General features: G+C 72.2%; 52 protein-coding genes and 3 pseudogenes (2 of these 55 running past the window's edge). 19 read left to right on the forward strand and 36 right to left on the reverse strand.

All coding sequences use genetic code 11. The annotated features are described in order from the left end of the window. A protein-coding gene (locus tag OHS71_RS19465) for an NAD-binding protein (protein WP_328484569.1) crosses the window boundary here: on the forward strand, window positions 1–275 show its 3' end. The gene continues 1,636 nt to the left of window position 1, outside the view; the window shows 275 of its 1,911 coding nt (coding positions 1,637–1,911); its start codon lies off the left edge, out of view; it ends in the stop codon at window positions 273–275. An 82-nt stretch (window positions 276–357) separates the two neighbouring features. Here OHS71_RS19465 and OHS71_RS19470 read toward each other — a convergent pair whose 3' ends face one another. Next, entirely contained in the window at window positions 358–2,172 is a 1,815-nt protein-coding gene (locus OHS71_RS19470) for a S9 family peptidase (protein WP_328480648.1), read from the reverse strand. Window positions 2,173–2,329: 157 nt separating this feature from the next. Here OHS71_RS19470 and OHS71_RS19475 point away from each other — a divergent pair, with 157 nt between their 5' ends. Continuing rightward, the gene (locus tag OHS71_RS19475; protein ID WP_328480649.1) at window positions 2,330–3,181 is read left to right on the forward strand and encodes an SURF1 family protein; all 852 of its coding nucleotides are present in this window, start codon (window positions 2,330–2,332) and stop codon (window positions 3,179–3,181) included. Here OHS71_RS19475 and OHS71_RS19480 read toward each other — a convergent pair. From OHS71_RS19480 to OHS71_RS19495, 4 genes are all read right to left on the reverse strand, one after another. Beyond that, window positions 3,151–4,182: a hypothetical protein gene (locus OHS71_RS19480; protein WP_328480650.1), complete on the reverse strand. Its 1,032-nt coding sequence runs from the start codon at window positions 4,180–4,182 to the stop codon at window positions 3,151–3,153. The two genes, OHS71_RS19475 and OHS71_RS19480, sit on opposite strands and share 31 nt — an antisense overlap. Window positions 4,183–4,352: 170 nt before the next feature. Beyond that, complete coding sequence (locus OHS71_RS19485) at window positions 4,353–5,063, reverse strand: SigE family RNA polymerase sigma factor (RefSeq protein ID WP_328480651.1); 711 nt, start codon at window positions 5,061–5,063, stop codon at window positions 4,353–4,355. Window positions 5,064–5,435: 372 nt separating this feature from the next. Continuing rightward, window positions 5,436–6,539: an aspartate-semialdehyde dehydrogenase gene (locus tag OHS71_RS19490; protein ID WP_328480652.1), complete on the reverse strand. Its 1,104-nt coding sequence runs from the start codon at window positions 6,537–6,539 to the stop codon at window positions 5,436–5,438. Continuing rightward, complete coding sequence (locus OHS71_RS19495) at window positions 6,539–7,831, reverse strand: aspartate kinase (RefSeq protein WP_328480653.1); 1,293 nt, start codon at window positions 7,829–7,831, stop codon at window positions 6,539–6,541. The genes OHS71_RS19490 and OHS71_RS19495 overlap by 1 nt, the downstream gene beginning before the upstream one ends. 238 nt (window positions 7,832–8,069) lie before the next feature. On the opposite strand from OHS71_RS19495, the gene OHS71_RS19500 reads away from it, so the two are divergent. Both OHS71_RS19500 and OHS71_RS19505 read left to right on the forward strand, forming a co-directional pair. Then, complete coding sequence (locus OHS71_RS19500; protein WP_328480654.1) at window positions 8,070–8,795, forward strand: response regulator transcription factor; 726 nt, start codon at window positions 8,070–8,072, stop codon at window positions 8,793–8,795. Continuing rightward, a complete protein-coding gene (locus tag OHS71_RS19505; protein WP_328480655.1) occupies window positions 8,792–10,156 on the forward strand; it encodes a HAMP domain-containing sensor histidine kinase in 1,365 nt (454 codons plus the stop codon). The genes OHS71_RS19500 and OHS71_RS19505 overlap by 4 nt, the downstream gene beginning before the upstream one ends. Here OHS71_RS19505 and OHS71_RS19510 read toward each other — a convergent pair whose 3' ends face one another. Together OHS71_RS19510 and OHS71_RS19515 are read right to left on the reverse strand one after the other, a co-directional pair. Then, on the reverse strand, window positions 10,157–10,663 hold the full coding sequence (locus OHS71_RS19510) for an SgcJ/EcaC family oxidoreductase (protein WP_328480656.1): 507 nt from the start codon (window positions 10,661–10,663) through the stop codon (window positions 10,157–10,159). It abuts the gene before it with no gap. Window positions 10,664–10,788: 125 nt separating this feature from the next. After that, window positions 10,789–10,980 (reverse strand): hypothetical protein, encoded by a 192-nt coding sequence (locus tag OHS71_RS19515; protein WP_328480657.1) that lies wholly within the window; start codon window positions 10,978–10,980, stop codon window positions 10,789–10,791. 148 nt (window positions 10,981–11,128) lie between these two features. On the opposite strand from OHS71_RS19515, the gene OHS71_RS19520 reads away from it, so the two are divergent. Beyond that, window positions 11,129–11,965: a PhzF family phenazine biosynthesis protein gene (locus tag OHS71_RS19520; RefSeq protein ID WP_328480658.1), complete on the forward strand. Its 837-nt coding sequence runs from the start codon at window positions 11,129–11,131 to the stop codon at window positions 11,963–11,965. A gap of 99 nt (window positions 11,966–12,064) precedes the next feature. Here OHS71_RS19520 and OHS71_RS19525 read toward each other — a convergent pair whose 3' ends face one another. From OHS71_RS19525 to OHS71_RS19535, 3 genes are all read right to left on the reverse strand, one after another. Next, on the reverse strand, window positions 12,065–12,727 hold the full coding sequence (locus OHS71_RS19525) for a DUF5063 domain-containing protein (protein WP_328480659.1): 663 nt from the start codon (window positions 12,725–12,727) through the stop codon (window positions 12,065–12,067). Further along, the gene (gene recR / locus OHS71_RS19530; protein ID WP_189927037.1) at window positions 12,720–13,319 is read right to left on the reverse strand and encodes a recombination mediator RecR; all 600 of its coding nucleotides are present in this window, start codon (window positions 13,317–13,319) and stop codon (window positions 12,720–12,722) included. The genes OHS71_RS19525 and recR overlap by 8 nt, the downstream gene beginning before the upstream one ends. 78 nt (window positions 13,320–13,397) lie before the next feature. Continuing rightward, a complete protein-coding gene (locus OHS71_RS19535; RefSeq protein WP_328480660.1) occupies window positions 13,398–13,742 on the reverse strand; it encodes a YbaB/EbfC family nucleoid-associated protein in 345 nt (114 codons plus the stop codon). A gap of 315 nt (window positions 13,743–14,057) precedes the next feature. Here OHS71_RS19535 and OHS71_RS19540 point away from each other — a divergent pair, with 315 nt between their 5' ends. After that, entirely contained in the window at window positions 14,058–14,810 is a 753-nt protein-coding gene (locus OHS71_RS19540) for an SLATT domain-containing protein (protein WP_328480661.1), read from the forward strand. Between the two features lie 138 nt (window positions 14,811–14,948). Here OHS71_RS19540 and OHS71_RS19545 read toward each other — a convergent pair whose 3' ends face one another. Then, the gene (locus OHS71_RS19545) at window positions 14,949–16,862 is read right to left on the reverse strand and encodes a serine/threonine-protein kinase (RefSeq protein ID WP_328480662.1); all 1,914 of its coding nucleotides are present in this window, start codon (window positions 16,860–16,862) and stop codon (window positions 14,949–14,951) included. Between the two features lie 314 nt (window positions 16,863–17,176). Between OHS71_RS19545 and OHS71_RS19550 the strand changes: the two genes are divergently transcribed. From OHS71_RS19550 to OHS71_RS19565, 4 genes are all read left to right on the forward strand, one after another. Then, window positions 17,177–18,532 (forward strand): aspartate aminotransferase family protein, encoded by a 1,356-nt coding sequence (locus OHS71_RS19550; protein ID WP_328480663.1) that lies wholly within the window; start codon window positions 17,177–17,179, stop codon window positions 18,530–18,532. A 165-nt stretch (window positions 18,533–18,697) separates the two neighbouring features. After that, entirely contained in the window at window positions 18,698–19,399 is a 702-nt protein-coding gene (locus OHS71_RS19555) for a GntR family transcriptional regulator (protein ID WP_328480664.1), read from the forward strand. After that, the gene (locus OHS71_RS19560) at window positions 19,396–21,870 is read left to right on the forward strand and encodes a dolichyl-phosphate beta-glucosyltransferase (protein ID WP_328480665.1); all 2,475 of its coding nucleotides are present in this window, start codon (window positions 19,396–19,398) and stop codon (window positions 21,868–21,870) included. The genes OHS71_RS19555 and OHS71_RS19560 overlap by 4 nt, the downstream gene beginning before the upstream one ends. Before the next feature lie 59 nt (window positions 21,871–21,929). Continuing rightward, window positions 21,930–22,580: a hypothetical protein gene (locus tag OHS71_RS19565; protein ID WP_328480666.1), complete on the forward strand. Its 651-nt coding sequence runs from the start codon at window positions 21,930–21,932 to the stop codon at window positions 22,578–22,580. Window positions 22,581–22,637: 57 nt separating this feature from the next. Here OHS71_RS19565 and OHS71_RS19570 read toward each other — a convergent pair whose 3' ends face one another. The 3 genes from OHS71_RS19570 to OHS71_RS19580 all read right to left on the reverse strand — a co-directional run bounded on the left by OHS71_RS19570 (window position 22,638) and on the right by OHS71_RS19580 (window position 24,669). Next, window positions 22,638–22,931 (reverse strand): hypothetical protein, encoded by a 294-nt coding sequence (locus OHS71_RS19570; protein ID WP_328480667.1) that lies wholly within the window; start codon window positions 22,929–22,931, stop codon window positions 22,638–22,640. Between the two features lie 65 nt (window positions 22,932–22,996). Further along, window positions 22,997–23,227, reverse strand: coding sequence for a twin-arginine translocation signal domain-containing protein (locus tag OHS71_RS19575; RefSeq protein WP_328480668.1), 231 nt, complete (start codon window positions 23,225–23,227; stop codon window positions 22,997–22,999). A 158-nt stretch (window positions 23,228–23,385) separates the two neighbouring features. Further along, the gene (locus OHS71_RS19580) at window positions 23,386–24,669 is read right to left on the reverse strand and encodes an adenylosuccinate synthase (protein WP_328480669.1); all 1,284 of its coding nucleotides are present in this window, start codon (window positions 24,667–24,669) and stop codon (window positions 23,386–23,388) included. A 206-nt stretch (window positions 24,670–24,875) separates the two neighbouring features. On the opposite strand from OHS71_RS19580, the gene OHS71_RS19585 reads away from it, so the two are divergent. Further along, entirely contained in the window at window positions 24,876–25,745 is an 870-nt protein-coding gene (locus OHS71_RS19585) for a diacylglycerol kinase (RefSeq protein ID WP_328480670.1), read from the forward strand. 235 nt (window positions 25,746–25,980) lie between these two features. Here the strand turns inward: OHS71_RS19585 and eutC are convergent, their stop codons facing one another. Both eutC and OHS71_RS19595 read right to left on the reverse strand, forming a co-directional pair. Continuing rightward, entirely contained in the window at window positions 25,981–26,838 is an 858-nt protein-coding gene (gene eutC, locus OHS71_RS19590) for an ethanolamine ammonia-lyase subunit EutC (protein ID WP_328480671.1), read from the reverse strand. Further along, complete coding sequence (locus tag OHS71_RS19595; protein WP_328480672.1) at window positions 26,835–28,268, reverse strand: ethanolamine ammonia-lyase subunit EutB; 1,434 nt, start codon at window positions 28,266–28,268, stop codon at window positions 26,835–26,837. The genes eutC and OHS71_RS19595 overlap by 4 nt, the downstream gene beginning before the upstream one ends. A 149-nt stretch (window positions 28,269–28,417) precedes the next feature. On the opposite strand from OHS71_RS19595, the gene OHS71_RS19600 reads away from it, so the two are divergent. Next, window positions 28,418–29,938 carry an APC family permease gene (locus OHS71_RS19600; protein WP_328480673.1) on the forward strand — a complete coding sequence of 507 codons (1,521 nt, stop codon included), beginning with the start codon at window positions 28,418–28,420 and terminating at the stop codon, window positions 29,936–29,938. Between the two features lie 88 nt (window positions 29,939–30,026). Continuing rightward, window positions 30,027–30,251: a hypothetical protein gene (locus OHS71_RS19605; RefSeq protein ID WP_328480674.1), complete on the forward strand. Its 225-nt coding sequence runs from the start codon at window positions 30,027–30,029 to the stop codon at window positions 30,249–30,251. Here the strand turns inward: OHS71_RS19605 and OHS71_RS19610 are convergent. From OHS71_RS19610 to OHS71_RS19655, 10 genes are all read right to left on the reverse strand, one after another. Beyond that, window positions 30,235–31,452 carry a cytochrome P450 gene (locus OHS71_RS19610; protein ID WP_328480675.1) on the reverse strand — a complete coding sequence of 406 codons (1,218 nt, stop codon included), beginning with the start codon at window positions 31,450–31,452 and terminating at the stop codon, window positions 30,235–30,237. The two genes, OHS71_RS19605 and OHS71_RS19610, sit on opposite strands and share 17 nt — an antisense overlap. Before the next feature lie 487 nt (window positions 31,453–31,939). Further along, on the reverse strand, window positions 31,940–32,605 hold the full coding sequence (locus tag OHS71_RS19615; RefSeq protein ID WP_328480676.1) for a response regulator transcription factor: 666 nt from the start codon (window positions 32,603–32,605) through the stop codon (window positions 31,940–31,942). Then, window positions 32,602–33,972 (reverse strand): sensor histidine kinase, encoded by a 1,371-nt coding sequence (locus OHS71_RS19620; RefSeq protein WP_328480677.1) that lies wholly within the window; start codon window positions 33,970–33,972, stop codon window positions 32,602–32,604. Before OHS71_RS19620 ends, OHS71_RS19615 begins: the two co-directional genes overlap by 4 nt. A gap of 123 nt (window positions 33,973–34,095) precedes the next feature. Then, the gene (locus OHS71_RS19625; RefSeq protein ID WP_328480678.1) at window positions 34,096–34,773 is read right to left on the reverse strand and encodes a response regulator transcription factor; all 678 of its coding nucleotides are present in this window, start codon (window positions 34,771–34,773) and stop codon (window positions 34,096–34,098) included. Beyond that, window positions 34,770–36,215: a sensor histidine kinase gene (locus tag OHS71_RS19630; RefSeq protein ID WP_328480679.1), complete on the reverse strand. Its 1,446-nt coding sequence runs from the start codon at window positions 36,213–36,215 to the stop codon at window positions 34,770–34,772. The genes OHS71_RS19625 and OHS71_RS19630 overlap by 4 nt, the downstream gene beginning before the upstream one ends. Before the next feature lie 10 nt (window positions 36,216–36,225). Next, on the reverse strand, window positions 36,226–37,425 hold the full coding sequence (locus OHS71_RS19635) for an acyltransferase family protein (protein WP_328484570.1): 1,200 nt from the start codon (window positions 37,423–37,425) through the stop codon (window positions 36,226–36,228). A gap of 256 nt (window positions 37,426–37,681) precedes the next feature. Next, window positions 37,682–38,776, reverse strand: a complete 1,095-nt coding sequence (locus OHS71_RS19640) for an alpha/beta hydrolase (protein ID WP_328480680.1) — start codon at window positions 38,774–38,776, stop codon at window positions 37,682–37,684. A 230-nt stretch (window positions 38,777–39,006) separates the two neighbouring features. Beyond that, entirely contained in the window at window positions 39,007–39,891 is an 885-nt protein-coding gene (locus OHS71_RS19645) for an alpha/beta hydrolase (protein WP_328480681.1), read from the reverse strand. 281 nt (window positions 39,892–40,172) lie between these two features. Continuing rightward, complete coding sequence (kynU, locus tag OHS71_RS19650; RefSeq protein WP_328480682.1) at window positions 40,173–41,375, reverse strand: kynureninase; 1,203 nt, start codon at window positions 41,373–41,375, stop codon at window positions 40,173–40,175. Beyond that, a complete protein-coding gene (locus OHS71_RS19655) occupies window positions 41,368–42,213 on the reverse strand; it encodes a tryptophan 2,3-dioxygenase family protein (RefSeq protein WP_328480683.1) in 846 nt (281 codons plus the stop codon). Before OHS71_RS19655 ends, kynU begins: the two co-directional genes overlap by 8 nt. Window positions 42,214–42,698: 485 nt before the next feature. On the opposite strand from OHS71_RS19655, the gene OHS71_RS19660 reads away from it, so the two are divergent. Further along, on the forward strand, window positions 42,699–43,118 hold the full coding sequence (locus OHS71_RS19660) for a DUF3151 domain-containing protein (protein WP_328480684.1): 420 nt from the start codon (window positions 42,699–42,701) through the stop codon (window positions 43,116–43,118). Between the two features lie 90 nt (window positions 43,119–43,208). Here the strand turns inward: OHS71_RS19660 and OHS71_RS41355 are convergent. From OHS71_RS41355 to OHS71_RS19705, 9 genes and pseudogenes are all read right to left on the reverse strand, one after another. Continuing rightward, window positions 43,209–43,475, reverse strand: a pseudogene (locus tag OHS71_RS41355) (DUF3151 family protein); the annotation flags it as partial. After that, complete coding sequence (locus tag OHS71_RS19670) at window positions 43,391–44,968, reverse strand: MFS transporter (protein ID WP_328480685.1); 1,578 nt, start codon at window positions 44,966–44,968, stop codon at window positions 43,391–43,393. The gene OHS71_RS19670 and the pseudogene OHS71_RS41355, both read right to left, overlap by 85 nt. 96 nt (window positions 44,969–45,064) lie before the next feature. Continuing rightward, window positions 45,065–46,096: a class II fructose-bisphosphate aldolase gene (gene fbaA / locus OHS71_RS19675; protein ID WP_328480686.1), complete on the reverse strand. Its 1,032-nt coding sequence runs from the start codon at window positions 46,094–46,096 to the stop codon at window positions 45,065–45,067. A gap of 165 nt (window positions 46,097–46,261) precedes the next feature. Further along, a complete protein-coding gene (gene pyrE, locus OHS71_RS19680; protein ID WP_328480687.1) occupies window positions 46,262–46,816 on the reverse strand; it encodes an orotate phosphoribosyltransferase in 555 nt (184 codons plus the stop codon). 56 nt (window positions 46,817–46,872) lie between these two features. Further along, window positions 46,873–47,679 carry an aldose epimerase family protein gene (locus OHS71_RS19685; RefSeq protein WP_328480688.1) on the reverse strand — a complete coding sequence of 269 codons (807 nt, stop codon included), beginning with the start codon at window positions 47,677–47,679 and terminating at the stop codon, window positions 46,873–46,875. 386 nt (window positions 47,680–48,065) lie between these two features. After that, a complete protein-coding gene (locus OHS71_RS19690) occupies window positions 48,066–48,968 on the reverse strand; it encodes an SRPBCC domain-containing protein (RefSeq protein WP_328480689.1) in 903 nt (300 codons plus the stop codon). A gap of 88 nt (window positions 48,969–49,056) precedes the next feature. Then, complete coding sequence (locus OHS71_RS19695) at window positions 49,057–50,706, reverse strand: polyamine aminopropyltransferase (protein WP_328480690.1); 1,650 nt, start codon at window positions 50,704–50,706, stop codon at window positions 49,057–49,059. Window positions 50,707–50,801: 95 nt separating this feature from the next. Continuing rightward, a complete protein-coding gene (locus OHS71_RS19700) occupies window positions 50,802–51,356 on the reverse strand; it encodes a DUF2617 family protein (protein WP_328480691.1) in 555 nt (184 codons plus the stop codon). Window positions 51,357–51,812: 456 nt separating this feature from the next. Beyond that, window positions 51,813–52,103, reverse strand: a complete 291-nt coding sequence (locus OHS71_RS19705) for a hypothetical protein (RefSeq protein ID WP_328480692.1) — start codon at window positions 52,101–52,103, stop codon at window positions 51,813–51,815. 140 nt (window positions 52,104–52,243) lie between these two features. On the opposite strand from OHS71_RS19705, the gene OHS71_RS19710 reads away from it, so the two are divergent. From OHS71_RS19710 to OHS71_RS19725, 4 genes and pseudogenes are all read left to right on the forward strand, one after another. Beyond that, window positions 52,244–53,443 (forward strand): pyridoxal phosphate-dependent aminotransferase, encoded by a 1,200-nt coding sequence (locus OHS71_RS19710; RefSeq protein WP_328480693.1) that lies wholly within the window; start codon window positions 52,244–52,246, stop codon window positions 53,441–53,443. A gap of 148 nt (window positions 53,444–53,591) precedes the next feature. Then, complete coding sequence (locus OHS71_RS19715) at window positions 53,592–53,849, forward strand: type II toxin-antitoxin system Phd/YefM family antitoxin (protein WP_328480694.1); 258 nt, start codon at window positions 53,592–53,594, stop codon at window positions 53,847–53,849. A gap of 10 nt (window positions 53,850–53,859) precedes the next feature. Continuing rightward, on the forward strand, window positions 53,860–54,120 hold the full coding sequence (locus OHS71_RS19720; RefSeq protein WP_103544660.1) for a Txe/YoeB family addiction module toxin: 261 nt from the start codon (window positions 53,860–53,862) through the stop codon (window positions 54,118–54,120). Window positions 54,121–54,196: 76 nt separating this feature from the next. Continuing rightward, window positions 54,197–54,634 (forward strand): annotated as a pseudogene (locus OHS71_RS19725) (aminotransferase class I/II-fold pyridoxal phosphate-dependent enzyme); the annotation flags it as partial. Between the two features lie 174 nt (window positions 54,635–54,808). Here the strand turns inward: OHS71_RS19725 and OHS71_RS19730 are convergent. Next, window positions 54,809–55,363 (reverse strand): Uma2 family endonuclease, encoded by a 555-nt coding sequence (locus OHS71_RS19730; RefSeq protein ID WP_328480695.1) that lies wholly within the window; start codon window positions 55,361–55,363, stop codon window positions 54,809–54,811. Between the two features lie 172 nt (window positions 55,364–55,535). On the opposite strand from OHS71_RS19730, the pseudogene OHS71_RS19735 reads away from it, so the two are divergent. Further along, a pseudogene (locus OHS71_RS19735) lies at window positions 55,536–55,639 on the forward strand (aminotransferase class I/II-fold pyridoxal phosphate-dependent enzyme) (its annotated part continues 337 nt past the right edge of the window); the annotation flags it as partial.

Here is a 55,639-nt window from a genome sequence, read left to right on the forward strand (position 1 = left end):
TCCCGGTGGAACGGCGGGTGCTGCTCTTCGCCGCGCTGCGGGTCGGGGGACACGCCCAGCTGGAGGGCAGGACGGTCGGGGAGGCGTTCCGGGCCGGGTACTGGCGGGTGCTGGCGCTGGACACGGGGCGGGAGCGGCAAGGGGGTCCGGGGCTGGTCTGGGATCTTCCGGACACGTACGTCCTGCGGGCGTCCGACCGGGTGGTGCTGGCCGCGACCCGGCGGGGCCTGGCGGAGCTGCTGCGCCGCAGACGGCGAGGGGAGCCGGCGGCGTAGGGGCGGGCCGGAGGGGCGAGCGGGATGCGGTGGGGGCGAGGTTCTCCCCCGCCCCCACCCCCGCCGCCACCACCACCACGGCCTACCGGAGGTGCCGTTCCGCGAACTCCAGTTCCAGCCTCACCTGCTTGATGCGTTCGTCCACCACCAGGGAGCCGTGTCCCGCGTCGTAGCGGTACACCTCGTGGACCGCTTCCCCGGACTCCAGACGCCTGACGTAGTTGTCGATCTGACGGATGGGGCAGCGGGGGTCGTTCACACCGGCCGAGATGTAGACGGGGGCCCGCACCTTGTCGACGTACGTCAGCGGCGACGAGGCCTCGAAGCGCTCGGGTACCTCCTCGGGGGTGCCGCCGAGCAGCGTGCGGTCCATCGCCTTCAGCGCCTCCATCTCGTCGTGGTAGGCGGTGACGTAGTCGGCGACGGGGACGGCCGCGATGCCCACGGCCCACGCGTCGGGCTGGACGCCGAGGCCGAGGAGGGTGAGGTAGCCGCCCCAGGAGCCGCCGGTGAGGATCAGCCGGTCGGGGTCGGCGAGACCCGAGCTCACCGCCCATTCCCGCACCGCCGCGATGTCCTCCAGCTCGATCAGGCCGACCCGGTGCTTGAGGGCGTCCGTCCAGGCGCGGCCGTAGCCCGTGGAGCCGCGGTAGTTGATGCGCACCACCGCGTAGCCGTGGTCCACCCACGCGGCCGGGGCGGCCGCGAAGGAGTCGCTGTCGTGCCAGGTCGGGCCGCCGTGGATGTCGAAGACCGTGGGCAGCGGGCCGGTGGTGTCCGCGGGCTTCTGGACCAGCGCGTGGATGCGGCCGCCCGGCCCCTCCACCCACACGTCCTGCACCGGGACCGAACCCGGGGACTTCATGCCGGGAGGGTCAAGGACCACTTCGCCGGTCGTCGAGCGGACCGCCGGCGGCCGGGCCGCGGAGGACCACAGGTACTCGACGCTGCCGTCGGGACGGGCCGTGGCGGAGGAGACCGTGCCCGGCGGGGTGGCGATCCGCTCCAGAGCGGCGCTCGCCAGGTCGTAGCGGAACAGTTCGCTGCGCGCCTCGAAGCTGTGCACGATGAGCAGACCCGAGCCGTCCGGATACCACTCGGCGCTGACGTCGCCCGGCAGGTCGAGGGCCAGATCGGTCTCCACGCCCGTGACCACGTCCCAGACCAGGGGCTCCCAGCGGCCGCGGCGCTGGTGGCCGATCAGCAGCCGGGGGTCGCCGTCGACCGGGGCGAAGCCGAGCACCTCGAGGCCCAGTTCCTCGGCGCCGCCCTTGGTGTCGTCGAGTTCGGCGACCTTCGAGCCGTCGGGGCGGAGCACCCGCAGCGCGGAGTGCATCGCGTCGCCGTGCTCGGTGTGCTCGAGGGCGATGAGGGAGCCGTCGTGGGAGAGGTCGCCCACGCCCGCCGACTCGCGGTGGCGGTACAGCTCGAAGGGGGGCTCGCCGGTCCGTGCCACATGGATGGTGGTGCCCTCCTCGTCCGTGGAGCGGCCGACCACCGCCGTCCGGCCGTCGCGGCCGAGCGCCAGGCCCGCCGGGTAGGAGGCGGAAAGGCCGGGGGTGGCCGGCTCGTCGGCCCCGCCGTCGAAGGGCTGGCGCCGCCAGACGCCGAACTCGTCGCCGTCCTTGTCGTCGAACCACCAGATCCACGCGCCGTCCGGGGAGAGCACGCCGTCCGTCGTGCCGTTGGCCCGGTCGGTCACCTGGCGCTGCCGGCCCGTGGCCCGGTCCCAGGCGTACAGCTCGTACGTCCCTGTCGCATTGGAAACGAACAGGGCGCGGTCCGGGGCGTCCTGCGCCCAGTCGGGCAGCGACACCCGGGGCGCCCTGAAGCGCTTCTCCCAGTCCGGCATCTCCTCGTACTGCTCGGGCGCGGCGGACCCGTTGCTCTCAGTCATGACCCCATACTGCCCGCCCGCGAGGACGTGGAGACGCCCAGGTCCCCAGGCTGTGGACAACTTCGCACCGACTTCCCACCTCCCTCCCACCGATGAGTGCCGCCCGGGCCTCACCCCGCGGGCCGGCAGCCCGCGTCGGCCCCGTACCGTGGAGGGCGTGTACCGGTTCCTGCTGACGCCCCGCTGGTGGGGGATCAACGTCTTCGTGCTGCTGGCCATCCCCTTCTGCGTGTTCATGGGGTCCTGGCAGCTGAGCCGGTTCGAGGCGCGGGTGGACGAACACCGCAGCGCCGAGGCACACGCCGAGTCAGCCCGCACCGAGGCCGCGCGGCCGCTGGCAGAACTGCTGCCCGTGGACAAGGCGACCTCCGGGAGGCAGACCACCGCCACCGGGCGCTACGGCAAACAGCTGCTGGTGCCCGGCCGGCAGCTGGACGGCAGGGACGGGTACTACGTGCTGACCCTGCTGCGCACGGACGCCGGCAAGGCGCTGCCCGTGGTGCGCGGCTGGCTGCCCGGCAGCGCCGACTCCGCGCGCGCCCCGGCGCCGCCGTCCGGCCGGGTCACCGTCACCGGCGCGCTCCAGGCGTCGGAGACCCCCGGCGACAACGGCGTGAGCGCGCAGGGCGGCCTGCCGGCCGGGCAGACCGCGGCGATCAGCGCCGCCTCACTGGTCAACGTGGTGCCGTACGACCTCTACGACGCCTGGATCACGCTCGACACCGCCGACCCGGGGATGACGGCGGTACCCGCGGCCGCGGCGGCCGACACGGGGCTCGATCTGAAGGCGTTCCAGAACCTGGGCTACACCGGCGAGTGGTTCGTCTTCGCCGGGTTCGTGGTGTTCATGTGGTTCCGGCTGCTGCGCCGCGAGGTGGAGTTCGCGCGGGACGCGGAACTCGGCATCCTCCCGGAGGAACCCGCCACCGTCCTGCCCGAGCGGAACGCCGGCGGCCGGGGCGAGCCGGACGGGAACGTTCAGGAGGACGCCAGCACGCCCGTCCGGTAGATCGTCCCGGCGCACGCGTCCGGCACCGTGGCCACGCTCGTCGGGGAGCCGCCCTCGGCCGTGTAGGACACGCTCACGCTGCCGTCGGCCGTGCCGTCCTCGGTGAACAGCTGTGCCGCGGTGCCGGAGGTGGTCTCGCCGGTCGTGCTCGACTGGTCGGTCGAGGTCGGGGAGGGGGACGCCGAGCCGCCGCTGTCGCCGCCGCTGCCGCCGCCCGTGGTGGGGCAGGTCTCGGAGGGCACCCAGGCGAACTTCACCTCGTAGGCGGAGCCGGGGGCGAGTGCCAGCTGGGAGACGTAGAGCGAGGGGTCGGGCAGACGGGCCGCCACGTCGCCGGAGGCGTGTTCCGCGACGGTGATCTTCGTGGCGTCGGCGGCGCCCTGGACGCCGATCGTCACGCTGACGGCGCCACCGACGGTGCAGGCGGCGGTGGAGGTGTTCTGGACGCGGAAGGTGCCGTAGACGGTGCCGGCCGAGTCGGGGACCTCGACGGTGGGCGCTCCCGCGTCGAGCTGCTCCCCCGTGCACGGGGCGGCGCTCGCCGCGGACTCCACGGTGTGGCCGGCGCCGCTGGAGGCGGTGCCGCCCGCGGTCTCCTTGTCCTGGCCGGGGTCGGTGGCGCTGCCCTTGCCCTGCTCGCCGGTCCTGCCGGAGGAGCCGCCGACCTTGCCGGTGGAGCCGCCGTCAGGGTCCTTGCCCTGGTCCGTGCCTCCTTGCGCCTGTGAGGCCTGGCCGGCGAGCGAAGGGTTGGCGTCGGACCCACCGGCGTTCGACACGTGCAGCACGGCCGGGACGGCGGTGCCGAGGAAGAGGGCCGCGGCGGCCACGCCGACGGCGGCCTGCCGCTTACGGGCCCGCCGGACGGGCACGGCCCGCCGCAGGTGGTCCAGCGTGCCGTCGCGCGGCTCCATCTCCTGGACGGCGTCGTGCAGCATCCGGCGCAGTGCCAGCTCGTCCGAGTCGAGCCCGTCGGGGCTCTGGTCGTCGAGGTGGTGGTTCACGGTTGAGTTCCCAGCGTGCGATTGCTTCGGATCCGGTCTGCGCGGCGGCGACGTCGGCCCGTGCCACGCGAGGGGCTCGTGGCGCTCGGCGCTGCCGGCAGTGTCTTGGCTGTCCCGACTCTCATGGCTGTCACGGCTGTCGTCGGGGCCCCGTCCTTCGGCTTCCCCGCTCACGCCGATGCCTCCATGGCTATGCGCAGGGCGGCGATGCCGCGCGAACCGTAGGCCTTGACCGAGCCGAGGGAGACCCCGAGGGCCTCGGCGACCTGGGCCTCGGTCATGTCCGCGAAGTAGCGCAGCACGAGGACCTCGCGCTGACGGCGCTGGAGGCCCTTCATCGCCTTGATCAGCGAGTCGCGCTCCAGCTGGTCGTAGGCGCCCTCCTCCGCGCTGGCCATGTCCGGCATCGGCTTGGAGAGCAGCTTCAGACCGAGGATGCGGCGGCGCAGGGCGGAGCGGGAGAGGTTGACGACCGTCTGGCGCAGGTAGGCGAGGGTCTTCTCCGGGTCGCGGACGCGCTTGCGCGCGGAGTGGACGCGGATGAAGGCCTCCTGGACGACGTCCTCGCAGGAGGCGGTGTCGTCGAGGAGAAGGGCGGCGAGACCGAGCAGCGAGCGGTAGTGGGCCCGGTAGGTCTCGGTGAGGTGGTCGACGGTGGTGCCCGCCGCCACGGCGTCGTCGGCGGAGACGGTCGGTCCGGCGGTGTCGGCGGTATCGGCGCCGTCACGCTGACTGGGTATGCGGGCGGGCCGCGCTGCGGGCATGGGCGCGATCACCGGCATGCCGCCGGACGCGCCGGGCACACGGGGTCGGAGGACGGCTCGCGGCGGCCGCAGGGCCGCGCCACGGGGCGCCACTGGGAGTTCGAGTACCTCTGCCACGCCAGTTGGACACACTTCCCCCCGTGGGGGTTGTACGCGTCCGGTGTCACTTTTGCGTCGGCCAAGGCCCCGCGCACCCGTCTCATGTGTCCCGATCTTCCCCTGTATCCCATTTGTAGGGCGTCCCCACGCCCGGATCACCGCGTCCCCGAACGCTGTGATCGTTCACACGCCTGCGCCACCCCGAGGGGTGACCGCAAAGACGCTCCCCGCCCTGCGCACGGTTGCGGAGAGCGGGGAGGAAAATCTTCGGATGCCAAAGGTGTCCGATACAAGTGGTTCGGACCGTCGACCGGCTCACATTGCCCTGTGATCCTACAAAGCCGTCAAGCCGTCAAGCCGTGGCCAGCGCTTTTCCTTCCCGGAAGCGCTTCACCGTACGTCGCCGGACGGCCTTTTCCGGACGGGCCCGCGGCCTCCCGACAGCTCGGCCGCCACCAGCTCCGCGATCTGCGCGGTGTTCAGCGCGGCCCCCTTGCGCAGGTTGTCCCCGCAGACGAACAGTTCGAGCGCCGTCGGGTCGTCGAGGGCCCGCCGTACCCGGCCCACCCAGGTGGGATCCGTGCCGACCACGTCGGCGGGCGTGGGGAACTCCCCCGCCGCCGGGTTGTCGAAGAGGACGACACCGGGCGCCGTCGCGATGATCTCGCGGGCGCCGTCCACGGTGACCTCGTCCTGGAAGCGGGCGTGCACGGTGAGGGAGTGCGTGGTGACCACGGGGACGCGCACACAGGTCACGGCCACCGGCAGCTTCGGCAGCCCGAGGATCTTGCGGGACTCGTCCCGCACCTTCATCTCCTCCGACGACCAGCCGTCCGCGCGCAGCGACCCGGCCCAGGGCACGACGTTCAGCGCCACCGGCTCCGGGAAAGGACCGGTGTCGTCGCCGACGGCCCGCCGCAGATCGCCCGGGCCGGTCCCCAGCTCGGTGCCGGCGACCAGCGAGATCTGCCGCCGCAGCGTCTCCACCCCGGCCCGCCCGGCCCCGCTCACCGCCTGGTACGACGACACCACCAGCTCACGCAGCCCGTACTCGGCGTGCAGCGCGCCCAGGGCGACGATCATGGACAGCGTCGTGCAGTTGGGGTTGGCGACGATCCCGCGTGGCCGGTTGCGCACCGTGTGCCCGTTGACCTCGGGGACCACCAGTGGCACCTCGGGGTCCATCCGGAAGGCGCCGGAGTTGTCCACCACGACGACGCCCTTGGCGGCGGCGACCGGCGCCCAGTGCGCGGCGACGTCGTCGGGCACGTCGAACATGGCGACGTCGACCCCGTCGAAGGCCTCCTCCGACAGGGCCACCACCTCGACCTCCTCGCCGCGCACGGCCAGCTTGCGGCCGGCCGAGCGTGGGGAGGCGACGAGGCGGATCTCGCCCCAGATGTCGGCCCGCTGGGACAGGATCTTGAGCATGACCGTGCCGACGGCCCCGGTCGCTCCCACGACCGCGAGGGTCGGCCGCACCGTGTCGGCCATCAGCGGCCGGTGCCCCCGTAGACGACGGCCTCGTCGCTGTCCGAGTCCAGTCCGAAGGCGGTGTGCACGGCGCGCACGGCCTCGTTGACGTCGTCGGCGCGCGTCACGACCGAGATGCGGATCTCGGAGGTCGAGATGAGCTCGATGTTGACGCCCGCGTCGGCCAGGGCCTTGAAGAAGTCGGCCGTGACGCCAGGGTTGGTCTTCATCCCCGCGCCGACCAGGGAAATCTTGCCGATCTGGTCGTCGTAGCGCAGCGAGTCGAAGCCGATGCCGGCCCGGTTCTTCTCCAGGGCGTCGATGGCCTTGCGGCCCTCGGCCTTGGGGAGCGTGAAGGAGATGTCCGTCAGACCGGTGGCGGCCGCGGACACGTTCTGCACGATCATGTCGATGTTGATCTCGGCGTCCGAGATCGTACGGAAGATCGCGGCCGCCTCGCCCGGCTTGTCCGGCACACCGACGACCGTGACCTTGGCCTCGGAGGTGTCGTGCGCGACACCGGAGATGATGGCCTGCTCCACCGGCTTGTCCCCTTGCTGCTGTGTCCTGTGAACGAGTGGCTCGCTGCTGACCCACGTGCCCTGGAGTCCGCTGAAGGACGAGCGGACGTGGATCGGGATGTTGTAGCGGCGGGCGTACTCCACACAGCGGTGGAGCAGCACCTTGGAGCCGGAGGCCGCGAGCTCCAGCATGTCCTCGAAGGCGATCCAGTCGATCTTCTGCGCCTTCTTCACCACGCGCGGGTCGGCGGTGAACACGCCGTCCACGTCCGTGTAGATCTCGCAGACCTCGGCGTCGAGCGCGGCGGCGAGGGCGACGGCCGTGGTGTCGGACCCGCCACGTCCCAGCGTGGTGATGTCCTTCTTGTCCTGGCTGACGCCCTGGAACCCGGCGACGATAGCGATGTTGCCCTCGTCCAGCGCGGTCCGGATGCGGCCCGGCGTGACATCGATGATCCGGGCTTTGTTGTGGACCGAGTCGGTGATGACGCCTGCCTGGCTGCCGGTGAACGACTGGGCGCTGTGGCCCAGGTTCTTGATCGCCATCGCCAGCAGGGCCATGGAGATCCGCTCTCCGGCGGTCAGCAGCATGTCGAATTCCCGGCCGCTGGGCATCGGGGATACCTGCTCGGCGAGATCGATCAGCTCGTCCGTCGTGTCGCCCATCGCGGAAACGACGACGACCACCTGGTGGCCGTTCTTCTTCGCTTCCACGATCCGCTTGGCGACGCGCTTGATGCCCTCGGCATCGGCTACGGAGGAGCCTCCGTACTTCTGCACGACAAGGCCCACGTGCGCTCCTCGCTCAGTTTGTCTGTTTCCGCACATACGCCCTTGTACTGCGGGTCGGCTCAGTCTAACGAGCGCCCGAATCCCGCCTCCCGAGTACCGCATGGTGAGACTCGGCGGGGTTCGGCGAGACTCACGGAAGAGACCGGAAAGGGATACGGACGCCCGTCGTCGGGTCTTCCCTTCCCAAAGTCTCCGAAGTGATAGCTGTGAATTAAGTTTCAAGCACTATCGTGCCGCTGTGCACGTACTCCTGGTGGAAGACGACGAACCGGTGGCCGAGTCTCTGCGCCGCGGACTGAGGCGCTACGGCTTCGAGGTCGACTGGGTCACCACGGGCGCCGCCGCTCTCGCGCACACCGGCCCCTACGACGTCGTCCTGCTGGACCTGGGCCTGCCCGACACCGACGGCCTCGACGTCTGCAAGGCGCTGCGCGAGCGAGGCGACATCCCGATCATCGTGATCAGCGCCCGCAGCGACGAGACGGACCGGGTGGTCGGCCTGGAGCTGGGCGCCGACGACTACGTGTCCAAGCCCTTCGGGGTCCGGGAGGTCATCGCGCGGATACGGGCGGTGATGCGGCGGGTGCAGCGTACGGCGCACGAGAGCGGGACCGGCGGGGCGGACCGGTACGGGTCCCGGCTGACCGTCGACCGCAAGGCGGCCCGCGTCCATGTGGACGGCGAGGAGGTCGCGCTCGCGCCGAAGGAGTACGACCTGCTGTCCTTCCTCACCGAGGAGCCGGGCGCGCTGATGTCCCGCGAACAGATCATGGAAGCGGTCTGGGACGCGAACTGGTTCGGGCCGACGAAGACGCTGGACGTGCACGTGGCGGCACTGCGCCGGAAGTTCGCCGGGGTCGTCGCCATCGAGGCGGTGCGGGGCGTCGGCTTCCGGCTGGAGATCGTCGGCGGGAGCGCTCCCGGTCCTGGTCCCGGACCTGGCCCCGGTGGTCCGGCGTCATGATCAAGCAGCTCATCCGCAGCTATGTGCTGCTGGTGGCCGTCGCCATCCTCCTGTTCACCGTGCCGGTGGCCTTCACCCTCACCGCCCAGTTGCGCGGTGACACCGAGGTGTCCGTCGAGCGCGAGGCGACCACCATGGCGCTGCTGCTGGGCAGCGGCGACACCGCCTCCTGCCAGGCGCTGGAGAGGATGGCCGCGGCCTACGCCAGGGAGACCGGCGACCAGGTGCAGGCCACCACCGGTGCCCGGTGCACGGCGGCCCTGCCCCGCCCCGAACGGGACGCGGCGCTGACGAGGGCCCTGGCGCAGGGCCGGCCGACCACCGACTGGGGGTCGGACTTCATCTGGGGCCGCGAGCTGGTGATCACCGTCCCCGCGAAGGACGACGGCCAGGTGGCCGGCGCCGTACGGATCGTCTACGCGACCTCGGGACTCACCCACAGGCTGTGGACGATCTGGGGATTCCGGGCGGGCCTCGCCGTTGCGGTGCTCGGCGTGGCCGCCCTGATCGGCACGGTCGTCGCCCGCCGCATCACCCTGCCGCTGCGCCAGCTCAACGACATGGCGAGCAAGTTCAGCGACGGCGACCTGACGGCGCGCTCACCCGTGACCGGCCCCCAGGAGACCCGGACCCTGGCCCGCACGCTCAACCAGGCCGGGGAGCGCCTCGACACGCTGATCGTCTCGCAGCGCAACTTCGTGGCGGACGCCTCGCACCAGCTGCGGACCCCGCTGACGGCGCTGCGCCTTTCCCTGGACAACATCGCGGACGGTGTCGACGACGAGTTCGTACGGGAGGACGTGGAGCAGGCCACCGCCGAGGTGGTGCGGATGAGCCGGCTGGTCAACGGGCTGCTGGTGCTGGCCAGGGCCGAGGCCAAGGTGACGGCGGCGGAACCGCTGTCCCTCTCCGACATCGTGACCGAACGCCTGTCGGTGTGGAGGCCGGCCGCCGACGAGCGCGGAGTCACCATCGCGCTCAGGGGGAGTGGTGTCGACGACCGGCCGTCTGTGCTGGCCAGCCCCGGTCATCTGGACCAGGTGCTGGACAACGTGTTCTCGAACGCCCTGGAGGTCTCGCCCGACGGCGGGCGGATCACCGTCCGGGCGGAGTCGGAGGGCGACAGGGTGGTCCTGTCGGTCCTCGACGAGGGTCCGGGCATGTCGGACGCGGAGAAGTCCCGCGCTTTCGACCGCTTCTGGCGCGGCCAGGGCCTCACCGGGCGCTCCGGCTCCGGTCTCGGCCTCGCCGTCGTCCGGCAGCTGGTGACGGACGACGGCGGGACGGTGACCCTGACGGACGCTCCCGGGGGCGGCCTGTGCGTGCGGGTCACGCTCCGGGCCGGCCGGCGGACGGGCTGATCAGCCCTCGGGCATCGCGGACGAGTGGTGGTTGACGATCTTCCACTGGCCGCCGCGCTTCTCGTACTCGTAGGTGTAGCGGGCCTCGACGACGCGCTTCCGGCCGGTGCCGGGGTCGGTGAGGGTGAACTCGTAGACACCGGTGTCGATGGCGGAGTCGCTGTCCAGGACGTTGATGATCGTCCGGACCTTCTTGCCGACCGGCTTGTTCTGGAGGAAGTGCTCGAAGTAGTCGACGATGCCGGCGCGGTCGGTGCGGACCTTGTTGGAGACGGTGGGCAGCAGGACCGCGTCCTTGGCGTAGCGGTCGGCCACCGTGTCCGCGTCGCCGGTGTGCAGCGCGGCGTTCCAGCCGTCGAAGAGGGCGGCGATCTGCTTCACGGAGGGCTTCGAGGGCTTCGAGGGCTTCGCGGAGCCCGCCGCACTGACTCCGACCGACACCGTGGCGGCGGTGACGACGGCGGTGGCGGTGACGAGGGCGGCGCGTATGCGGGTCTTGCGGGTCATCGCAACTCCTGTGCGGCTTGCTGCTGTCGGGATGACCCAAGACTCGCGTCCGGCCGGTTAACGCCCGTGCAGCCGACGTGCAGCGGACGTACAGGAAATCGCCAATTCCCGGGCGCCGCACCGGCTCAGGAGGTGGCGGCCTTCGCGCCCCGGTCACGGACCAGGCCGACACCGGCTCCGAGCGACACGACACCCATCCCGACGGCCGTCATCACACCCTGCGTCCCGTCCACCACGAAGGGTGCGGCGGCGGCGACCACGAGGTTGAAGAGGAAGAGGAACCAGAGAACGGGGCGGGAGGAGAGCAGGGCCTTCATGACGGGACTTCCTTCGGGGAGCGGGGACCGCCGCCTGCGCGGTGCCACCTGCGCGGTTTCGCTTGCGAGAACAACGGTCCCGCCCCGGACCTGCGCAAACGAGGGAGCGAACTCCCGAAGGCATGGTGTAGACAGGTACACCATGACGATGGACGTTCTGCGTTACGTGGCCTTCGGCACGGACCCGGCCGGGGGAAACCCCGCGGGTGTGGTGCTCGACGCCACCGGTGCCGACGACGCGACCATGCTGGCGGCTGCGGCCGAAGTGGGCTACTCGGAAACCGCGTTCGTGACACCCTCCGACGACGGCACGCTGGCCGTCCGGTACTTCAGCCCGCTGGCCGAGGTGCCGTTCTGCGGCCACGCGACGATCGCCACGGCCGTCGCCCACGCCGACCGGCACGGCACCGGGCCACTGATCCTGCACACCAGCGCGGGCGTCGTCCCCGTCACCACCACCGTGGCAGACGACGGGACGACCGTGGCGACCCTCGTGAGCGTCACGCCGCGCACGGAGCCCCTCACGGAATCCGACCTGGCCGAACTGCTGGCCGCCCTGCGCTGGTCGGCGGACGACCTGGACCCGGCGCTACCACCCCGCGTGGCCTACGGGGGCGCCTGGCACCCGGTCATCGCCGCCGCCGACCGCGGCCGGCTGGCGGACCTCGACTACGACATGCCCGCGCTCACCGCGCTGATGGCCCGCCGGGACTGGACCACGATCGACCTGGTGTGGCGGGAGTCGCCCACCGTCTTCCACGCCCGCAACCCCTTCCCGCCCGGCGGGGTGGTCGAGGACCCGGCCACCGGCGCGGCGGCCGCCGCGTTCGGCGGCTATCTGCGCGAGCTCGAACTCGTCCCCGTCCCCGCGACCTTGACGATCCGTCAGGGTGAGGACATGGGCCGCCCGAGCTTCCTCACGGTCTTCGTCCCCGAGGGACGGGACACCGGCATCGCCGTCACGGGCGCCGCCGTGCCGATCTGACCCGGGAGGCCGGCGCCCGGCCGGGCAGGACGCCCCGTCCGGGCCGTTCACCGGGCCGGATACGCGACGCCCGGCCGGGCACGACCTCCGAGACGGGGCCTAGCCGGCCGGGCGGACGCCCAGGCGTTCGCCGATCTCCTCCGCCATGACCCGGCCCGCCTCGAACTCGAGGGTCTCGTCGCCGAGGGGGCTCTGGTCGGTGTCGAGACCGTCCAGTTCCTCCAGGGGCTGGTCCAGCCGGACGTGGGCGAGCACCGAGTGCAGGGCGCGCAGGGTCGCCGAGGCGGTGGAGCCCCAGTTGGAGAAGTAGGAGAACTGCCACCACCACAGGGCCTCGGTGACACGGCCCGCGCGGTAGTGGACCATGCCGTGGCGCAGATCGGCGATGACGTCGGCGAGATCGTCGGAGATCCGGGCGGGCACGGGCGCCTTGCGGGGCTCGTACGGGTCGAAGACCTCCGAGTAGACGTCGACCGGCTCGAGGAGCCGGGCGAGGTTCTCGCGGAGCTCGTCGGCGTCCGGCTCGAAGCCCGGGTCCGGCTCGTAGCGCTCGTCGGGGAGGATGTCCTCGTGGGCGCCGAGACGGCCGCCGGCCAGGAGCAGCTGGGAGACCTCCAGGAGGAGGAAGGGGACCGCCGAGCCGGGTTCGTCGCCCTTCGCCACTTCGGTGACGGCCACCAGGAAGCTTTCGACCTGGTCCGCGATCTGGACCGCGAAGTCGTCCGGGTTCGGTTCGGTCGCGTGCAGCGTGGCGTCAGACATCTAGGAGTCGTCTCCCCTCGAAGGCGCGGCCGAGGGTGACCTCGTCCGCGTATTCCAGGTCGCCGCCCACCGGGAGGCCGCTGGCCAGGCGGGTGACCTTCAGGCCCATGGGTTTGATCATGCGGGCGAGGTACGTGGCCGTCGCCTCGCCCTCCAGGTTCGGGTCCGTGGCGAGGATCAGCTCCGTGACCGTGCCGTCGGCCAGCCGCGCGAGCAGTTCCCGGATCCGCAGGTCGTCGGGGCCGACACCCTCGATGGGACTGATCGCGCCCCCCAGGACGTGGTACCTGCCGCGGAACTCGCGTGTGCGTTCGACCGCGACGACGTCCTTCGGCTCCTCGACGACACAGATCACCGCCGGATCGCGGCGCGGGTCGCGGCAGATGCCGCACAGCTCCTCCTGCGCCACGTTGCCGCAGGTCGCGCAGAAGCGGACCTTCGCCTTGACCTCCATGAGGGCCTGCGCGAGCCGGCGCACGTCCGTCGGTTCCGCCTGGAGGATGTGGAAGGCGATCCGCTGCGCGCTCTTGGGACCGACGCCGGGCAGTCGCCCCAGCTCGTCGATGAGGTCCTGGACCACGCCTTCGTACAACGGACTGCCGTCCTTCCTGGGTTCCTTGCAGTACGTACGGTAGTTGGCCGAGGCCGGTCTGCGTAAGGCGGACCGGTCCTAGAAAGGCAGTCCCGGGATGCCGCTGCCGCCGCCCAGGCCCTCGGCCAGCGGGCCGAGCTTCTGCTGCTGGAGCGTCTGCGCGTTCTCGTTGGCCGCGTGGACGGCCGCGACGATCAGGTCGGCGAGGGTCTCGGTGTCCTGCGGGTCCACCGCCTTCGGGTCGATCCGCAGGGCGCGCAGCTCGCCGGAGCCGGTCACCGTCGCCTGCACCAGGCCGCCGCCCGCCTGCCCGTCGACCTCCGTGTTCGCCAGCTCCTCCTGGGCACGGGCCAGGTCCTGCTGCATCTTCTGGGCCTGCTGGAGCAGCTGCTGCATGTTGGGCTGGCCACCACCGGGAATCACGATCAGCTCCTGTGTCTCACGACTGTCGGGCGTGCCTTCGAGCGGGGTTCCGTCCCGCTCGCCACGAGCCTACGTGGTCTGTGCGGGTGTCGCCCCAGCACTCTTTCGAGTGAGTTATGTGTGAGGCCTATACCTGATCAAGGCCCACTTCCAGGCGTAAAAGAGGTGAAACCTTCCTCTTCGCCACCCATTGGGAGGTAGGAAAGGTCCGGCGCGTCAGCATCAGGCGTCACGGGTGTCACGCAACGCGAGCGGTCGGGATCGGTCGGATTCGGCGGTCGGGATCAGTCGGCCGGGATCAGTAGGGAGTGCCGGGTGGGTCAGCAGCCGGAGAGGCAGCCCGAGGGTCCGCCCCAGGACGGGCGGGGTGAGGGCGCGGCCGGGCTGCGGCCGGGCGATCTGGCCGGGCGGACGTTTCCGCTCGGGGACTGGGGCGAGCCGGCCGAGCGGCTCGACGAGCTCTACCGGTGGGTGGAGCGCGGGGCGCTGGAGACCGCCGCCTGGTACCTCACGGACCGGGTGTGGAAGCGCCGGGCCGCCCGGGGACTGCGCACCGGGGCGGCGATGGGCGCGGTGTGCGCGGCGGCGCTGCCGCTGCTGGACCTCACCCGGGTGATGGGCGATGTCGCCGCCTGGGGATACCTGGCGCTGCTCCTCGCGGTGGCGTGCGTGGCGGTGGACCGGTTCTTCGGGGTGACGTCCGGCTGGATAAGGGACGTGGCCACCGCGCAGGCGGTGCAGCGCCGGCTCCAGGTGCTCCAGTTCGACTGGGCCTCGGAGAGCGTCCGGGAGGTGCTGGGCCCGGCGGAGGGCACGGCGAGCGAGGCCGCCGAGCGGTGCCTGGCGGTGCTGCGCCGGTTCTCGGAGGACGTCACGGAGCTGGTGCGCACGGAGACGGCGGACTGGATGGTCGAGTTCCGGACCGGTCCGGCCCCGATGGGGATGCAGGCGGCGGGTGTCCCCGGCGTGCGGGCGGACGCCGGCGGCGGCTACGGGCGGCTGCCCATGCCGCCGGGGGCGAACGCCCGGCCGAACATGCCCCGCCAGCGGCCGCCGGAGCCGCGGTGAGGGAGCGCGGCTCCACGCCCCCGCCGCCCTTGTCCTCCCGTCCCGGAGGTCGTGCCCCCGGTCGCCTCCCGTACTGGACAGCCCCGCCCGCGGACTCTCCGGAGGGAGCGCCCCCGGACGGGCCCGCAGGACGGACGTTCACTGCCGGGTGTACGTCAGTTTCTCCCCGGTGCCGGTGTTCACGCGGCGCAGTCTGCCGTCGGCGAGGAGGGTGACCTCGGACGCGGCGCCGGGGCTGCACGCGGAGAGGGGCTCGCCGGTGGTGACCTTGGAGGGGCCGATCTCCAGCGGGCCCTCACCGCCCGGGCGCCGGGAGAGTGCGGCGCTGAACTCGCAGTGGTAGCCCTTCCCGTCGGCGACGAGGGCGAGCACAGCGTCGCCCACCTGGCCCTGGGCGAGGGTCAGCCGGCGCGTGTCGCTGCCGCTCGCGCTGTCGATCCTGGTGGTCCAGGTGCCGAGGTAGGCCGCAGGGACCACCCCGCCCGTGGGGGACGCGGAGGGCGACCCGGAGGCGGAGGAGGACGCGGTCGAGTCCGGGGAAGGCGGCCCCGAGACCTTCGCGGCGGAGGACGTGCCGGGCGTCGGATGAGCGGTGGTGTCGCCGTCGTCGCCGTTCATGAACGCGTACACCGAGCCGCCCGCGGCGACCGCGACCACCAGGGCGACCGCGACGAGCAGGGCGGTCGTCCGGCCGCTGCGCCGCGCCGGCTCCTGCGGGCCGCCCGGTTCGGCGGTGCCGGCGGGCCCGTACGGGCCGTACCCCGGGGCGCTGCCGGGGCCCGCCGTGCCGTCCGCGTACGGGTTGTACGGCGTCCCCGCGCCGGGCGCCGCGGACCAGCCGGCCGACGGCTGGTGCGGGACGCCATGGGTGGGGGCCTGGGCCGGGGGCGCGGCCGGATGCTGCTGGGGGTGGCCGTACGCCGGGTGGGCCGGGGCGGTCCACGTACCGGGCTGAGGAGCCTGCGGCGGGACGCCGCCCGCGACCAGCGTGGAGCGGTGGTCCGCGGAGGGCGCGTCGCCGCGCGGGCCGGAGTGTTCCGGGAACGCCTCGGAGGCGGCGGCCGGGTACGGGTCCGCGCCGGGGCGCGACCGGGAGCCGGCGTAGGACGGGTCCGCGCCCTCCGCACCCTCGGGGTCCTCCACCTCCAGCAGCCGCACGGCGTGGCGGCCGAGCTGGGCCACCAGGGCGCCGGGCAGCCAGGGGTCGCGGGAGCGGCCGTCGGAGACGGTGTCGTCGACGCCGGTGAGTTCCAGGACGCGGTCGAGGGAGGGACGGGCGCCGGGGTCCTTGCGCAGACAGCCGCGGACCAGGTCGGCGATGCCCTCGGGGACGCCCGAGAGGTCGGGGTCGTTCTGGGCGATGCGGAACATCAGGGCGTGCGCCCCGCTGTCGGCGGAGCCGAAGGGCAGGGCGCCGGTGGCGGCGTAGGTGATGACCGAGCCGAGGCAGAAGACGTCGCTCGCGGGCGTGACCGGGGCGCCGCGCAGCTGCTCGGGGGCCATGAAGCCGGGCGAGCCGATCACCGCGCCGGTCTGGGTCAGCCGGCTGTCGCCCGTCACGCTTTCCAGCGCCCGTGCGACGCCGAAGTCGATGACGCGGGGTCCCTCGATGGTCACCATCACGTTGGACGGCTTGAGGTCCCGGTGGACGATGCCGGCCGCGTGGATGTTGGTCAGCGCGTGCGCGAGCCCGGCGGCGAGGATGCGCACGGACCGCTCGGGCAGCGGACCGTGGTCGTGGCCCACGACCTGCTGGAGGCTCGGCCCGGCCACATAGCCGGTCGCCACCCAGGGCACGGCTGCCTCGGTGTCGGCGTCCAGGACCGGCGCGGTCCAGAACCCGCCGACCCGCTGGGCGTTGCGCACCTCCTGCCGGAACCGCGCCCGGAACTCCTCGCGCGCCGCCAGCTCACGCCGGACCAGCTTCACGGCGACCGTCCGCCCGCGGTCCGAGCGGGCGAGGTAGACCTGCCCCATGCCGCCTGCTCCCAGCCGCGCGAGCAGCCGGTAGCCGCCGATGCGCTGCGGGTCCTCCGGGCCCAGCTTCTCCATCGCAGCGCCGCCTTTCCCGCACATGTGTGATCGAGACATGTGCATTCCAGCCGAGAATAATCCGGCCGTTGTGGGAGTAGTGCGGTGAGGTGTCTACGGTTGCGTAACAGCGGGCGCCCCGCGTCCAGCACCGTGGACGGCCGTTCCGGTACGTGTACGGCTGCCCGCCGAACCTGTTCGTGCGCGGGCGGGGCCGTGCCCGCCGGGGCGGGCGGAACCCGCCTCCACGCCCGACAACCTGTCGCGGAATCGCCCCGTCCAGGGAACAGGACGCCGATACCGCTTCCGCATCGCGGACATTTACGCTCACTGGCATGACCCCTCAGACCGACCCCCAGGCCGGCGCCGCCGTGAAGGCCGCGGACCGCGCGCATGTCTTCCACTCCTGGTCCGCCCAGGAGCTCATCGACCCGCTTGCCGTGGCCGGCGCGCAGGGGTCGTACTTCTGGGACTACGACGGCAAGCGCTACCTCGACCTCACCAGCGGGCTCGTCTACGCGAACATCGGCTACCAGCACCCGAAGGTCGTCGCCGCGATCCAGGAGCAGGCCGCACACCTGACCACCTTCGCGCCCGCCTTCGCCGTCGAGGCCCGCTCCGAGGCCGCCCGGCTGATCGCCGAGCGGACCCCCGGCGACCTGGACAAGATCTTCTTCACCAACGGCGGCGCGGACGCGGTCGAGCACGCCGTGCGCATGGCCCGGCTGCACACCGGGCGGGCCAAGGTGCTCTCCGCCTACCGCTCGTACCACGGCGGCACCCAGCAGGCCGTGAACCTCACCGGCGACCCGCGCCGCTGGGCCTCCGACAGCGCGAGCGCCGGAGTCGTGCACTTCTGGGCGCCCTACCTGTACCGCTCCCGCTTCTACGCGGAGACGGAGGAGCAGGAGACCGCGCGGGCGCTCGAGCACCTGGAGACCACGATCGCCTTCGAGGGGCCGGGGACGATCGCCGCGATCATCCTGGAGACCGTCCCGGGCACCGCGGGGATCATGGTCCCGCCGCCCGGCTACCTCGCCGGGGTGCGGCAGCTCTGCGACCAGTACGGGATCGTCTTCGTGCTGGACGAGGTCATGGCCGGGTTCGGACGCACCGGTGAGTGGTTCGCGGCCGACCTGTTCGGGGTGACTCCCGACCTGATGACCTTCGCCAAGGGCGTGAACAGCGGATATGTGCCGCTCGGCGGGGTCGCGATCTCCGGCGCGATCGCGGAGACCTTCGCCAGGCGGCCCTACCCGGGCGGCCTGACGTACTCCGGGCACCCGCTGGCCTGCGCGGCCGCCGTCGCGACGATCGGCGTCATGGCGCAGGAGGGCATCGTCGACAACGCGAAGAACCTGGGCGCCTCGGTCGTCGGGCCGGGGCTGCGGGAGCTGGCCGAGCGGCACGCGTGCGTCGGCGAGGTCCGCGGGGTCGGCATGTTCTGGGCCCTGGAACTGGTGAAGAACCGGGAGACCCGTGAGCCGCTCGTGCCGTACAACGCGGCGGGCGAGGCCAACGCGGCCATGGCCGCCTTCGGCGCGGCCGCGAAGAAGGCCGGGGTCTGGCCGTTCGTGAACATGAACCGCACCCACTTCGTGCCGCCGCTCAACGTCTCGGAGTCCGAGGTCAAGGAGGGCCTCGCGGCCCTGGACGCGGCGCTCTCGGTGGCCGACGAGTACACGGACTAGGGAGGGACCGGGCACCGGTCGGGGCCGCTCGGGAACCCCTCGGGAACGGGTCCGGGGCCGCTGCACGCAACGGACCGGGATTTCGTCGAACGCGTAAGGTGGCGTGCTCGTACATGTCTACGAGCACGCCTTTCTTTCCGCACCCGACGATGGAGACGCCCGACGATGCCCGGCAGCACCGGCAACGGAGCCGTGACGCGCAGCACCCTGCGACAGCAGATCGCCGACGCGCTTCGTGACGAAGTGCTGGGGGGACGGCTCAAGCCGGGCCAGGAGTTCACGGTCAAGGAGATCGCCGAGCAGTACGGCGTCTCCGCGACCCCCGTCCGCGAGGCGCTCGTCGACCTCTCCGCGCAGGGCCTGCTGGAAGCCGACCAGCACCGGGGCTTCAGGGTCCACGAGTACTCCGTCGAGGACTTCCGCGGCATGATCGAGGCGCGCAGCCTGATCATCGAGGGGATGTTCCTCGCCCTCGACGAGGGCCGTCAGCGCCACCTGAACTACGACGACCCGCGGACCGCGGCCGCCATAGCCGGCGTGCGCCGCCGCGGCGACGAGGCGCAGCGGGCCGCGGCCGCCGGCGACCTCACCGTCCTCATCGGCTACGACCTGCGCTTCTGGCGCGAGCTGAGCGCCCTGTTCGGCAACCCGTACCTCGCCGACTTCCTGCACCGCCTGCGGTTGCAGTCCTGGGTGTGCACGGTCCAGCACGTGCGGGTCCTGACCGATCTGCGCGGCCTCCTGTGGTCCGGCCACGCCGAACTGGTCGACGCCCTGTACCGCCGCGACACCGTCACCGCCCGGGCGATGCTCGCGGCGTACAACGACGACTCCATCGCCCTGGTCGAGCGGCTGGCGGCGGGATGAGCAGGGCTGACGCCCCCAGCACGCCCGGCACCGCGCACCGCACCCCGACCGTCGAGCTGTCCGTCGTCATCCCCGCCTACAACGAGGAGCGCCGGCTCGGCCCCACCCTGGACGCCGTCACCCGCCACCTCGACGCCGGCGGGAACCACGGGCGCACCTGGGAGATCCTGGTCGCCGACGACGGGTCCACCGACGCCACCCGCGAGCTGGTCACCGTCCGCCGCGACCCCCGGGTGAGGCTCGTCGTCGGATCCGGCACCGGCAACCGGGGCAAGGGCCACGCCCTGCGGCACGGCGTCGCCGCCAGCCGGGGCCGCCGGGTACTGGTCATGGACGCCGATCTCGCCACCCCCGTCGAGGAGTTGGAGCGCCTGGAGAAGGCGCTCGCCGACGGACACGCGGCGGCGATCGGCTCGCGCGCCGTCCCCGGCGCGACCCTCGGCGACCGCCAGCACCGGATACGTGAACTCCTGGGCGCCGCGGGCAACCTCCTCATACGCCGGACGACCCTGCGCGGAACGCGGGACACCCAGTGCGGGTTCAAGCTGTTCGACGGCGAGAGGGCCCGCACCGCCTTCGCCGCCTCCCGCCTCAACGGCTGGGCCATCGACGTGGAGGTGCTGCGGCACTTCCAGCGCGTCGGCTGGCCGGTCGCCGAGGTGCCCGTGCAGTGGTCGCACCGGCCCGGCTCCAAGGTCCGGCCCGCGGACTACCTCCGGTTCCTGCGCGACCTGGTCCGGCTGCGGATGCCGCAGCCGGGACCCGCGGACGTCGTGGCCGTCCTGCTGTTCCTCGCGATGGCGGCTGCCCTCTACTCCGGCCGCCTCCTCGACCCGGCGCACCGCTATCTCACCGACTCCCTCCAGGACCAGAACCAGTGGGAGTGGTTCTTCGCGGTGACCGCCGACAACGTCGCTCACCTGCGCAACCCCCTGTTCACCGACCTCCAGGGCTTCCCCGGCGGCGTGAACCTGATGGCCAACACCACGATGACGGGCCTGTCCGTCCCGCTCACCCCCGTCACCCTGCTGCTCGGTCCGGCCCTCACCCTCAGCCTGGTGATGACGCTGGGCCTGGCCGCCACGGCCGCCGCCTGGTACCGGCTGATCGTGAAACGGCTGGTCGGGCAGCGCGCGGCCGCCTTCGCCGGAGCCGCGCTCGCCGCGTTCGCCCCGCCCATGGTCAGTCACGCCAACGCCCATCCGAACTTCGTCGTGCTGTTCATGATCCCGGCGATCGTCGACCGGGCGCTGCGGCTCGCGACCGGTGCGCGGGTCACCCGGGACGCGGTCGTCCTCGGCCTGATGGCGGCGTACCAGTTCTTCCTCGGCGAGGAGCCCCTGCTGCTCGCCGCGCTGGGCATGCTGGTGTTCGCCGTCGCCTACGGCGCCGTCCGCCCCGAGGTGGCGCGGCAGGCGGCCCGCCCCCTGCTGACCGGTCTGGCGGTCGCCGCCGCCGTCTGTCTCCCGCTCGTCCTCTACCCGCTGGCCTGGCAGTTCTCCGGCCCGCAGAGCTACACCGGTATCGACCACGGCACCGCGCCCGGGGTCGCCAACTCCGTCCGGGCACTGCTCTCGTTCGCCGAGCGCTCCCTCATCGCGGGCGACGCCCGTCGCGCCGACGCCCTCTCCCTCAACCCGACCGAGCAGAACGCCTTCTACGGCTGGCCGCTGGTCCTGCTCGCCTTCGCGATCGCGGTGGGGCTGTGGCGCCGGCCGGTGGTCAGGGCGCTGGCCTGTACGGCGGTGGCCGCGGCGGTGCTGTCCCTCGGCGCGCGCATCCCCCTCCCGCTCACCGGCACCACGGTTCCGGGCCCCTGGGCCCTGCTCGCCGGCCTGCCCCTGTTCGAGTCGGTCATCGAGAGCCGGGTCGCGCTGGTCTGCGCCCCGCCGCTGGGCATGCTGCTCGCCCTGGCGGTCGACCGCCTGGCGCGGGCCCGCCGGCTGGGCACCCAGTACGCCGGGCTGCTCGCCGTCTGCGTCGCCCTGCTCCCCCTGATCCCCGCCCCGCTGAAGTCCGAGCCCCGCGCCGAGGTGCCCGCCTTCTTCACCGACGGCACGTGGAAGACGTACGTCCAGGGCGGCGAGACCCTGGTCCCGGTGCCGCTCGCCGAACCGGAGGACGCCGAGGCGCTGCACTGGCAGACGGCGGCCGGCCTCGGCTTCCGGATGCCCGGCGGCTACTTCAACGGGCCCTACGGCGACGGCGACCGCACCGGCGTCTACGGCGTCCCGCTGCGCTTCACGGCGAGCCTGCTGCGGGACGTGCGGTACACGGGCGTGGTCCCGGTGATCGACGCCCGCGCCCGCGCCGCGGCCCGCGAGGACCTCACGTACTGGCGGGCGGGCGCGCTGGTGCTGGCCCCGCAGCCGCACGCCGACCGGCTGCGTGAGACGGTGGACAAGCTCCTGGGCCGGCCGGGTGGGCGGGTGGCCGGAGTGTGGGTATGGGACCTGCACGAGGGGAGCTGATGCGTGCCGCACGGACTAGTCTTCCCTGACCGGTCAACGTACTGAGTGAGGAGCTCTCTTTGGCCTGTGACCTGTGGCTGGTGCCGCTCGTCGACGTGTTGTGCCACACCCCCGACAATCCCTTCGCCGACGAACTCGCCCAGTACAACAAGGTGCTGGCCGAGGCCGGGCTCCCGCCCGTGCCGGTGTACCAGTACATGCCCGGGCTGTCCGGCGAGGTCGCCCCGGTGGCCGGCTTCGACTACGACGCCCTGCACTTCCTGCGCCGCGTCTACCTCCTCCAGGTGTGCGGGCTGCCGGTGACGCCGGTGGACGAACTGGGCGGCGACTATGAACAGCTCCTCGAGATGTTCGAGGCGACGGCCAAGCAGTCGCACCTGGTCTGGCACTACGACCACGCGGGCGCGTACGTCCCCGTCGACTTCTCGCAGCCGCTGTCCAACGACGAACTCCTCGCGGGTGGCGGCCCGCTGGGTTCCGCGCAGTCCCTGCTGCGGGAACTGGAGTACGTGGGCCCCTCCATCGGCATCGATCCGGCCAATCCGCCGTCGGCTCCGCAACCGCCCGCCGGCCCCACGGAGTTGGAGGAGCCCGCCGTTCCGGCGCCGTACGATCCGAGCCCCTTCGCGCGCGAGCGGCACGTCTGGCTCGGGCTGCACGCGGCGGCGACGCGGAGCCTGGCGCAGGGCTCGATGATCGTGTTCAGCTGACCCGACCGTCTCCCGCCGGGCTGACCGCCTCAGCTCAGCGGGCGGTCGACGGCCCGGTCAACGGCCGAGCTGGGACAGGCCCCTCTGGACGTCCTCCATGTTCATCACCGGCGTGTAGGAGATCTCCGATCCGAGGTTGAGGAAGAACGGCTCGCTGAGCACGGGCATCTGCGCGCTGTCCTGCATGTCGAAGAATATGTAGGCGGTGCGCTTGCCGTGGTCGGTGGTGAAGTAGGCCGCTTCGGGCTTGATCTGCTCCATCGATTCCTGGATCAGTTTCCCCAGGGTGCCGCTGCGGATGGCCTCGTTCGCCTTCTCCGTGTCCATGGACGCCTTGAGCAGGACGCGCATCGCACTCACCTTCTTCTGGCCGAGGCACGCCGATGTCCCCACCAGGATATGCCCGTATACGGCATTTATCCCTCGGGGAGGCGCCCGCCCACCGACACCGGACGGGCGCCTGCGCGAGCGTCGGCCGCGCGCGGCAACGCCTCGGCCGCGGCCGTCAGAAGACCGGTGTCCCGGCCTGCGTCAGCTTCCGAGGCCTCGGCGATACCGGAACCGACCGCTCCCGCGACGGCGAGGGCCGCTCCGGTGACGGCCGACTTCTGGACGAACTCATGGCGGTTCAGGGGGGCGACGGGCATTCGGGGCTCCTGGAACTGGTGGGGAAGGAGGGCAACTACCCGCGTAGCTGCTTGCTTCCGCCAGTTACGGGCGTAACCGCGAACGGGCCATGGGCCGGTCAGGGATGTCCAAGACCGGCCCAAGCCGACAGGTCCGTCCGGTGATGCCGTCGGACGGCCTACAGGAACGAGTTGATCTCGATCGTCTCGTCGCGTCCGGGGCCCACGCCGATCGCGGAGATCGGGGCGCCGGACATCTCCTCCAGCGCCTTGACGTACGACTGGGCGTTCTTCGGCAGGTCGGAGAACGACTTCGCCTTGGTGATGTCCTCGGACCAGCCGGGCAGCGACTCGTAGATCGGCTTCGCGTGGTGGAAGTCGCTCTGCGAGTACGGCAGTTCCTCGACCCGCTTGCCGTCGATCTCGTACGCCACGCAGACCGGGATCTGCTCCCAGCCGGTCAGGACGTCCAGCTTGGTCAGGAAGAAGTCCGTCAGGCCGTTCACGCGGGTCGCGTAGCGGGCGATGACCGCGTCGAACCAGCCGCAGCGGCGGTCACGGCCGGTCGTCACGCCCCGCTCGCCGCCGATGCGCCGCAACGCCTCGCCGTCCTCGTCGAGGAGCTCGGTCGGGAAGGGGCCCGAGCCGACACGGGTCGTGTACGCCTTCAGGATGCCGATGACCCGGCCGATCTTCGTCGGACCCACGCCCGCACCCGTGCAGGCGCCGCCCGCGGTCGGGTTGGACGAGGTGACGAAGGGGTACGTGCCGTGGTCGATGTCGAGGAGCGTGCCCTGACCGCCCTCGAAGAGGACGACCTTGTCCTCGTCCAGGGCCTGGTTGAGGACCAGGACCGTGTCGGTGACGTACGGAGCGAGCTTCTCCGCGTAGCCGAGCAGTTCCTCGACGACCTGGTCGACGGCGATCGCGCGGCGGTTGTACAGCTTGGTGAGCAGCTGGTTCTTGGCGTCGAGCGCCGCCTCGACCTTCTGCGTGAGGATCGACTCGTCGTACAGGTCCTGGACCCGGATGCCGACGCGGTTGATCTTGTCGGCGTATGTCGGACCGATACCGCGGCCGGTGGTGCCGATCTTGCGCTTTCCGAGGAAGCGTTCCGTCACCTTGTCGACAGTGACGTTGTACGGGGTGATGATGTGCGCGTTGCCGCTGATCAGCAGCTTCGACGTATCGACGCCGCGCTCGTTCAGACCGCTCAGCTCGGAGAGCAGGACCGACGGGTCGACAACGACACCGTTACCGATGACCGGCGTACAGCCGGGTGACAGGATTCCGGAAGGGAGCAGGTGGAGTGCGTACTTCTGGTCGCCCACGACGACCGTGTGGCCGGCGTTGTTGCCGCCCTGGTAGCGCACTACGTAATCCACCGAGCCACCGAGAAGGTCGGTGGCCTTTCCCTTGCCTTCGTCACCCCACTGAGCACCGAGCAGCACAAGTGCGGGCACGCGCGTACACCCCTTCCGGGTGGGGCATGTCCAAGGCCAGGGGCGTACGCGGTGGCTCATTCCACCGCGTGCACCACGTGCACGGCGACCGCCGTCGGTCGCCGCTTGCCGGACCCGGATGCCCCGGAATAGACCAAGCCCCTGGCGCAATAGCGCAAGGGGCTCTTGCACAAAGATGCTACCCGAGGAAGCGAGGCAGGACCGAGGTGGCGACTTCTCCGACGCCCGATCAGCTGCTGGTGATCATCGATCCGGCCGCCCGGCGCACGGACGGGGAGTCCGTACGAATCGCGAAAGACGTGCTCAGCGCGGGTGCGGCGAGTACGAAGGTGTGCCTCCCCGAGGGCCCCGAGGAGTTCGCCCGGGTACTGGCGCGGCGGGGGTCGAGGCGGCCGGTGGTCATCGGCGACGACCGTGCGCTGATGCGGGCGGTGGGCCTGCTGCACCGGCAGCGGACCATGGCCGAATGTGTGCTGTCGGTGGTGCCGGTGGGCGCGTCCCTGGGCGTCGCGCACGCCCTCGGGGTGCCCACGGGGGCCGTGGCGGCTGCCCGGGCCGTCCTGGACGGCGCCGAGCGGCGTCTGGACGTACTGGTGGACGACAGCGACGGTGTGGTGCTGGGCGCGCTGCGGATCCCGCCGGTGCCGCTCGCTCCGCAGCCGGAGCCGGCCGTGGCCGAGGCCGGGCTCACCGACGGCGGCCGTCCCTGGCTGCGGACGTACCACTCCCTGTTCCGGACGTGGGTGCCGCCACGGCCGTCCCGGCTCTCTCCCGCCGACGTCCCGCCCGGCCCGGCCCGGCTGCGGATCGAGGTGGACGGGGTGACGCTGGTCGACCTCGACCAGCCGGTGGAGGCCGTCTCGGTGACCCCGGGGCCCTCCGGCACGGCGGTCGTGGAGGTCCGGCCGCTGTCCCTGGGAGCGGTCGCGGCGCCCCTGGAGGCCAGGGGACGCACCGTGACCGTCTCGGGCGCGGACTTCCGCTACCGGGCGGACGCGATGGTCGCGGGGCCGGTACGACGGCGCACCTGGACGGTCCGGGAGGGGGCGCTGGGACTGATGCTGCCGGGGCGGTGAGACGGGCCCGCCGTGGTCCTTCGGGGCCCCGGCACCGGTGGAGGCAGTACCTCCTCGACCACGGCGACAGGACGAAGTCCCCCTTGCTGATCTCGGCCTCGCAGCCGTCCGGCACGATCACCGCGCCGAGGACGTCCGGCGGTTCTCGAAGCCGTGGGGGCCGGTGCCGTTCATCGTCGGCCGCCCCGTCCTCGACGGCGTGATGCGCCGTCCCCTCCCACGGAACAGCCGCCGCTCACGGCAGTCGCCCGACCACGGCCTCGTCATCGGAATCGTCCTTCAGGGCCACCCCCGTACGCCCCAGCTCCCGCGCCCGCGCCAGCAGCGCCGCCAGCTTCCCCGCCGCCGTCTCGTAGTCCAGGCCCAGTGGCGGCCGGATGTTGGACAGGCAGTTGCGGTCGGCGTCCGTGGTGACGCCCGGCACGGGCCGGTGGGTCAGGTACGCGCCCAGGGAGTCCGCCGCCGACATGCCGGGGCGTTCACCGACGAGGAGCACCACGGCCGTGGCGCCCATGGCGTGCGCGATGTCGTCCCCGAGGGCCACCCGGGCCTGTTCGGCGAGGACGACGGGCGCCACCCGGGTGCCGGACGGCAACCGCTCGGTCGTCGCCCGGACCATCGCCGCGGCGTGTTCGTGCACCGCCCGGCTGGAGAGCCCGTCGGCGACCACGAAGACGACGTCCCACTCGCCTGCGGGCAGATGAGCCCGGTCGACGGGGTTCAGCCGGCGGCCCAGGTCGGGGCGCTGGAGGTAGGTGAGACGGTCCGGGGCGGCACTGCGGACCCGGACCACCGAGGTGCCGGTCAGCCGCGCCGCCACCGCGTCCGGGTCGAACGGCGAGTGCACCGCGTCCCGGGCGGCGGCGTGCGCGGCCTGGAGCTCCAGGCGGTGCCGGGTGGGCAGCGCCGAACCGGCCCGGCCCAGGCCGATACGCGCCTGGGTGCGCAGACGCAGGGCCGCCCACAACTCGCCCTGATGGTCGGTGCCCTGACTTTCGACCACCTGGTTGCCGGCGACCCGCTTGTCGGTGACCTGGTTGTCGGTGGCCGGGCTGTCGGTGGCCCGACTGTCGGTGGCCTGGCTGATGGTCATGCGGCGAGCTCCCGTCCGTCCGCGCGTCCCGTGCGCCCTGCGCGCCCGGTGGTGGCGATCTCCGTCAGCGGATGGGCCGTGCCGGACAGCTCGCGGATGCCGCCACGCGGGTCCAGCAGCCCGATCGAATCCAGCCACGCCTCGAACTCCGGCGCCGGGCGCAGCCCCAGCACCTCCCGCAGGTACAACGCGTCGTGGTAGGAGGCCGACTGGTAGTTGAGCATGATGTCGTCGCCGCCCGGCGTGCAGATCACGAACGAGGCCCCGGCCACGCCGAGCATCGTCAGCATCGTGGCGATGTCGTCGTCATCGGCGTCGGCGTGGTTCGTGTAGCAGATGTCCAGGCCCATGGGCAGGCCGAGCAGCTTGCCGCAGAAGTGGTCCTCGAGGGCCGCGCGCAGGATCTGCCGGCCGTCGTAGAGGTACTCCGGGCCGATGAAGCCGACGACCGTGTTCACCAGCAACGGGTCGTACCGCCGGGCGACCGCGTACGCCCGCGCCTCGACCGTCTGCTGGTCGACCCCGTGGTGCGCGCCGGCCGAGAGGGCGCTGCCCTGCCCGGTCTCGAAGTACATGACGTTCCGGCCGACCGTCCCCCGCTCCAGCGCCAGCGCCGCCTCGTACGCTTCGTCCAGCAGGCCGAGGGTGACCCCGAAGGAGGCGTTCGCGGTCTGGGTGCCGGCGATGGACTGGAAGACGAGGTCGACGGGGGCGCCCCGCTCCATCAGGTCCACGCTGGTGGTGACGTGGCACAGCACGCAGGACTGGGTGGGGATCGCGTACCGCCCGATCACCCCGTCGAGCAGTTCCAGCAGGTCCCGTACGGCCTTCGGGCTGTCGGTGGCCGGGTTGACGCCGATCACCGCGTCGCCCGAGCCCAGCAGGAGGCCGTCGAGGAGGGCGGCGGCGACACCGGCCGGGTCATCGGTCGGGTGGTTGGGCTGGAGCCGGGTGGCCAGCCGTCCCGGCAGCCCGATGGTCGAGCGGAACGCGGTCACCACCCGCACCTTCCGCGCCACGGCCACCAGATCCGCGTTCCCCATGAGCTTGCAGACCGCGGCCGCCATCTCCGGGGTGAGACCCGGGGCGAGAGCGGCCAGTGTCACCGCGTCCGCCGCCTCCGACAGGAGCCACTCCCGCAGCTCCCCGACCGTCATCGACGCCACCGGCGCGAAGGCGGCCGGGTCGTGGGTGTCGAGGATGAGCCGGGTGACGTCGTCGTCCTCGTAGGGGACCAGGGGCCGGGTCAGGAAGTCGGTCAGCGGCGTCTCCGCCAGCGCCCAGCGCGCCGCGACCCGCTGCCGGGCGTCCCGGGCCGCGAGACCGGCCAGGCGGTCGCCGGAGCGTTCGGGGCTCGCGGCGGCGAGCAGCCGGGCGAGCGAGTCGAAGCGGTACCGCTCGCCGCCGAGGGTGGAGGTGTAGGCGCTCATGGCGGCGACCGTACGAGGTGCGTGTTGCCGCCAGATTTCTAAAGGTCTGGTTGACAAGTATTTAACGTCCCGATGCCCTTGACCGACTCATTCGGGCTGAAGAGTTCCGGTCCAGCACACCCGTGCAGGACCAGGAGAGGGGCCACCCGATGGCAGTGGACGAGGGCGTCGCCCCGGCGGCGGACACAGCGGCGAAACCGGGCGGAGAAGGTGCCGTTCACCGGCTCAAACCGAACGCCATCGGCCTGCTCGGGGTGGTCTTCATGGCCGTCGCGACGGCCGCGCCGATCACCGCGATGACCGGCAACGTGCCCTTCATGGTGTCGTCGGGCAACGGCATCGGCGCCCCGGCGAGCTACCTCGTCGCAATGGTCGTCCTGGCGATCTTTTCCGTCGGCTTCACCTCGATGGCGAAGCACATCACTTCGACGGGCGCCTTCTACGGCTTCATCTCCTACGGCCTCGGCCGCTCGGTCGGACTCGCCTCGGGACTGCTCGCGACCTTCGCGTACGTGGTGTTCGAGCCGGCGCTGATCGGCATCTTCTCGACCTTCGCCACCACCACCCTGCACGACCAGACGGGCCTCGACATCCCCTGGTGGGCGTTCGCGGTGCTGATGCTCGCGGTCAACGCGACGGGCACCTGGTTCGGCGTCTCCGTCGCCGAGAAGCTGCTCGTCGTCCTGCTCGCCACCGAGGTGACGATCCTCGCGGCCATGGCGGTCTCGGTCGCCTTCCACGGCGGCGGCCCGGACGGCTTCAGCGTCGACCCGGTCAACCCGGTCAACGCCTTCAAGGGGACCAGCGCGGGCCTCGGACTCTTCTTCGCCTTCTGGTCCTGGGTCGGCTTCGAGTCGACGGCGATGTACGGCGAGGAGTCACGCAACCCGAAGAAGATCATCCCCAAGGCCACGATGATCTCGGTGCTGGGCGTCGGCGTCTTCTACGTCTTCGTCTCCTGGATGGCCATCACGGGCACCGGACAGTCGTCGGCCGTGAAGGTCGCCACCGACGATCCGCTCGGCCTGTTCTTCGGCCCCACCGAGCGGTACGTCGGGCACTGGGCCGTCGACGTCATGCAGTGGCTGATGATCACCGGTTCGCTGGCCTGCGGCATGGCCTTCCACAACTGTGCCGCCCGCTACATGTACGCGCTGGGCCGCGAGGGCGTACTGCCCTCCCTGAAGAACACCGTCGGCCGCACCCATGACCGGCACGGCTCCCCGCACATCGCGGGCCTGGTGCAGACCGTCGTATCGGCCGTTCTGATCGGCGCGTTCTGGGCGGCGGGCAAGGACCCGTACACCGGTACGTACGTGCTGCTCGCGATCCTCGGCACGATGGCGATCCTGGTGGTGCAGGCGGTGTGCTCCTTCGCCGTGCTGGTCTACTTCCGCTCCCACCACCCCGAGAGCCGGCACTGGTTCAGGACGTTCACCGCCCCGCTCGTCGGCGGCGTCGCCATGCTCGCCGTGGTCACGCTGCTGGTGTCCAACATGGGGGTCGCGGCGGGGCCGGAATCGGGTTCCCTGGTGCTGAAGGCGACGCCGTGGCTGGTCGCGCTGATCGCGGTGGCCGGCGTGGGCTACGCCCAGTACCTGAAGCGGCGGGACCCGTCCCGCTACCTGCTGCTGGGACGGACGGTGCTGGAGGAGACGAAGGAGCGCTGACCCCGGTCGTTCGCCTCGGCACACACGACGCCGGGGCGGAGTGGCCGGGGCGGGAACCCGGGGCGGCCCGCGCGCGTCCGTCCCGGGCATGGGACAACGCACGCAGGCCGCCGTCGGCTGCCTCGCCATGGCTCTGGGCTGGGGCGCGGGGCTGGCGGTGTGGGCCAGAGGCGTCCGCGGCCGCTTCTGGCGTTTCGAGCAGAGCCCCGACTGGAGCGTCCTCTACGCGGAACTTCCGCTGGCCCTGCTGGGCGGAACGGCCGGAGGCCTGGCCCTGTGGGCCGTGTTCGGCCGCCTCAGAGGGTCACGCTGAGCCCCTCCAGCCCCCGGATCACGAAGTTCGGCTTGCGCCGGGGCTCCGCCGCCAGGGCCAGGGTGGGAGCCCGTTCCAACAGTGCCGTCATGGAGGCGGCCAGCTCGATACGGGCCAGCGGGGCGCCGATGCAGTAGTGGATGCCCGCGCTGAAGGAGATGTGCGGGTTCTCGGCGCGGGTGAGGTCGAGCCGGTCCGGGTCGGCGAAGACGGCCGGATCGTGGTTCGCCGCCCCGAACAGCATCGCGATCTCGGCACCCCGGGGGATCACGGTCCCGTCGATCTCGATCTCGTCGAGCACCCACCGCTCGAAAAGCTGGAGCGGGGTGTCGTAGCGCATCAGCTCCTCGACGGCGGAAGGGACGAGCGAGTGGTCGGCGCGCAGGGCGGCCAGCTGCTCCGGGTTCCGGAACAGCGCCCACCAACCGTTGACGGTGGCGTTCACGGTCGCCTCGTGCCCCGCGTTGAGCAGCAGCACGGCGGTCGAGATCATCTCCTGCTCGGTGAGCCGGTCACCCTCGTCGTGCGCCGCGATGAGACCGGAGATGAGATCGTCGCCGGGCTCCTCGCGCCGGGCGGCGATGAGCTCCTTCAGATACTCGGAGAACTCGACGGAGGCCCGCACGGCGCGCGTCGCCGTCTCCTTCGACGGGCTGAGCTCGTACATCCCGCAGATGTCCGCCGACCAGGGCCGCAGCGGCCCCCGGTCCGGCTCCGGGATGCCGAGCATCTCCGCGATCACGGCGACGGGCAGCGGTTCGGCGACATCGCTCAGCAGATCGCCGCCGCCCGACTCCACCAGCCGGTCCACCAGCTCCCCGGCCAGCTGCCGCACATACGGCTTGAGCCGCTCCACCGTGCGCGGGGTGAACGCCTTCGACACCAGCCGCCGGATCCGGGTGTGGTCGGGCGGCTCCAGGTCGAGCATCCCGTGATCGTTGAGCGTGTGGAAGGGCTCCTGCTCGGCCGGAGGCGCCGTCCGCCCGAAGTCCTCGTGCGTGAACCGGTGCTGATACGTCCGCCCGAGCCGCCGCTCCCGCAGCAGCGCCGAGACATCCGCGTGCCGCGGCACCAGCCACTGGTCGGTCGGCTCGTAGTAGATCACCCGCCCCCGCTCCCGCAGCTCGGCGTACGCCGGGTAAGGGTCCGACACGAACGCGGGATCCCAGGGATCGAAGGAGAGAACGTCAACTGCTGCCATGACCGGACGCTAGCCGGTGAACGGACGCCTGACCAGGGGGGTCTTTACAGGGCACGGGTCCGGAAGGTGGGGAGCGCCCGGCACAAGGGGAGGGTCCGGCACGTGGGCAGGGTCCGGCACGTGGGCAGGGTCCGGCACGTGGGCAGGGTCCGGCACGTGGGCAGGGTCCGGCACGTGGGCAGGGTCCGGCACGTGGGGAGCGCCCGGCGCGGCGGGGGGGGGCGGGGCCGTGGCGGCGGTCACCGTGTTCCGCACCGCCCCGCACCACTCTGCCCCGCACCGCCCTGCCCCGCACCGCCCGCCGGGTAGGGGTACGGCCCGCCCTAAGGGCTGTCCCCTAATCCCTGGCGGGCGCGCGACGACAGCTACGGCACCTCGCCGCGTTGTCGGAACGCCCGAATACATCCGGTATGCGGACGTGCCTCCGCCTTGCGATGCACCGCATCTGACGCCGCGCACTGATCCACCAGGGATTACGGGACAGCCCTTAGCCCGGTGTCACCAATCTCGCCTCGTAGGCGAACACCGCCGCCTGGGTGCGGTCCCGCAGGCCCAGCTTGACCAGGATCCGGCTCACGTGGGTCTTGATGGTCGACTCGGCCACCACCAGCCGGCCGGCTATCTCCAGGTTCGACAGGCCCTGCGCGATCAGGACGAGTACCTCCGTCTCCCGCTCGGTCAGGTCGCCGTAGGCCGCCTGCGCCGTCAGGGACAGCCGCGGGGTGTCGGACAGCTTCGAGAACTCCGTGATCAGGCGCTTGGTGACGGACGGGGCCAGCAGGGCCTCGCCCGCCGCCACCACCCGGACCCCGTCGGCCAGCTGGCGTGCCGACGCGTCCTTCAGCAGGAAGCCCGAGGCGCCCGCGCGCAGTGCCTGGTAGACGTACTCGTCCAGGTCGAACGTCGTCAGCACCAGGACCTTCGCCGCGCCGTCCGCCGCCACGATCTCCCGCGTCGCCTCGATGCCGTTCAGTTCGGGCATGCGGATGTCCATGAGCACCACGTCCGGCGTCAGTTCACGGACCCGGTCGACCGCCTCCCGGCCGTTGACCGCCTCGCCCACGACCTCGATGTCCGGCATCGCGTTCAGCAGGACCGAGAATCCCTCGCGCACCATCATCTGGTCGTCGGCGATCAGCACTCGAATCGTCATCTTCCACTCTCACTCGCGGCGCGGCCGGCGGGCACCGGCAGGAACACGGTCACCTCGTAGCCGCCCGCAGGCGTCGGCTCCGCCGTCATCTCGCCGTTCAGCATGCTCACCCTCTCCCGCATCCCCGTGATGCCGTGGCCGGCGCCGGGAGAGGGCTTGATCAGGGACGGGTTCGGCGGTGCGCCGTTGACTATCCGTAGCCCGAGGCCGCCCAGCACATAGCCGATCTCCACGTCGGCGCTCGCGCCGGGAGCGTGCCGCAGTGTGTTGCTCAGGGCCTCCTGGACTATCCGGTACGCCGACAGCTCCACGCCCTGCGGCAGCTCGCGCACCGCGCCGGTGACCGTCTTCTCCACGTCCAGGCCCGTGGCCCGCACGTTGGCGAGCAGCCCGTCCAGTTCGGCGAGCGTGGGCTGCGGGGCGTCGGGGACCTCGTAGTCCTCGGCGCGGACCACGCCCAGGACCCGGCGCAGCTCCGTGAGGGCCGCCACCGCGTTCTCCCGGATGGTGGCGAAGGCGTTCTCCAGCTCCGGCGGAGGGTTCTGCACCCGGTAGGGGGCGGCCTCCGCCTGGATGGCGACCACCGACATGTGGTGGGCGACGACGTCGTGCAGTTCGCGGGCGATCGTGGTGCGCTCCTCCAGCAGAGTGCGGCGGGAGCGCTCGTGCGCGGTCACCGTCTGCTGGGCCGTCACCTTCTCCTCGGCCTGCCGGCGGATGTGCCAGACGGTGACGGCGAGCAGGAGGATCGCGGAGAACACCAGCATGGGGGCGGTGTTCGTGTAGTAGTGGTCCCAGCTGAAGACGGTCTCGGCGATGAAGCCGTAGGCCGCTGTCAGCATCCACATCCACGCCGCCGTGCGCGGCCGGGTGCGTATCGCCACGACCGTCAGGACGACCAGGTGGGCGGTGAAGCTGCCCGGCAGCCAGGGCCACTCGCCGTAGGTCGTGCCGACGACGGCGACGACCGTGGTCGCCGCGAGCGACAGCCAGAACGCGCCGACCGGCCGTACCAGCGTCAGCAGCACCGGGACCAGCGCGAGCAGGCCCGTCAGCAGACCCAGACCGCCGCCCTGGTCGTCCACCCAGGCGATCAGCATCGCCAGGCCGCCGGCCGCCCCGACCAGCGCGTGCCGGGACCAGGTCGCGTACTCCCGCCTTCGGCCCTTCAGGCCGCGCAGGAGGCGCCCGCTGGGCTCCCTGCGGGGCAGCGGGCGGTAGGCGAAGGCATCGTGGAAGAGGTCCTCCCGCAAGCCGCGCAGGGCGTCCACGGCCGCCCGGAACTCCGGGCTGCGCGGCCGGTAGGCCTCGTAGGAGTCGTCCGGGTCGTCCGGGCGCGTGGGGTGCGTCTGCGTCGTGTCGGTCACGTTCAGAACGGTAGGCGGAGGAAGGGGCCCCGGTCGTCACCAGTGAGAGGGGTTCCGGTGGCTCCCTCTCAAGTACTACGGGTCGGCCGGGGCGCGACGGGGCCGCCGCCGGGGAGCCGCCGCTCAGTACCCCGCGGGTCTCACCAGCCCCGACTCGTAGGCGAACACCGCCGCCTGGGTGCGGTCCCGCAGGCCCAGTTTCACCAGGATGCGGCCCACGTGTGTCTTCACGGTCTGCTCGGCGACGAAGAGATGGTCGGCGATCTCCGCGTTGGACAACCCCTGCGCGATCAGGGTGAGCACCTCCGTCTCGCGCTCGGTGAGGTCCCCGACGCGCTCCTTCAGCGGGGCTCTGGGCCTGCCGTCGAGGCGGGAGAACTCGGCGATCAGCTTGCGGGTGATGACGGGGGCGAGCAGGGCGTCGCCGGCCGCCACCACGCGGACCGCCTCGGCGAGCTGGTCCGCGGACGCGTCCTTGAGCAGGAACCCCGACGCCCCGGCCCGCAGCGCGTCGTACACGTACTCGTCGAGATCGAAGGTGGTGAGCACCAGCACCTTGATATGGGGGTGTGTGAGGGTGATCCGGTGCGTGGCGTCGATGCCGCCGAGCTCGGGCATGCGGATGTCCATCAGGACGACGTCCGGATCGAGTTCGGCGACCTTCGCGACGGCGTCCAGACCGTGCACCGCCTGGCCGATCACCTCGATGCCGGGATGGGCGTTGAGCAGCACGGTGAAGCCCTGCCTGACCATCTGCTGGTCGTCGGCGATCAGTACGCGGATGGTGTCGGCGGTCGTCATCGGTTTCCCTCTGCTGTCGGGGGCCGGGGGCGCCGGCCGGGCATGTGGTCCGGATCGTCCGGGAAGACGAGTTCGAGGCCGTCGAGGGTGCCCGGATCGGCGCCGTGGTCCCGGTCGCCGGAGGTGTCCGAGCCGTCGCGGGGGATCGCCGCGCCGTCCCTCGGAAGGAACGCCGACACCGCGAAACCGCCGTGCAGGGTCGGGTACGCGCTGACATGGCCGCCCAGCATCACCGCCCGCTCACGCATCCCGAGCAACCCGTGCCCCGCACCGGGGGACGACGGCACGGGCCTGCGCGGGCGGGAGTTGGTGACCTCCAGGTGCAGACCCCGCTCGTGGTGGGCGACCTCCACCCGCACCTGGGAACCCGGAGCGTGCCGCAGGGCGTTGCTGAGGGCCTCCTGCACTATCCGGTACGCCGACAGCTGCACGCCCGGCGGATACGCCGGCGCCTCGCCCTCGACCTCGGCCACCACGTCCAGTCCCGCGGCGCGGGTGTTCTCCAGGAGGGCGTCGAGCCGGTCCAGCGTGGGCTGCGGCGTGTCCGGGGCGGCTCCGGCGCCGGCCGCGCCGAGGCCGTAGGGGTCCTCGGGGTTCTCCGAGCGCAGCACCCCGAGCACCCGGCGCAGTTCGGCGAGCGCCTCCACGGCGTTCTGCCGGATCCCGGCGAGGTTCTCCTTCAGCTCCTCGGACGGGTTCTCCACCAGGTACGGGGCGACCTGGGCCTGGATGGAGATCACCGACATGTGATGGGCCACGACGTCGTGCAGTTCGCGCGCGATCCGGTTGCGCTCCTCGAGGACGGTGCGGCGGGCACGCTCCTCCGCGGTGAGCGTCTCCTGCTCGACGAGCCGGGTGCGGGCCTCCCGGCGGCCGCGCAGGGCGCTGCCGAGGAGCACCACGACCGCGAACACGATCACCGCCGCCGGACCGGACGGCGCGTAGTGGGCAGCGCCGATGAGCCCTTCCACGACGTAGGTGATCAGCGCGGTCATGCCCAGAGCCGCGACGGACGCGCGGGTGGGCAGGCGCAGCGACAACAGGAGCAGCACCATGGCGTGGGCGATCAGACCGGGCACGCCCCACGGCCAGGAGGCGTCGGGCTCGGCCTGGCCCGCCAGCAGTGGGGAACGGGCGCCGAGGGCCACGACCACCGTGACCGTCATCGAAAGCCACCACGCGGGGACCGGCCGCCACAGGGCCAGCACCACGGCCGCGCCCTGCGCGGTGGCGCAGAACAGACCGTAGTTCGCGCCCTGCCGGTACTCGTCGGTGATCTGCGCCGCGCCCGCCAGGGCGACACCGACGCCGACCAGGATCACATGCCAGTGCGGCAGGCGGCGCAGCAGCACGAACGGCGGCAACGGCGCCAACCGGGTCGTCCACAGATCGTCCCGCAGCGCCCGCAGACCCCTGGCCAGCCACTCCCCCATGCCGTTCATCCGCACCACCCTAGACACGCCGCGTCCCCCGCGACCCCGGTGTTTTCCGGAGGTGTCCGACGCGCACCACGCGGGACCCGCCCCGCTCCCTCGGCGCACGCCGCCCTCCCCCGCTCTCGTAGCCGTGGAACGCCGCCCGGCAGACGCCCAGCACGAGGGCGAAGACCGGCAGCCACAGCAGCCGGGCCGCCGCCCAGCCCAGCCCGTCGGGGACGGTGTGCAGGCCGGGCAGACGGCCCGCGAACAGGCCCGTCGCGGTGGTCGCCATCATGGCCGTCTGGTGCCAGAGGAACACCGTCATGGCCGACAGGTTGACCAGCGCCACCCCCGCCCAGACGAGGGGCCCGCGCATCACCCGGCGCAGCCGGTCCCGCAGCAGCAGTGCCGCTCCGCACTGGGCGAGCCCGAAGGTGACGGCGGCCAGCGTCGGCGGGTTGAGGTTGGAGACCGCCGCGCCCGGCACGCCCACCATCGAAGCCGGGTAGCCGGCCCAGCCGACGAGCAGCGCGGTCGCCGCCACCCCGCCGACCAGGAGGAGCCGGCCCGCGCGGGGCCGCTCCAGCTCGCCCCTGGTCCAGGCCGCGCCCAGGGTGTACGGCACCAGCCAGCCCGCCATCACGTTCACCCAGCCCAGCCAGGACGGGCCGCCCAGGCCGAAGCGCACCAGGTCCACATGGAGGACGACGGCCAGCGGCCACAGCGGGTTGAGCCGCGCCAGCAGCGGGGTCGCGGTCGTCAGCACGGCGAAGACCAGCAGGAACCACAGGGGGGACAACGCCAGTTTGACCACGGTGTGCACGGTGACGAAGGACGCGCCGCCGAGCAGGAGACCGGCCGCGGCCACCGTCCACACCCCCAGCAGGGCGGCCACCGGGACGAACAGCCGTGTCAGCCTGGTGCTCAGCCAGGCGCCGTAGGTCCCGCCCCGTGCGCGGGCCGAGGCCAGGCTGCGGGTGGCCACATGACCGCCCACCATGAAGAACACCGCGAGGGTCTGGAACATCCAGGACACCGGCGCCAGCCAGGGCATGGGCCCCAGCGGGCTGGCGGCCCGCAGTGTGGCGCCGTCGGCGACGAGCGCCGTCACCAGCCAGTGGCCGAGGACGACACCGAGGATCGCCAGGGCGCGCAGGGCGTCCACGGCCCGGTCGCGCCGTGGGGGCGTGGCGGCGTCGATCCGGGTGGCGGCCCGCCGGATGCCGAACAGCATCCGCCGCAGCGCTCCGCGCTCCGCCGCCCCACGCGCGGGTGATTCGTGCACTGGTGATCCGTGCACTGGTGCTTCGTGTGCGGGTGACCCGCACGCCCGTGACTCGTGCGCCGCTGACCCGTGCGCCCGTGTCCCATGTCCGCGAGCCCGTTCCTGTTCCCGCCCCTCGGGCGCCCCCGCCCGAGGCACTCCCGCGTCACGGACCTGCGGCTCACGCGCCTCCGTCTCACGCTCTCGTGTCTCACGCTCCCGTGTCTCACGCACCGGTGACCTCCGAGGTCCGGCCGAGGACGATCCGGGCGATGTTGGCCAGGGAGACCGAGCCCGGCTTGAAGTAGTCGCTGTGGCCGCCGGCGCCGGCCGCGAAGACATGGGCGCCGAACGACGGGGACAGGGGATCGGTGCCGAAGCCGACCGTCGTGCCGAACAGGTCGGCGCTGACGTGCGGGACGTCCGCCACCCAGTCGTCGGCGCCCCGGGCCGCCCAGACCAGCGCGCGGGTGCGCAGGTCCGCCGCCGACTCCGCGCCCGTGCCCGGGCTGCCGAGGAGGACGAGATCCGTCACCTCCAGGTGCGGGGCGGCGCGGCCGCACACGACGGAGCCGTACGAGTGGCAGAGCAGGGTGACACGGGACCCCGGCCCGGTGACGGCGCTCAGCTCGCGCAGGAACTCCCGCAGGTCCGGGGCCGCTTCGTCGGCGCGGTCCGGGGTGATCGCGGTGGTGCTGATCGTGCCGGGGGTGGTGTAGCCGAGCCAGGCCACCACCGCCGTACGCGGCGCCGTGGCCTCCCGGGTGAGCCGCCCGTGCAGTGCGGCCGCTCCCGCGCGGAAGCGTTCGTAGGTGTCCAGGGAGGTGTCGGAGCCCGGCACGAGAACGGCGACACGGTCGGCGTGGGCGAGGTCTCCGAACACCTCGACCGCCCGGCCGGCACCCCGGCCGTCGAAGGAGAGCAGTCTCCGCGACGGGGCGGCCAGCGCCCGGTCCGCGGCGGCGCGGTGGCGGTCCCCGTGGGCGGCGGCCATCCGGGACGCCAGCGCGGCGTTGGCCCGGTTGGCGGCGTACGCCTCCTCCAGCGTCGCCGCCGTCAGCGGGGCGAGGGTGGCGGGGGCCGGGGCCGGGATGGGTGGCCGGGCCGCCGCCGTGAGGGGGACGACCACGGCGGCGGTGACGAGGACGGCCAGCACGGCGCGGACCCCGCGCCGCCCCCGGGACGTTCCCCTTTCACGGCGCTGTTCCCGCGCCGTTTCCCCTTCCCCGCGCCGCTCCTGGAGTGCCGCACCCGCGTCGCGCCGCCCCTGCCGCGTCTCCTCCGTACGACGCCGTCGCCCGCGAGTACGAACCTCCGTCATCCCGCCCCTCCCCCGCCAGTACGCCCGGCCATCGGGCCTTGCTGGCTTGGAAGTTACGGATCGGCGCGCGTCGTTCGCGTCCCGCTGAGGGAGTCATCTCCGACGTAGCTCTCAGGTACTACGGGTACGACAACCAAGGGTTGCTCCGGGGAGGCAACGGAAGAAGAAACAGGGGCGCCAGGGATCAGTCACTGTCCCGACCGTCAAGCCTGTCACCCCTCTCCGGGCTGTCACCACGCCAGTTGTGCGATCTCCTCCGCGACCACCGCGCACGCGTCCGCCGCCGGGTCGATCAAAGGGAAGTGGCCGACGTCCTCCAGGAGGGTCAGGCCCACCACCTCTCCCGCCTTCGCCGCCGCGTCCGCGTACGCCTCGGCGACCGCCTGCGGGACGACCAGGTCGGTGCGGCCCTGGACCAGGGTCGTCGCGACGCCGGTGGGCAACAGCAGGGCGGGGTCGGCGTACGGTCGTCGCTCCTCGAACTGCTCTCTGCCGCCCAGGAGTTGCTCGGCCGCTCCGCCGCACACATCCAGCTTCCCGGCGACCTCGAAGTCGGCGATCGGAGCCAGCGCCACGACGCCCCGCAGTGAGGCCGAGTCCCTGGTGCGCCAAGGCGTGCCGGCGGGCAGCACATGCCGGGCCGCCGCCCACAGGGCGAGGTGGCCGCCGGCCGAGTGACCGGCGAGCACCGTGCGGCGCGCGTCGGCCTGCGGTACGGCTTCCCGGGCCAGGGCGGGCAGCGCGTCGAGGGCCGCGGCGATGTCGTCGAAGGTCTCCGGCCACCGCCCGGCGACCGGGGACGCCCCTTCCGGGGCCGGGCTCCCGGCCCCCCGCCGGTACTCCACGTTGGCCACGGCGAACCCGCGCTGGGCCAGGAAGTCCGCGAAGGGTGTGATGTGCCTCCGGTCGTACGGCGCCCGCCAGGCCCCGCCGTGCAGCACGACGACGAGCGGGACGGATCCTCCCGGACCCACCTGCGCTCGCGGGACGTAGAAGTCGATCACCTGGTCGGGGTGATCTCCGTACGCCGTGATGACGTCGGGCTCGACGGGCGGATGCGCGAAGGCCGACGCCTCCTCGGCGGCGGCCCGGGCTGCGACAACGTCGTCGGGCATGCTCCAACCTCTCAGCGGCGATGGGGGTACCTCCCAGGCTTTCGGCACTGGGGGAGGATGTGGCGGACCAGGAGGAACTTCGGCCGTTGGCCGGGACGGTATCAGGACCGTGACGTGCGCGGACACGCGGATGTCACGCTCGGTGAGAGGCCACCGGTCCAGATGAACGGTTCTGCTGTTCCGCCGCCCCGGCAGGCCCGCCCGCCGGAGATCCCCCTGGGCGTACCCCTAGGTACGACCAGGAGACCCGCCCGGTTCACCGACCGGGTCGGTCCGCCGGATCAGCGCAGTTCCTCCGCCAGCACCCGCGCCGCCCGCTCGACGTCCGCGAACCCGACGTACAGCGGGGTGAAGCCGAAGCGGAGGACGTCCGGGCGGCGGAAGTCACCCACGATGCCGCGCCCGATCAGCCGTGCCATGACCTCGCCGGCGTCCTCGCAGCGCAGCGCCACCTGGCTGCCGCGCTCCTCGTGACGCGGCGGAGTGAGCGACTCGACCCGTCCCTCGGGGACGTACGCGGCGACGCATTCCAGGAAGAAGTCAGTCAGCGCCAGCGACTTCGCCCGAACCGCCTCGACCGGGACCCCGTCCCAGACCTCGAGTGCCGCCTCCAGGGCGAGCATGGACAGGATGTCCGGGGTGCCGACCCGGCCCCGCCGCGCACCGCTCGCCGGTTCGTACGTCTCGCGCATGCCGAAGGGTTCGGCGTGCGAGTTCCAGCCGGGCAGCGGCGAGTCGAACCGGTCCTGGAGGCCGCGGCGGACGTACAGGTACGCCGGTGAACCCGGGCCGCCGTTCAGGTACTTGTAGGTGCAGCCGACCGCGAGGTCCACGCCGTGCTCGTCGAGACCGACGGGCAGGGCCCCGGCACTGTGGCACAGGTCCCAGACGGCGATCGCGCCCGCCGCGTGCACGGCGGCGGTGAGCGACGGCAGGTCGTGCAGTCGCCCGGTGCGGTAGTCGACGTGGTTGAGCAGGACGGCGGCCGTACGCTCCGACAGCGCCGCCGGCACCTCTCCCGGTGTCACCGGGCGCAGGGTGTGGCCGGTGAGGCGGGCCGCGGACTCGGCGATGTAACCGTCCGTGGGGAACGTCGTCGCGTCGACGAGGATCTCGTCCCGGCCGCCGTCCACCAGGCGTACCGCGCCCACCAGCGCCTTGAAGACGTTGACGCTGGTCGAGTCGCCGACCACGATCTGCCCGGCCGCCGCACCCACCAGCGGGGCGATCAGGTCGCCGATCCGCTCGGGCGCGGTCCACCAGCCGCTCTCGTCCCAGGAACGGATCCGCAGCGCGCCCCACTGGCGCCGTACGACGTCCTCGACGTGACCGGGGACGGACCGGGGCAGCGCGCCCAGCGAGTTCCCGTCGAGGTAGACACCGTCGTCGAGGAGGAACTGGGCACGCTTGCAGGCCAGTTCGTCGCCGCCGTCCAACTCCTTCGCCTTGACGGCGAGTTGCTCGAACCCGAGACGCTCAGACATGGGACCTGGCCGTCCACAGCTCCGGGAACACGTTCTTCTGCGCGCGCTTCTCCAGCCAGGCCACGCCGGCCGAGCCGCCCGTGCCGGCCTTCGCGCCCATCGCGCGGCGGGTGGCGACGAGATGATCGTTGCGCCAGCGCCAGACCAGCTCGGCGACGTCCGTCAACGCCTCGCCGAGGCGCGCGATCTCGTCACCCTCGTCGCCCGAGTACACGTCCGTCCAGACCGCCTCGACCTCCGCCGAGGGCTCGTAGCGCCGCGAGACGTCACGCTCCAGGACGGACGCCGGGATCGCGTGACCGCGCCGGGCCAGCAGCCGCAGCACCTCGTCGTAGAGGCTCGGCTCGTGCAGCGCCTTCTCCAGCTCCGCGTGCACGCGGGGCGCGCCCCGGTGCGGGACCAGCATGGACGCCGACTTGTCGCCGAGCAGGAACTCCATGCGGCGGTACATCGCCGACTGGAAGCCCGAGCCCTCGCCGAGCGCGGAGCGGTACGAGTTGAACTGGGCCGGGGTCAGCTGCCCGAGCGGCCTCCAGGACGCGTTGAGGGCGTCCAGCTCACGGACGGAACGCTTCAGCGCGTCGACCGCCACCGGAATCCGGTCCTGGCGGAGCGCCTGCGCGGCGGTCTCCCACTCGTGCACGATGACCGTGAACCACAGCTCCATCACCTGGGTCGTGACCAGGAAGACCATCTCTCCGGGATCGTCGGAGAGGGTGTGCTGGAGGTGGGTGAGCACGTCCGCCTTGACGTAGTCCTCGTACGGCGTGGTGCCGGCGAAGTCGAGATGCGGGGTCTCGGGCTCCGAAGCCTCTTGGGGCTGAGCCTGCTGGGACATCGCTGTCTCCTGTTGTACTCCGGGTAGCGGTCCGCCCCTGCCGTTACCGACACGGGGGCCCCGGTCCCCACCGGCACATAGTGCGCAATGCCGACCCGTAAACGCAAGGCCCGCCTGGGTCACACCGGACGGGCCTCGGAAGAACACACAGGTGAACGGCTGTCCCACGGTCTGGGCGGCCGTGGGCGAGGAGTCCTTCAGGGACGGGGAGCAGCGCTCCCACGCCTCCTGCTCGCCGATCGCCCGCGCGGCCGAGGAGGCCGGGTCCCCAGCCGCACCGGGACCCGGCTCCGTTCGTCAGCTGAGCACCGGCTCGATGTCCGCCGGATCGAAGATCGGCCCGTCGGACGCGGGCTTGATGATGACCGTGCGGAAGACACCGTGCGGAAGACCTCGAGGACGGCGGCGTGCTGCTGCTCGATCACCGGCTTCTCCCACCGCTCTCGACGTCCCGGACGCCCGTCCCCGAGTGGCAGACTGCTTGCATGACGACGCACAAGAACCTGCTCGGCGGCCCGGACCCGACCTACCTGCCGGAGAACGAAGAGGCGTACCGCCTGCTGGGCGAGGAGTCCCAGGCGCCGGCCGAGGTCGCGGCTAAGCACCCCACGTTCTCGCTCGCCTGGGCGATGCTCGCCGACGACGCCTTCGAGGGAGGGCGAGTCGTCGAGTCGTACGCCTACGCCCGCACCGGCTACCACCGCGGCCTGGACTCCCTGCGCCGTGCCGGATGGAAAGGGCATGGCCCCATCCCCTGGGACCACCGCCCCAATCGCGGGTTCCTGCGCTGCCTCGCCGCCCTCGCTCGTGCCGCGGGTGCAATCGACGAGAAGGACGAGACGGAGCGTTGCTGGCAGTTCCTCAAGGACAGCAGCGCCGAGGCGTACACCGAACTGAAGCGGTAGTCACCGAAGTCGACACGGCCGTGCCGCCGTCACCCCGACAGCGACGGCGGCACGTGGTGCAGAAGTGGAACCCTCCCATGTAGCGCCCTTCTCCCGGGGCACCGGGCCGTGGCCCTTCGCGCCGCCCCGGCGCAGGCCGCCCAGGCCGCGGTGGTACCCCGTACGGGCGTACGCGTACGACTCCACGACGCTGCCCCGCTCGAACACGTCGTCAGCGAGCCGGGCCCAGGCCGGCGAGGACGTCGGGTACGCGCGTCGCCCGGTCCGCCGCCTCAGCTCAGGCGGCCCTTCGTCCGCTGCCCCTCCAGCGGGGGCGCCAGGACACTGCCGTGCGTCCTGCACTCCGGCCGGCGGCAGTCCGGGGCCGGGCGGCGCACCGTCGTGAAGGCGACGACCGCGCCCAGCGCGAGCACCCCCGCGCACAGCACCATCGCCCGCCGGAAGGCGTCGTCGAAGGCCGTGGCCGAGCGGTACGCCTCCTCACTCATGCCGGTCAGCAGCGGCAGCGCGGCCACGGCCACGAGTCCCGCCACGCGGGCCGCCGCGTTGTTGACGCCGCTGGCCACGCCGGCCCGGGCGACGTCCACGGAGGCCAGGACCGTCGCGGTGAGCGGCGCGACCAGCGCGACCATCCCGCAGCCCAGGACCAGGACGGCGGGCAGCACGTCGGCGGCGTAGGACGCGCCGGGACCGACCCGCAGCATCAGGAGCATCCCCGCGGCGCACAGCAGCGGGCCGACGGTGAGCGGGATCCGCGGTCCGATGCGCTCGGCCAGTGCGCCGGAGCGGGCGGACAGCAGCAGCATCAGCACGGTCGTCGGCAGCAGCGCCGTACCGGCGCCGAGCGCGGACCAGCCGACCACGACCTGGAGCTGGACCGCGGACAGGAAGAAGAACCCGCCGAAGGCGGCGTACACGCACAGAGTGACCAGGTTGACGGCCGTGAACTGGCGGGAGGCGAAGATGTCGAGCGGCAGCATCGGGTCCGGGTGGCGGCGCTCCACCGCCACGAAGGCCACCCCGGCCGCCACTCCCGCGACGGCCGCTCCCGTGACGACCCCTACGGGTCCGCTCGGGGCCTCGATCAGCGCGTAGGTGACGAGGGCGAGCGCCAGCGCGCCGAGGAAGGCGCCCAGCACGTCGAAGCGGCCCCCCGGACGTCCGTGCGGATCGCCTTTCGCGCTCCGGGCGGCATGGGCGGCCGCGGCGACCTCGGTCGTGCTCGATGCCGCCTCGTCGGTCTCGCCGATCGCGGCGGAGGGGGCGGGGCGTCCGTCCGACTCCGGTACGTGCCGCAGGGCCACCGGCACGCACACCACCGCCAGCGGCAGGTTCAGCAGGAACACCCACCGCCATCCCGGGCCGTCCACCAGCCAGCCGCCCAGGAACGGCCCGACGGCCGCCCCTATGCCACCGAACCCCGACCACAGGCCCACCGCGCGCCCCCGGTCGTCGCGGTGGAAGGAGGCCTGGATGAGCGCGAGCGAGCCCGGTGTGAGGAGCGCGCCGCCGACGCCCTGCAACGCGCGCGCGGCGATCAGCACCCCGGCGTTCGGAGCGAGTCCGCACAGCAGCGAGGCGGCGGCGAACCACACCACCCCGACCACGAACACCTTGCGCCGCCCGTAGTGGTCCCCCAGGGAGCCGCCGAGCAGGATCAGCCCGGCCAGCGTCAGCAGATACGCGTTGACGGTCCACTGGAGGACGGCCAGGTCGGCGTCCAGGTCGCGGCCGATACGCGGGAGGGCGACGTTGACGACGGTCGAGTCCAGCAGGGCCATGCTGGAACCGAGAACGGTGGTGAGCAGGATCCACCTGCCCTGCGGCGAGGCCAACCGGACGTCAGGCATGCCCCCAGGTATACAGCGAGCCCGGCGCCGTAGACAGACGCCGGGCTCACCCGTACCCGTAGTACCTCCGAGGCGTCCCGGAGGAGCCCTCAGGGGTTACTTGATCTTCTGGCCCGCCGAACGCAGGTGCTGCGCCGCCTCGAGGACCCGCGCGGCCATGCCGGCCTCGGCCAGCTTGCCCCAGGTCCGCGGGTCGTAGGTCTTCTTGGAGCCGACCTCGCCGTCGACCTTCAGGACGCCGTCGTAGTTGCGGAACATGTGGTCGGCGACGGGACGCGTGAAGGCGTACTGCGTGTCCGTGTCGATGTTCATCTTGACGACGCCGTTCTCCAGCGCGGTCGCGATCTCCTCCGGGGTGGAGCCGGAGCCGCCGTGGAAGACGAAGTCGAACGGCTTGGAGCCGGCCGGCTTGCCGTACTTCGCGGCGATGCCCTCGTTCAGCTCCTTGAGCAGGTCGGGGCGGAGCACGACGTTGCCCGGCTTGTACACGCCGTGGACGTTGCCGAAGGACGCGGCCAGCAGGTAGCGGCCCTTCTCGCCCAGGCCCAGCGCCTCGACGGTGCGCACCGCGTCATCGACCGTGGTGTACAGCGAGTCGTTGATCTCGTGCGAGACGCCGTCCTCCTCGCCGCCCGTCGGGGTGATCTCCACCTCGAGGATGATCTTCGCGGCGGCGGCGCGGGCGAGCAGCTCCTGCGCCACGGCGAGGTTGTCGGCGAGGGTCTCGGCCGAGCCGTCCCACATGTGGGACTGGAAGAGCGGGTTGCGACCGGCCTTCACGCGCTCCTCGGAGATCGCGAGCAGCGGGCGGACGAACCCGTCGAGCTTGTCCTTCGGGCAGTGGTCCGTGTGCAGCGCGATGGTGACCGGGTACTTCTCGGCGACGATGTGCGCGAACTCGGCGAGGGCCAGCGCGCCCGTCACCATGTCCTTGCTGTACTGGCCGCCGGCGAACTCGGCGCCACCCGTCGTGATCTGGACGATGCCGTCGCTCTCCGCCTCCGCGAAGCCGCGCAGTGCCGCGTGCAGGGTCTGGCTCGAGGTCACGTTGATGGCCGGGTAGGCGAACTTGCCTGCCTTCGCCCGGTCGAGCATCTCGTTGTAGACCTCGGGGGTTGCGATGGGCATCTGTCCGCTCCTTGGTATCTGCGGGTTGGCGATCTGTCGATCTGCGTACTACGGCCCTGACCTAGACCTGGGGTGCGACGTCATCGTCGGCCCCATCTTTCCAGACCTGGGCGAATGGTCCATGCCTGGTCCACACCCCGGTCAAGTGCAGGTCAAGACGGCCCTTCAGTCCAGACCCAGTTCATCCTTCGAGAAGGCGAACAGGTACGGCACACCCGCGCCCTCGCGGATCTTCTCGTCGGCGCCGGTCGCCCGGTCCACGATCGTCGCCACGGCCACGACCTCGGCGCCCGCCTCGCGCACGGCCTCCACGGCGGCCAGCGGCGAACCGCCGGTGGTGGAGGTGTCCTCGACGACCAGCACGCGCCGGCCCTTGATCTCCGGGCCCTCGACCCGCCGCTGGAGCCCGTGCGCCTTCGCCGCCTTGCGGACAACGAAGGCGTCCAGCTTCTTCCCGCGCGCGGCGGCCGCGTGCAGCATGGCGCCGGCCACCGGGTCGGCGCCCATGGTCAGACCGCCCACCGCGTCGAAGTCGAGCCCGGCGGTCAGGTCGAGCAGCACCTGCCCGACCAGCGGAGCGGCCTCTCCGTCGAGGGTGATGCGGCGGAGGTCGATGTAGTAGTCCGCCTCCAGGCCCGACGACAGGGTCACCTTGCCGTGCACCACGGCCTTGTCCTTGATCTGCCGCAGCAGCGCGCCGCGTACGTCCACGTCCGTCATGTCCCTCAGCTTAGAGGCGTGCCCGGCAGGTCACAGGCGTGGCCCGGCGCCGGCAGTCAGAGCCGGGTCCAGCGCCAGGTGGTGGTGGCCTCCAGCGGCTCCAGCGGCGTGACCAGGCGCGGGTGCGTGTTCAGGCCGTCGGGCGGGCCGGTCTGGGGCTCCACGCACACGGCCGCCTCCTGCTCGTCGTAGACGACGACCCACTCCTCGGGGCTGGTCACCTTCAGCTCCAGCCGGCCGGGCCAGGTGAGGCCCACGTCGACGCCGCCGGGCATGCCGAAGCAGTCGTCCCAGGGTCCGGCCTGCGGCGCGATGCGGTTGCCGGTCGGCAGGTGGTCGTCGCCGCGCTCCTCCTGCCATCCGGGCTGGAAGGAGACCCGCACGTCCTGGTCCTTCGGGCCGTCCGGGCCGCCCAGGTTGCGGTTGAACCAGGGGTGCCAGCCGATCTGCGCCGGGAAGGACGAGTCGTAGGTCTCGACGGCCATGGCGAGGGTCAGCGCGTCCTCCGCCAGGGTGAACACCTGGGTGACCAGTCCGGCGAAGGGCCAGGGCGCCACGAGTCGGTACGTCAGCACGACCTCCTCGGCCGTCCGCCGCGCCACCTTCCAGGCGCCGTCGCGAGCGGTGCCGTGAATGGCGTTCGGCGCGGCGTTGAGCGGCATCTGGTGGACGGTTCCGCCGTCCCGGAAGCGGCCGTCGCGGATCCTGCCGCACCAGGGGACCATCGGGAAACAGCCGAAGCGTTCCCCCTGGCGCAGCAGTTCGAGGCCGCCGACCCGCAGCCCTCCGACCCGGCCGCCGTTGCCCGGCTGCACGGTCACCTCCGCGTCGCCCGCGGTCAGCGTGATGTCTTCGTCACTCACGGGACGACCCTACTGGGACGATCAGACAGCCGCGGTGGCGGTCCGGCCGCGACGCCGGGCGAACAACCGGGCCGCGCCTTCGCCTCGAACGGGGGGGCTGTGATCCCGGGGTTCGACCGCCGCCGGCGTCACCCCACCCTCACCACCCGTCCCCCGCTCGCCCCACCCGCCCCCGGCCGGACGCCCAGGGTCCGGCGTCCAGCGGTCCAGGCGCCCAGCGCTCCACGGGCCGGGCCGGGACATCCCGAACGCCCAGGACCAGGCACCCAGCCGACCCGACTCAGGCTCAGCGCTCCACGGGGCGCCCGGCGCACACCCGTCCTCGGCGTCCTCGGGCGGGCACCTGTTCCCGTTCCCGCCGCTCCGGACCTCGCCCGACCGCGGTCTCAGCCGCGTCGGCGCAGTGCCCGGCCCACCACGATCGCCGACGCCACGACCAGCGCGGCCGCCGGAGCGGCCCACCGCAGGGTGCTGTTCGGTACGACGGTCTGCGGGGCGGGGACCGGCGCGTACCGTCCGCGCGGCGGGGCGTGGTCCACTTCCTCGGCGCTGCGCCCGATCATCGTCCGGCGGGCGTGCGCGGCCTCCGCGGGCGGTTCCCCGGGCCCGGTGACGTCCTCGAGCCCGTCGGGGGACGCCTCCGCCTCGAAGAGGGACGCGGAGGCCGCCGACCCGTCGAGGTCGTCCCCGTCGTCCGCTTCATCGACGTCGTCCACGTCCACGTCGTCGGCGTCGGCGTCGGCGTCGGCGTGCTGGACGTCGTCCGCGTCGGCCGCGTGACCGATGTCGTCCGCATCCTCGGCGGCTTCCGCAGCGGGGACCGGGTTCTCCTCGGCGTCGGATCCCGCGGCTTCCTCCCGCTCCTGCGGGACCGTCGCCCCCAGGTTCTCCGCGAAGCGGCTGAGCAGTCGGACGACCGCCGCGTCCACCGCCTCCGTCGGCAGCTCCGCGATCCGGCCGTCCGCCGACGCGGCCCCCTCGAAGCGGAGCGTGGCGCCCTCGTCGGATTCGCGCAGTCGTAGCGTGAGGGCCAGTTTCACCACACCGCTGCCGCGCGCCTCGGTCGCGTCGCCCTCCACGGCGAACGCGCCGTCCTCGCGCGGGGAGACCCGTACGGCGCCCCGGTAGGTGATGGTGTGGCCGCCGATCCGCACCTTCAGCCGCCCCGCGACGGGCTCGGTGCCTGCGTCCTGCTGGAGGCCGGGGACCGCCCGGGCCACCTGCGCGGGATCCGCGAGGGCCGCCCTCAACCGCTCGGCCGGAACCGGAACGAACACCTCTTGCTCCATGACAGCGGAGCCTACCCAGCGGCCGGCGGAAAGCACCCGGCGAAACCGGGAATCGGGCCCGGCGGGCCACGACCGGTGGTACGCCCCCTCAGTACCGCGGATGCACCAGCGTCGAAGCCCGCAGGCCCGTGATGCGGGTCTTCTCGGCCGCCCGCGCGTCAGCGGTCAGCTCCGCCTGGGTCAGGGTGCGTGGTGCAGGCTCCTGCCGGTCGAGGCGCAGCGGCGGACGGGTGTCGGCGGTGGCCAGGAGGAACCCCCAGTCGCGTGGCGCCCGTGAGGTGCCGGCGGTGCGGTCGGGTCCCGCGGTGAGGCCGGTGGCGCGGCCGTCCACGCGGTAGGGGGCGGTGTACAGGCCCGCCGCGCGCATCGTCGCCTCGACCGTCCAGAAGACGCGCGGCCGGGAGGCGACCGGGCCGGCGTGCACGACGAGTCGGCCGCCGGGCGCGAGGGCGCGGCGTGCCAGGCCGTAGAACTCCTGCGAGTAGAGCTTCGTGCTCGCCGTGATGCCGGGGTCGGGCAGATCCGCGACGACCACGTCGTACGTCGCCGGAGGGGCCCCGCGCAGCCACTGGAATGCCTCCTCCGTGGTGAGGTGGACGCGCGGGTCGCCGTAGGCGTGTTCGTTGGCGCGGGACAGGGCCGGGTCGCTGCGGGCCAGCCGGACGAGGCCGGGGTCGAGCGCGACGACGTCGACGCGGCGCACGCCGGGATGGCCGAGGGCCTCGCGGGCGGCCAGGCCGTCGCCGCCGCCGAGGAGCAGCACGCGTGCGTGCGGGCCGCTCATCGCGGGGTGGACCAGGGCCTCGTGGTACCGCCGCTCGTCGTGGCCCGCGAAACGCAGGCGGCCGTCCAGATAGAGGTCGAGGGGACGGCCCCCGGTGCCGCCGGTGAGGACGATCCCCTGGAGGCCGGTCCGCACCGCCACGCGCACGTCGTCGCCGTACACCGCCTGCCGTGCCGCCCGTTCGAAGTCGTCGACGAGGACGGCCGCGGAGGCGAGGACGCCGAGGACGGTGATGTTGGCGACGAGCAGGAGGCAGCGGGCCCGGCAGGTGAGGTCACGGCGGAAGAGGCCCAGCACGAGCGCCGCACCGGCCAGCACGTTGACGCCGCCGGTCAGCAGGGAGCTGGTCAGCTGGCCCAGGAACGGCAGCAGCAGGAACGGGAAGGCGAGGCCGCCCACCAGCGCGCCCACGTAGTCCGCGGCGAACAGGTCGGCCACCGCGCCGCCCGCGTCCTGGCGGCGGACCCGCTGGATGAGCTCCATGAGCAGGGGGACCTCGGCGCCGATGAGCAGACCGATGGCGAGGGAGAACGCGACGAGAAGGACGCGGGGGGCGTCCGCCCACAGGCCGCCCCAGTCACCCGTCCAGGCGAACACCGCGTACAGCGCCATGGCGCTGCATCCGCCGACCAGCGCGAGGGTCGCCTCCAGGGCGCCGAAGCCGGCCGCGGCGAACCGGCGCAGCCGTTTGGCGGCGAGGGAGCCGATGCCCATCGCGAAGACCATCACGGACAGCACGACGGAGGCCTGGGTGACGGAGTCGCCCATCAGGTACGAGGCGAAGGCGACGAGTTCCAGTTCGTAGACGAGACCGCAGGCCGCGCAGACGAAGACGCACGCGAGCACCAGGAACCGCCCCGTGTCCGGCCGGACGGGGAGCCGCGCGGGACCGGGCCGGGGCGGCCCTCCGGGCGGCCGGACACCGGGCGGGGCCGACGTGTGCGTTTCGATCACGACTGCGACGTTACGTGACCGCACGGGTGCCCTTCGTCACCCACACGTGTGGAATCCGAGGGCAGGTGCATCCGGATGTTTGAGCCGCCGTCGCTTCAGACTCCGCCTGCGAAAGCACGCGCGGACGGGTCGGCGTCACCCGACCGCGCACGCATCCCGACCCTGGTCCTGGTCGCCACCAACTGCCCGTCCTGCGGGTAGGCGTGCCAGGTGCGCCAGTGCACCTGACCCTCACCGCGGTGGGCGAGCAGGGCGGTGAAGGCGTGCGGGCTGCCGGGGAAGACGCCGGCGAGGCCGTGCGGATGCTCGGAGACGAGGGCCAGGAGTTCCTGGGCACGGCCCGCGAACTGGCCGGGCGAGAGCACCTCGACGCGGGCCGCGAACTCGTACTCCCAGGCGCCGACGCGTTTGGCGACGCCCAGCGGGAGCGGGGTGCTGCTGCCGGGGATGCAGGCCACCGTCTCCGAGCAACAGCCCTGTTCCTCCTCGAGCAGCACTTGGTGCGATGCGCCGAGCAGCCTCAACTGCATTTTGGCGTCCGACAGTTCGAGGTCGAGGGTGGCGAGGGCGGGCAGCGGCTCACGCCCCAGGGCCCAGGCCAGGTCGGCCGCGCGCGTGTCGGTGTAGGAGGTGTTGAGGGTCGTGAGCATGGATCGGCTCCGCGGAGACGCAAAGAGAAGAGGAGTAGGTCCGGCACACCCCGGTCGAAGCCGGGACAACGGCCCCGGTCAGCCCGGCCTGGAAAGGTCGTCCGCTCGAGACGTCCGAAAGGGTGGGAGGGGCTGCGTTGGTGGTTTAGAGGGAATCATGAACTGCGGTGGATCCACAGCGTTTTTACCCAACTTCGTGCGGTTTCCATCCCCCGGGGGGTCAACAGCTCAACTGTTCAGCCATGAGGTGCCCCGAGCGGCCCGGACGTGCATCCGCGCGCCCCCCATGAAAGGCGCGAGGACGGGTAACCGATGCGGCCGCGGTGACGGGCGGCCGGTCCGGGCCGCCCGGAGTGCATGAGCGGTACGACGTGGTACGACCGCGGAGCCCGTGGTCAGGGTCGGGCCCCGCGGTCCGGATGCGGCTCCCCCCGCGGGGAGCTCAGCCGCCCCGTGTCAGCTGCCTCCGCCGCATCCGCCGCCTCCGCCGCCGCAGGACGAGCCGCCTCCGCAGGAGGACCCTCCGCCGCAGGAGTGGCCCCCGTGGCCGCCGTGCCCGCCGCCGTCGGAGCCGCTGTCGCCCCCGCCTGCCCACCAGCTGCCGCCGGCCGCCGCGCTTCCGCCGCCGCCGTACCCGCGCGACCGGCCGCTGCGGTGCGGCCGTGCGGCGCCGCCCCTGCGGGCGTTGACCGCCAGGGCCGCCACGAGCACGATCGCGATCACCGTCAGGATGATGCCGAAGACCATGGCGCCACCCTCCTTCCATGTCCCCCGAAGCGGCCCCCCGTGGGCGCCTCGCGCGGCGACCGAGCGCCGCGTGAACGGGGGATGCCCGTACGTCCCGGCCACCAAAGCAGAGTTGAGGAACTCCAGAGCTTCGGCGCAGGATGACGGGCATGACCTCCACCGCACGACCCTTCCTCAACCGTCGTCTCGCCGAGTTCGGGACGACGATCTTCGCCGAGATGTCCGCCCTGGCCGCGGCGACCGGATCGATCAACCTGGGTCAGGGGTTCCCCGACACCGACGGCCCCGAGGAGATCCGCGAGGCGGCCGTGCGGGCGCTGCGGGACGGACGCGGCAACCAGTACCCGCCGGGCCCCGGGGTCCCGGAGCTGCGTACGGCGATCGCCGACCACCAGCGCCGCCGTTACGGCCTCTCCTTCGACCCGGACACGGAGGTCCTGGTCACCGCGGGCGCCACGGAGGCCATCGCCGCCACCCTCCTCGCGCTGCTGGAACCCGGGGACGAGGTCGTCGCCCTGGAGCCGTACTACGACTCCTACGCGGCCTGCATCGCGATGGCGGGCGCCGCCCGGGTGCCCGTCACCCTGCGCCCGGACCCGGAGCAGGCGCGTTTCCGCCTCGACCTGGACGAGCTGCGCGACGCGGTCACCGAGCGCACCCGGCTGCTGCTGATCAACACCCCGCACAACCCGACCGGCACGGTCCTCACCCGTGAGGAGCTGACGGCGGTCGCCGAGCTGGCGGTGGAGCGGGACCTGCTGGTCGTGACGGACGAGGTGTACGAGCACCTGGTGTTCGACGAGGCCGAGCACGTGCCGCCGGCGACGCTGCCCGGGATGCGGGAGCGGACGGTCACCATCGGCAGCGCGGGCAAGACGTTCTCGTTCACGGGCTGGAAGGTCGGCTGGGTCACGGCGGCGCCGGGGCTGGTGACGGCGGTGCGGGCGGCGAAGCAGTTCCTGACGTACGTCGCGTCGGGGCCCTTCCAGTACGCGGCGGCCGAAGCGCTGACACTCCCGGACGCCTACTTCGAGGCGTTCCGCGAGGACATGCGGGCCAAGCGGGACCTGCTGTCGGCGGGCCTGAGGGAGGCGGGCTTCGAGGTCTACAACCCCTCGGGCACGTACTTCATCACCACCGACATCCGCCCCCTCGGCGACACGGACGGCATCGCCTTCTGCCGCGCCCTGCCCGAACGCGCGGGCGTCGTCGCCATCCCGAATGCGGTCTTCTACGACCACAAGGACGAGGGGGCGCCCTTCGTACGGTTCGCGTTCTGCAAACGCACGGATGTCCTGACGGACGCGACGGAACGGCTCCGCAAGGCATTCGCGCACTGACCGCCGCGCTGCGGGACCGGTCGACGCGTCCCCCGCCGCATGCCACGCCTCACCTGCCCGGCACTTTCGCACCGGAGGCCGGCACCTCGGCCCTTGCCGCACCGACAGGGACGGACGTACAATTTCCTGTACGTGGAAGGGGTCAATTGTGAAGACCATGACGTATTCCGAGTCGCGCGCACGGTACGCCGAGGTGCTCAACTCCGTCACCGACGATCGCGAAGAGGTCGTCATCACCCGGGCCGGACACGAGCCGGTCGTCATCGTTTCCCTTGAGGACTACGAGTCCCTGAAGGAGACGGCGTACCTGCTGCGCAGTCCGGCCAACGCCCGGCGCCTGCTCGCGTCCATCGACGAGCTGGAAAGCGGCGGCGGCACCGTGCGTGAGCTGGCGACCGGCGAGTAAGGGCCGCGAGTTGAAGATCACCTTCTCTTCCCGTGCCTGGGAGGACTACCTGTGGTGGCAGCTTCAGGACCGGAAGATCCTCAAGCGCATCAACACGCTCATCGCGGACATCACCCGGAACGGCAACGAGGGCATCGGCAAACCGGAACCGCTCAAGCACGGATTCCAGGGCTACTGGTCACGCCGCATCAACGACGAGCACCGGCTGATCTACAAGGCCACCGAGGACGGCGTCCTGATCGCTCAGTGCCGCTATCACTACGAAAGCTGACGGAACCCGGGGGTCGGGCACAGCACCCTTCTCACAACTGACCCGCGTCGCAGACAAATAGGCGTGCGAACACGGAGTGGGCTGGGTTACCGGCGCCCCCGATCTCGTCGCCGCCGTCCGCTCGGCCAAGCAGTTCCTGACGTATGTCGCCTCCGGGCCCTTCCAATACGCCGTGGCCGAGGCCCTGCGCCTGCCCGACTCGTACTTCGCGGACTTCCGCGCGGACATGCTGGCCAAACGGAACCTGCTCGCGGGCGGCCTGGAGCGGGCGGGCTTCAAGGTCTTCCGCCCGGCCGGCACGTACTTCATCACCACCGACATCCGGCCCCTTGGCGAGAGCGACGGTTTCACCTTCTGCCGTGCGCTGCCGGAGCGCTGCGGGGTGGTAGCGATCCCCAACGCGGTCTTCTACGACCACCGCGAGCAGGGTGCACCCTTTGTTCGCTTCGCGTTCTGCAAGCGGACAGGCGTGCTGGCGGACGCGGCCACCCGACTCAAGACGCTGGCCGCCTGACAGCCACAGACGTACCAGCACATGTACCGGCCACACGGCCTGATTGCTCCGAGCCGCCGCGCACCCGCACTCGACTGCCGCCTGGGCGACCGGGACACCGGTGACGACCAGGAACAACCACGTCCGGCGACGGCGGTGCCGACGGCACGGGCCTGGCCGGCGGGGAGTCCCTCGTCAGCAGGTGTCCCCCTCGGGTTCCGGACGTGGGAGTTCGTCGAGGTCGAGGGTGAAGGTGCGGCCGTCGGCCAGGGGGATGGGGAGCTTGCCCGTGCCGTACGCGTGGGTGTGTGCCGCGATGTAACCGGTGGCGGTCGGCTGGGTGTGAAGGACGACTTCCTGGGCGTAGGGGTCCACGACCAGGTAGATCGGGATTCCGTAGCGGCCGTACTTCGCGGTGCAGTCGTCGTAGTCCTTGCGTGCGGAAGAGGTCGAGACGACCTCGGAGATCAGCAGGACGTCCTCGAAGCTGTAGCGCTTGCCTTCCTTGCGTGCGTCCTCGCGCAGGATCGCCAGATCGGGGGCGGAGTTCTCGTCGGCGGGGAAGTCGATGTAGACGTCGGAGGTGACCTTCGCGTGACGGCCGAGGGCGAGAGCGGAGTCGATCTGCATCGACCTGATGGTGCTGGAGTGCTCTTCGCTCTGCGGGGTCATGATCACCTTTCCGTCGGCCCCGAACAGGACCGTGTACCCCTTGGGGAACTCGGTGTGCACGATCGCGTCGACGCTCATGGACGGCTCCTTCCCGTGTGTGGTCAGGATACGACGGACAGTGCCGCGTCACCGAGCCCGTCGGTACGGTCGGCAGACCGGTCAGGGCAGGTTGCGCGGCCCGCTCACCGCCGGTGCCGGGGATCCGCAGCGGGGCCTGCCGCACGACATAGGAATAGGTAGGCGACGAGGCGTCGCCTGGGTCACGGCGGCGCCCGCGCTCGTCACGGCGGTGCGCTCGGCGAAGCAGTACCTGACCTACGTGGCGTCAGGACCGTTCCAGTACGCGGTCGCCGA

Origin of the sequence: Streptomyces sp. NBC_00377 (assembly GCF_036075115.1) — a bacterium.
GTDB lineage: Bacteria > Actinomycetota > Actinomycetes > Streptomycetales > Streptomycetaceae > Streptomyces.

What these genes read in the sequence shown, in the direction of transcription:
- OHS71_RS19470 (WP_328480648.1), bottom strand. Translation starts at nt 2,172, where the DNA reads ATGACTGAGAGCAACGGGTCCGCCGCGCCCGAGCAGTACGAGGAGATG.
- OHS71_RS19490 (WP_328480652.1), bottom strand. Translation starts at nt 6,539, where the DNA reads ATGGCCGACACGGTGCGGCCGACCCTCGCGGTCGTGGGAGCGACCGGG.
- OHS71_RS19505 (WP_328480655.1), top strand. Translation starts at nt 8,792, where the DNA reads ATGATCAAGCAGCTCATCCGCAGCTATGTGCTGCTGGTGGCCGTCGCC.
- OHS71_RS19510 (WP_328480656.1), bottom strand. Translation starts at nt 10,663, where the DNA reads ATGACCCGCAAGACCCGCATACGCGCCGCCCTCGTCACCGCCACCGCC.
- OHS71_RS19515 (WP_328480657.1), bottom strand. Translation starts at nt 10,980, where the DNA reads ATGAAGGCCCTGCTCTCCTCCCGCCCCGTTCTCTGGTTCCTCTTCCTC.
- OHS71_RS19520 (WP_328480658.1), top strand. Translation starts at nt 11,129, where the DNA reads ATGGACGTTCTGCGTTACGTGGCCTTCGGCACGGACCCGGCCGGGGGA.
- OHS71_RS19525 (WP_328480659.1), bottom strand. Translation starts at nt 12,727, where the DNA reads ATGTCTGACGCCACGCTGCACGCGACCGAACCGAACCCGGACGACTTC.
- OHS71_RS19545 (WP_328480662.1), bottom strand. Translation starts at nt 16,862, where the DNA reads ATGGAGAAGCTGGGCCCGGAGGACCCGCAGCGCATCGGCGGCTACCGG.
- OHS71_RS19550 (WP_328480663.1), top strand. Translation starts at nt 17,177, where the DNA reads ATGACCCCTCAGACCGACCCCCAGGCCGGCGCCGCCGTGAAGGCCGCG.
- OHS71_RS19555 (WP_328480664.1), top strand. Translation starts at nt 18,698, where the DNA reads ATGCCCGGCAGCACCGGCAACGGAGCCGTGACGCGCAGCACCCTGCGA.
- OHS71_RS19560 (WP_328480665.1), top strand. Translation starts at nt 19,396, where the DNA reads ATGAGCAGGGCTGACGCCCCCAGCACGCCCGGCACCGCGCACCGCACC.
- OHS71_RS19570 (WP_328480667.1), bottom strand. Translation starts at nt 22,931, where the DNA reads ATGCGCGTCCTGCTCAAGGCGTCCATGGACACGGAGAAGGCGAACGAG.
- OHS71_RS19575 (WP_328480668.1), bottom strand. Translation starts at nt 23,227, where the DNA reads ATGCCCGTCGCCCCCCTGAACCGCCATGAGTTCGTCCAGAAGTCGGCC.
- eutC (WP_328480671.1), bottom strand. Translation starts at nt 26,838, where the DNA reads ATGACCATCAGCCAGGCCACCGACAGTCGGGCCACCGACAGCCCGGCC.
- OHS71_RS19595 (WP_328480672.1), bottom strand. Translation starts at nt 28,268, where the DNA reads ATGAGCGCCTACACCTCCACCCTCGGCGGCGAGCGGTACCGCTTCGAC.
- OHS71_RS19600 (WP_328480673.1), top strand. Translation starts at nt 28,418, where the DNA reads ATGGCAGTGGACGAGGGCGTCGCCCCGGCGGCGGACACAGCGGCGAAA.
- OHS71_RS19605 (WP_328480674.1), top strand. Translation starts at nt 30,027, where the DNA reads ATGGGACAACGCACGCAGGCCGCCGTCGGCTGCCTCGCCATGGCTCTG.
- OHS71_RS19610 (WP_328480675.1), bottom strand. Translation starts at nt 31,452, where the DNA reads ATGGCAGCAGTTGACGTTCTCTCCTTCGATCCCTGGGATCCCGCGTTC.
- OHS71_RS19615 (WP_328480676.1), bottom strand. Translation starts at nt 32,605, where the DNA reads ATGACGATTCGAGTGCTGATCGCCGACGACCAGATGATGGTGCGCGAG.
- OHS71_RS19625 (WP_328480678.1), bottom strand. Translation starts at nt 34,773, where the DNA reads ATGACGACCGCCGACACCATCCGCGTACTGATCGCCGACGACCAGCAG.
- OHS71_RS19630 (WP_328480679.1), bottom strand. Translation starts at nt 36,215, where the DNA reads ATGAACGGCATGGGGGAGTGGCTGGCCAGGGGTCTGCGGGCGCTGCGG.
- OHS71_RS19635 (WP_328484570.1), bottom strand. Translation starts at nt 37,425, where the DNA reads ATGCTGTTCGGCATCCGGCGGGCCGCCACCCGGATCGACGCCGCCACG.
- OHS71_RS19640 (WP_328480680.1), bottom strand. Translation starts at nt 38,776, where the DNA reads ATGACGGAGGTTCGTACTCGCGGGCGACGGCGTCGTACGGAGGAGACG.
- OHS71_RS19645 (WP_328480681.1), bottom strand. Translation starts at nt 39,891, where the DNA reads ATGCCCGACGACGTTGTCGCAGCCCGGGCCGCCGCCGAGGAGGCGTCG.
- kynU (WP_328480682.1), bottom strand. Translation starts at nt 41,375, where the DNA reads ATGTCTGAGCGTCTCGGGTTCGAGCAACTCGCCGTCAAGGCGAAGGAG.
- OHS71_RS19655 (WP_328480683.1), bottom strand. Translation starts at nt 42,213, where the DNA reads ATGTCCCAGCAGGCTCAGCCCCAAGAGGCTTCGGAGCCCGAGACCCCG.
- OHS71_RS19660 (WP_328480684.1), top strand. Translation starts at nt 42,699, where the DNA reads ATGACGACGCACAAGAACCTGCTCGGCGGCCCGGACCCGACCTACCTG.
- OHS71_RS19670 (WP_328480685.1), bottom strand. Translation starts at nt 44,968, where the DNA reads ATGCCTGACGTCCGGTTGGCCTCGCCGCAGGGCAGGTGGATCCTGCTC.
- fbaA (WP_328480686.1), bottom strand. Translation starts at nt 46,096, where the DNA reads ATGCCCATCGCAACCCCCGAGGTCTACAACGAGATGCTCGACCGGGCG.
- pyrE (WP_328480687.1), bottom strand. Translation starts at nt 46,816, where the DNA reads ATGACGGACGTGGACGTACGCGGCGCGCTGCTGCGGCAGATCAAGGAC.
- OHS71_RS19690 (WP_328480689.1), bottom strand. Translation starts at nt 48,968, where the DNA reads ATGGAGCAAGAGGTGTTCGTTCCGGTTCCGGCCGAGCGGTTGAGGGCG.
- OHS71_RS19700 (WP_328480691.1), bottom strand. Translation starts at nt 51,356, where the DNA reads ATGCTCACGACCCTCAACACCTCCTACACCGACACGCGCGCGGCCGAC.
- OHS71_RS19705 (WP_328480692.1), bottom strand. Translation starts at nt 52,103, where the DNA reads ATGGTCTTCGGCATCATCCTGACGGTGATCGCGATCGTGCTCGTGGCG.
- OHS71_RS19710 (WP_328480693.1), top strand. Translation starts at nt 52,244, where the DNA reads ATGACGGGCATGACCTCCACCGCACGACCCTTCCTCAACCGTCGTCTC.
- OHS71_RS19730 (WP_328480695.1), bottom strand. Translation starts at nt 55,363, where the DNA reads ATGAGCGTCGACGCGATCGTGCACACCGAGTTCCCCAAGGGGTACACG.